This window comes from Paenibacillus sp. FW126-R14, from assembly GCF_058789495.1.
Map to the genome: position 1 here is coordinate 1 of NZ_JBYTBS010000056.1, position 49329 is coordinate 49329.

Sequence of the window (49329 nt, forward strand, 5' to 3'; positions counted from 1 at the left end):
TCCTTTTTTTCAGACTGTTTGGATTTAGAGATTTGCGTTGGGCGTAAGCTGGAGCGAATCTTGTTCAGCAAGCCCTATATAGATATTGGAATTGTTGGAGGCGAAAATGCGACTTGCCATAAGCTTATTTCTTGCTTTAATAATTTCTTCTGCTTTACTTGCCGGTAATGTTTCAGCAGATTGGGCAAATATGTTTGTAGTCCATGACGGAAAAATATACGTTATATCAGAAGAACATTTAGATCCGAAGCAAATTGGTGTGAAAATAGGCAAAGTTACAAGATATTCCGATGAGGAAGGTACTTACTCTGGAAACTTTTCCAATCGCTATCCCGTAGGAACTGGATATTACGAAATTATTGGGGTTGAAATAAAGAAAGTAATCGCCATAAAAGATGATAATGGGGCGTATATGAAAGCAACTTATGGCGGCGATTATGCTGGGAACAGGTATACTTTGGCCGACTTTTTACCATATGGTTGCGCGGCTCTGTTAGTGGTTATTGGTGGTTATTTAATGAAAAAGAAAATTAACCGGTGATTTTTGTTTATAGGAGACGAGGAACGATAGTTGAATAACCAGGGAGCAGATCGCCGCGGCCGCCATCTGTTCTCTTTTTCGTTTATCGGCAGTTTTATTCAACATGGTGTGTTAAGATATTAATGCTTTCATCTAGATTATACCGAAGAACATGGAGAGGAGCATGACGGTATGGATCGCTACACTTAGGCGATAAACTCGAAGTTGTCGGGTTAATACACAACCAAGTTCAAAATCGATACTAATTTATAGTTGATATGGGGGCTCTTATGGTAGAAGAAAAAGAAAGATGGTTATATAAGCAGGGAGATCATGAAAATGGCCCTTTCACAACGAAAGAAATGAATAATTTGATTCAAAGTAGAGAACTGAAACGCATTACAAGTGTCAAGCGGAATGATTCGGAATGGAATGCAGCCGAAACCTTTGCAGAGCTGCATTTCGTGAGCACAGCCATAGTAGGTGTACGGCCATGGGTCCGATATTGGGCGAGATGTTTTGATATGTTAATTTTAGGCTTCTTATTCGGTGTTCTCATGTTCTTTATCCCGATGGATTTCATGAGTACCACCTTTGGAAGTATTATGCTGGGGATTGCTATTCTTGTTATTTCCATCCCTTATGAGGCATTTTTACTAAAATGGTTGGGAACCACAATAGGCAAGTGGATTCTTGGTATAAATATACGTAATTTGGAGGGCCAAAGACTGAGTTTCCGTAAAGCTCTTAGGCGAAGTCTACTCGTATGGTGGCGAGGACAAGGAGCAGGTCTTCCGATTATTTCACTGATTTTTAATTTAAGTGGCTACCAACAACTGAAACACAATTTAGGAACGACAACTTGGGACCGGGATACAGAAGCTGTAGTGTCTCACCGACCTAAGAGTTGGTGGGGGGAATTGCTGGTATGGCTAATGGCGATTCTAGTACTTTATTTCCGATTTAGAGCATATTTACCCCAGTGAATGATAAAACGAGGTGAGAAACCTTAATGGGCATAGGAGAAAACAGAAAATTGAAAAAATATGTAACTATCCTAACCATGATACTCGTTACCCTACTTGCTGCAGCATGTGATAATTCCATGGCAGAAAATACTTCAACTAAGCAGCAGCCTCTCGCATCCATGGCACCTGAAGAAACGGTTGATACCGAACCTGCTCCAGTCATTTTGGAGGGATTTCCAATGCCTATAACAAGTGGAAATCGAATTTATTTTTATCATGAAGGCGATCTAACCGGTTGGACGATTGACCGTCCGATGACTTCCAACAATAGGGAGGCGCTCCAAGTCTATCGCACTGATACACGCGGAGTAAATTGGAGCTTCTCTCACCTTCCAACAGAGCAGGCATGGGAAGCTAATGTGGATCAAGATCATGTCTTTGCATCGTTTCATCAAGACGGAACCTCTTGGATCATGCTGCAATCGGAGTCAACAGGGAATAGTACCAACAAAACACTGTACCGATCAAAAGACAGCGGAGCAACATGGACCTACATTGGCGACTTAACTTCCGATATCAATGGAAATGTCACTTCAATCATGATGCTGGAGGATGGAACTGGATTTATAACTTCCTCCTACAAGGAGAAGGGTGTGATTCCCTTTTATCGTACAACGGATGGTGGGAAGTCCTGGAAATTGCAAAAGTTTCCTCATAAGGAAGACTTTCAAATTGGAGTAGCCTATCAAGCAGTGCTTGGTGCAGATGGGGTTGGAACGGTCAGGGTGGATTATATCAAGGAACAGGGTTCGGAAACGGTTTCTTACGAAACAATCGACAACGGTGCAAGCTGGCATCTTTTCGAAACGGCATCCATCCTGCAATTTCATGCTAATCAAGCGGCTCTTGATACAGTAAAACGCTTTGCCGACAGCTGGTTAGCTCAAGATGAGCAGAAAGTCGACGAGCTGATGGAAGAGAGGGCTCCAATCTCGTGGACTGAGCAAATGAAGAAGCACCGTTATACGTTTGTCAGAGCATTTCCACCTTCAAATAAAGCCAGCCAGGATCAGTTATGCGTGGGGTTAACCTATCAAACGGATGCAAAAGACGATTCAGCCATTGGAACGATGGCGGTCTGTGTTCGAAAGCAGCCAAACAGCAACGATTGGCGAGTCTACATGTTGGATTGAGGGAAGGAGAAATAATCATGTGATGAACGAAATTTTCATATAGTATTTAATATCAATAGCTGGCAAGGAGGACTGTATGTGAGAAACATACTTAACTTACTGGTTACATTTTTTGTTTTTTGGTGTGGGAGTCAATACTTCAATTCGTATATATCCATCTCGGATACAAAAACATTGATCGTTGCAACCGTGCTTATGTTTGTTATCAGTTTCATTTACGGTCTTTTATTAACCATTTCAATGTTGTCCATAGTGGTCGGGATTGGTTGTTTAACTACTCCCTTGTTAGTGGCGGCTTCACTTGTATTGACACCCATAAAGTTATGGCTTCTTGATAAGTATTTACCTGGATTTGAAATTCATGGTTTCTGGACATATGTGGTTCTTACCATTATTTTGAGCATCTTTACTGTAAAAGTAACAAGTAAAAAGCATTTATAGCGGATGAAGTTCTACATCTGCAATAATGTACTATATGGCAAATCATTTTAAGATGTAGGATATGAGAATAGCTTGAAAGGAGCGTTCTCATGAATATTACATCTTTTTTGATTTACTGTATGATTGCTACTTTTACTCCGGGTCCTACGAATATCGTCATCTTGTCTACCCCGCATAATTATGGGGCAAAAAAAGCACTGAAATATTCGTACGGAGCAACGATTGGCTTCGGTTTATTACTTGTTATTTCTGCTGCGTTAAATACAATTCTTGTCACGATCATACCGAAGATATTAATTGTCATGCAGATCATCGGGAGCATGTACATGTTCTATCTCGCTTATCAAATTTACCAAAAAGACATGTCAAAACCAACCGTAAACCAACCGGCTACCTTAATGTCGGGCTTCTTGATGCAGTTTTTAAATCCCAAAATTATACTATTTTCAATGACGGTAATTCCAAGTTTTATTTTGCCCAACTACAAGGCGATCCCTGTGGTAGCGACAAGTATTGTGGCTATAACTCTGATTGGACTTTCCGCTTTTACGACGTGGGTTCTCTTCGGTACAATCTTTAAGGAGTTTTTACGTAAGCATGATAAAATAGTAAATGTACTGATGACCCTATTTTTAGTTTATGCTGCGATCATGATCTGGATATAGTCAGCTTATGTAGAGGTGATTGAAATGGACAAATTTGTCTATAAAAAGTCGGCAGGGATTACGGCATTATCAGCAAGCATAACTGAATTTAAATATAAAAAGCACTCCCACAAGGAGTATGCCATAGGCGTAACGCTGCGCGGCATTCAACATTATTGCATGGACGGCAGTCTGCAATTATCATATCAAAATGGCATTATGCTTTTTAATCCCGAACAGGCTCATGACGGAATGGCCCATGATAAGCAAGGTCTTGACTATGTCATGCTGTACATTGAGCCGCAAATGCTTTTGGAAGCTGTAGAGAAAAAGGATCTCATACGTTTTTCTGATCCTATCGTTTATAATCGTAAACTTGAACAACGCATATTAAATCTTTCTCATGCTATATTAAACGAAAAAGATGAGACGTTGTGCAGTGAATTGCTTTTATCCCTCACGGACAGCCTTATTCAAACCAACCTTTCTGCACATGACAAGATAGATAACGCGTTAATTAGAAAAGCTAAGGAGATGCTTCAAGCCAACTTAGAACATGTACTTAAGCTTGATGAAATCTGTAAAGAGCTTCAGTTATCGAAATTTCAGCTTATCCGATTATTTAAGGCTCAAACCGGAATTTCACCTTACCAATACTTTCTGAACTGCAAAATCGAACGCGCCAAACAATTAATTGAACAAAATAGAGATATTTATGCGGCAGTGGCTGCATGCGGTTTTGTTGATTTAACCCATTTGAATAAACACTTTAAAAGCGTATATGGAACAACAGCGTTTGAGTATATGGCTCATATAGATTCAGGTGGAAAATGGAAGGCATAACGGATGACGATAGTTAAACAAACGAGGGAGCAGATGCCGCGGCAGCTGCTCCTATTGATTAAGCTAGTATACGTTTATAAAGCGTAATACAATAAGTACCGCTTACTCCTGGTGATGCTGTAATGCCAAAGTCAGTGGGATTTTTTACAGCTACTGTGAAAGTAGTTCCTGGAGGAACGGGGCCTATTGTAGTAGTAGTGGGTGGAGTTGTTATTGCGGAAGTTACCGTCCCTGAAACAGTTGTAGGACTAGCTGCAGAGTTAAAGAGCTGGAATGTTCCTTCAAAATAATCGCCAACAGGAGCAGAGAATAAATCAAATACTAAAGGAGTCGTAGTTCCAACATTACTGTAGTTTCCACAAATTTGTTCTTGGAATATATGAGCTGGAGGGCAACAAGCACTTCCAAAACTCATTCCATTAGAACCACACATAATCATACCTCCTATCATCATGCAGTCATTGAAGTTGTCCTCTCTTTATTTAATGAATTTTTTAAGAGAACTGCTTAGTGCATTTGTGTAGGAGTAGAAAAATAGGCACAGTCTTAAACGGATTTAACGCGTTTATATAGAGTGATACAATACGTACCATTCGAACCGCTTGAAGTAGCAATCGTAAATGTTTTTGGGTTTTTAACGCTGGTACTTATCGTCCATCCAGGAGGTACTGTAATCGGAGTAGGAGTATGATGATCTTCAGGGGAAAGGGATGCAACTTTTCCGGTTACTTCACCATCGCTAGATGACGAGTTGAAAACCTCAAACGTACCTTGAATGTAATCACTCGCATCTTCAGCAGTCCATACGGCAAGAGTCGCACCAGAACCAAAATTACCGCAAAGCTTTTCTTGGAAAATTTGAGCTTTTGCTGATTTGATCACTCTTCGGTTTTTTTTCTTTTTTTTGCATTTGCACTTTTTTCTTCCGCAGCTCCCGCAAGCAACCTTGAGAGAAACAACTTGGTTATTTTTCTGAACGACTTTCTGGATAACCTTTTCTTTATTTTTTTCCACTTTTGCGTACACACCTCCGCCAGCCAGCTTTCTTCACTATATTATTTAATGCTTCTCCACGGTTTTTGCCTCCATACAAGTCCAAATAGCTGCGATTGCTGAACTTTTTTTTGTGATTTTTAGTCAGGAGCAGTAACGGGATAACGTGTTATAATGACAAAAACGACCATAAGTGTGCATCTGAACAAACAGAATGGGATGTATTCATAAATTCCCTATTTCATAAATTATTAAATAATGAATTTAGTTTTTCGAGAGTTTCTTACCGACCAGAGCTGACTAAAGTTCAAAAACACAAATTTTTGATGGGGTTTAAGAGGTGTATTATGTTAGGTGCTGTTATAGGAGATGTAATTGGTTCAGTCTTTGAGTGGCATAACACCAAATCTACGGAGTTTAAACTCTATAATAGGTTCACGAGATTTACGGATGATACTGTTTTAACAGTAGCTATAGCTGATGCTATTTTAAACAAGAAAAAACAAAGTATTAAGCTCTTTGATTATTATGCAAGCAAGAGATTATACGCTAATAAACTAAGGCAATACGCTAAATGGTATCCTAACGTTGGGTATGGTCAAAAATTTGAGGAATGGGTATTGAGTAGCAACCCCAAACCATACAGAAGTTATGGAAATGGATCGGCTATGAGAGTGTGTCCGATAGGATTTGCCTTTAGCTCTTTAGAAGAAGTAATGATTGAGTCCAGAAGATCTGCATTAGTAACCCACAATCATAGGCAAGGTATCATTGGTGCCCAAGCTGTAGCTTGTGCAGTTTTTCTTGCGAGAAACAACAAAACAAAAAATGAAATTCAATCATTCATTCAGCAGAAATTCAAATACAATCTCAAGCAAAGACTAGATGACATTAGACCAAACTATGCTTTTGATCCAAGCTGTCAGGGGTCGGTCCCACAAGCGATAATTGCATTTTTAGAATCAACAGATTTTGAAGATGCAATTAGAAAGGCTATATCAATTGGTGGAGACAGTGACACGATAGCATGTATAACTGGTGGTATTGCACATGCGTACTATAAGGAAATACCAAAGGATATTATTTCTGAGGTAATGCTAAGACTCGATCTCAAGTTAAGGCAAATAATTGGATTATTCAACGAGAGGTACAACATTCCAATATAAGTGTCTAGTGATAAGTAATATCCGTATAAATGGGAGCAGATCGCAGCCGGCGTTTGTTCTCTTTTTTATAATAACAATAGGATAAAAAGGGGAAATCAAGATTCGCTTTGTGTCTATATATGAATACTTGTCGTGACACTAAAAAAAACAGGATCGAGGAATGCCCATATCCTGCCTTCTTACGTGTTATATTAGTGCACTAAACTTTCTATTTCATTCGATTGGCGATATACAACACAGGAATCAGAGTAATTCCTTAGATGATGAAATTTGTATTGTAGAGCTTCCAGCGCCACTAAAACTTAAATTTCCAGTAACCGTTGCTTGTTTGTGGAAAAAATTTGCTACTGCTGCAGAACTCATATATGTTCCCGGTGAATGTACAGGTTTTTGTATAACTACCTCACTCTAGTACTATAAATTTTTAGTACTTACACATAAGTACAAATGAATGATAAATTTATTACCAAAAAGGCAGGCGCTATATGCTTGATGCTGCAGTTGGTTTATTAATTAGAAAAATGGGTTTTGTATTGTTGGGTGGTGTGGTCCTTACTACAATTGTTGTTTTATTTATTATGGTAATTGTCTCCATTATTAAAGACAATAAAAAATGAATCAGATACTTGAAAGTTGCTGTTACATTAAGCTAACAGGGACGATAGCGCAGGAGCTGCATTGAAGCAGCTCTTTTTTGATTCCATTATTAAAGTAACTAGCAGTTTAATAAGAAAATTTGAAAAAATTTAATAAGAAATGATTTTGAAAAGGGAGTTAAGTAAGGCTGGTATTTGGTGATGACAGTTATAACGTTTCGCTCTTTTACTTGACTCTCTCCAGTTTTTCTTGTGAATATCGGTAACTCGCCAGAGGGGAATCAAATCTTTCGTCATTGATGTAGAATTCGAAGGATGGTTGATCCAAGTTTTTGGAAAGTTTGACGAATATTTTGTTTTTGTAATCGGAAAGACCAGAGGACCAGCTGCTTTCGACTAGCGTATCGGAAAAGGGCGCACTTTGTTGAAGGTTGCCGTTTTGCATATGGATGACCGTCACGTCCGGCAACTGCAAATGCATGCCCTGAAACTCGATGACGAACTCATTTTGTCCATCGGCGTCGAGGTCCTTAAAAGATGGGCTGCCCCATTGATCAAACGTATACCAAGCTTTTTGCGAGAAATCGTAGACGATATAGAGCATGAGTCCCGGACCGTTCGCGAACAACTCAACCCCGCCTAAGAAATAATAATCTTTTGAACCGGAGGAAAATGTTTGGTTGAACATGACTATGTTATTGACTGCTTTATCTACAAGTAGATCGTGGGAAACGTTGCTAATCACGTATGTTTTTCCTTGCAGGTTCATTTCAATGTCCAATTCCTGCGGCAGAAGCGAAGCTTCGTCTTTAGGTTTTTGATAGACGGTCAACTCGATTGGCTTTCCTTGGAAGGCGCCGAACGAAAGGTTGCGTACACTTGTCCAATCTGATTGCGGATTGCCTACTTGTAACTGGCTCAGGTTAATAGGTTGAAAGGGCAAATTTACTGTTTGAGGGAATGCTTCCGCAACAGGTGAAGCTGTGTTTGACAGCTGGATGGGCTGAACCGATGGTTCGAGAACCGCTGGGACGTTCGGTTGGGCGGTGCTTGCAGGCTCGTGTACAGTTGCCGGATTGCCTGATGAGCAGGATGCAAGAAGTATGCTTAAACAAAGGACGGCGAAGACGAGAAGCTTCATCATGATTGGAACCACTCCTTTAAATACTAGCATCCATTTTTCGTTTCTTTCCAACAAATTAGACGACTCTTCAAAATAAAAGTTGCATAGATAATTATGAAGAATCTCTATCTATGTTTATTAATGTTTTCTGCATTGATCAAGTAAGAAATAAAAACTCAACAGTAGCCATAATCTAAATATCCATGAAAGTAAAAATGTTAAAACATGGAACTTCGACGAGTTGTGAACGTCTAATTTATGGTAGTATTTAACTGGAGGTGCTCATGAAAAGGAAAAAAATAACGAGCTCTACGAGCTTAATGATTATTATTTTTATAGGTCTATTATCAAGTTGTGATGATTCAAATATTAATCAAGTAAGTTCAAGTTCAAAAGCAGTTAATGAAAGCAAAATAGATACTACAGAACAAGGACTACCCGTCAGTAAAACATTACCCTCTGATCTCACTCCTGATCTATTTTTAAAGCATTATAATTTAGATGTACGGTTTGGACCCAAGAAATTCACAGTGAATGTACCCTTAGATTGGACAGTGAAGACTGGCGAGTATCCTATGGGTTTATATTGGAGATTGGCGAACGTATTTTCTGAAGATGCTGGAATAAATTTAGTTCCATTAAAGGGCTCCTCCGTGGAAGTGTGGCAGTATGCATTAAGAGATGGTCTACCCAGTAGAGATCAGAAAACTGAGTTTCATTATCCCTCCAATGTTAATCTGTTGGTAAAATCCGAGAAGGTTGTTGGAGCATGGTTGTCCTTCAATATTCAAAGCATAGGTCCTTCTGTAAATAAACGGTATTTAGAAGACATCACTGGACTTTCATTTGAACAGTGGAGTGACGACCAGGAAGGGTTATTTATATCGGATAGTTCTAACAACGACTTGACAGAGATGAAACCTATCGAAGTATTGACTGCTTTCTTCAATGCCATCGAAAATAAGAACACATCTAGAGCTAACGCATGCTTGGATCGGAGGGGAATGTTGGAAACATTGACAGTAAACCTAGGACCAGATCAGTTATACAACCCCGGATTTGGAGAAAATAATTCTCTCGTATCGAATATTGTTAGTGCTACCCCAATCTCGTTTAAACTTATTGATCACGAAAGCCGAGAGGAGCTTCAATCAATTGCAAACTTATCGGAAGTAGTTGTTGAGGTATCCTTAAAGATTCATTGGAAAAATGATGCGTTTAACAACCCCGATGGTAAGGAAACTCGTTATGCCTATATGAAGAAATATGCAAGCGGTTGGAAAATTGGAGCATTGGGTACGGGTCCGTAACAAAAGGTGGCTGAATGAAGCGGATGACATTAGTCATCTGGGAATGGCTAGCGTTTGTTTCTTAAGAGGTGCTTAATGAAGAAATTAATTATTATAATTCTCGCCTTACTTGGCTTAGTTGCATGCGGTCAGCCTTCGCCATCTGAAGAACAAACAGCAATTCTCTCTCTTCCCAAGGATGCTCCAGAAGTGGTTACTACAACCGTTCCTACTCCTGAAAATCAACCTTTTACAGCAAACATATCTGCCCCTAATCAAATAAAATCAAATGAAGAATTCGTTGTTGAGGCTACTCTAAAAAACTTATCTGATAGTGATTTTACGATTTTACATGCGCCAGGTCTTTTTTATTTCTCTATTAAAGATAGTAATGGCAAGGGGGTAAATACATTTGCTATGGCTATGGTAGGAAAATATCTTACTTTTCAAGGAAAAGGGATGATTACAGAGCATTATACGTACAAACTTGAAAAGCCAGGTTATTATGAAGTTTCGGCAACTGCAAAATTCACGATTGGAAATGGGGACAATGAAAAAGACTTAGAACTTGAAACAAACAAGGCACGTTTTGAGGTTATACCACTCAACTAATGGATAACGATAGCACAATAAACAGGAAGTGGATGGCCCGGCAGGTGCTCCCTACGTTATGAAGTAACGGGTAAGGAAAGGAGTCTAAAACTTCGACACTAGTCGTTCTTTCAAAGCCCTCATCACATGGGAAAGAGATCCAAGCAATATTCCCAAAGATGTTTGGTTAAGGGATCTTATTGTCAATTATGGCGAGCTTATGGGTAAGACGTTTACAGGAGATTCTTGGACGGTACCAGTTAAAGTTACTGGGTTCATCGAAGGTACATGGGATACATACGCAGATGTACGTTTCCTAGTCGAGGAAGCACCTTGGCATTTACTCGTAAGCGGATATTGCTTCAGACTATGGGCTGGAAAAGAGATAGCGACCGTAATGATTCTCTGAATGTCACTTAGCGTCGATTACACTAACGGGAGAACGATACTTGAATTGCGACAAAAGCTATTAATCAAGAGCTCAGCGATGGCTCCGATCCATCGACTGAGTTTTTTTATTCTGGCCGTATAGAAATTGGCTAAATTTTATTTTAAATTGTGCAAACGAAATCATGGAATCAAGTGTATATATTATGTGAAGTAAGGAGGGAGAGAGTCATGCACAATATTATTCAGCGTTGTAAACAAAACGATACGACTGCTTTTGGAGAGTTATTTGAGTTATATAGTACCCAGGTGTATCAATCAATACTAGTTCTAGTAAGAAATCGAACGGTTGCAGAGGATATTACACAAGAAACATTCATTCATTTGTTTTCTAAAATAAATCAGTATGATGAGACTTATCCATTTCGAAACTGGCTTTATCAAGTAGCCTTAAATTTAGCCAAGAATCATATCCGAAAGCATCAAGGATGGAATGCTTGGCTTAAATCAAAATTCTTAAACATCAGTAGTAAGGATGACTTTACACCAGAGGCTGCATTCCATCAAAAAGAACTACAAAATCAAATGATTACTCACATTAAAATGCTCTCAACCACGACACAAATGGTCATCATTTTAAAGTATTTTAATGAATTTAAACAAGAAGAAATTTCTAAAATTCTTAAAATACCAATTGGTACAGTAAAGTGGCATATCCACCATGGGCTAAAAAAACTAAAGATGAGTATAGAAAAAGAACAAGCTAAATTCCGGGAGGGATTTATTCATGAATAATCATCTTGAAATAGAAAAAGAAGTTAGTGAATCCTTAAAATATTTTGTGAACTCGGAGAAGCCATCAGTTAATTTAAAAGCAAAAATTCTAGAAGCAACTCAACAACAAACTCGCCATTATGTACGAATTAATCGCCCTCTAAAAAGAAGTCTTTTCGCTGCTACATTGTTAATTGCATTATTGGTGGGAAGTACGATTTATGCAGCTCCATACCTCGGGCAATCAGTTAAAAAACTATTTGATATTAATCACATACCAATATTCTCTACTTCAATAGATACAAAGAACAGTTCCAGTATAGACCATGATCTTTCCATTGATGAAAGCATGAACAAACTATTAGAAAGTACAAAAGTCTCTAGATCTGAAATTCAAAAGCTATCGCCTGTTAAGCTAAACTTACCAACTTATCTACCTAAGGGATACAAATTCGCAAGTGATTTTGGTAGAGAGGGTGTTGTTACGTGGGATGTTGAGAAGAATACGGTCAGCCACAAAAGAAATAGAGAAATTGAATACACTGCTTATTTTGATAAAGTGAATATTGATGCGTCTAACAACACTGTTTCTAATGATGAGATTACACTGACTTATAGATATGATCCAAACTTTACATATTCAAATGGTGTTGGCATACCAGATGTCATTAGCACTGAAAAAATAAAAGGTTTTCAAGTGGTAGTGACAATCAATTCTCTAGATACTTGGATCCCTATGGATAAAGGTGGAGTGTTGCGTGTTATCTTATCAACAAATTCTAATTCGCTTTCTAAGAATGAGCGTATGAGCATGTTAACATCGATTATTAATCAATTATCTACAAAATAAACAAAGAGCCCCTTTTAGGGGCTCTGAGCTCACATATACTTATTAGTCATGAATAGAACCTTGATAGTGAGCTTCCCAATATGTACCTCTGTCATATAACTCGTAGAGACGTAAGAGCTTGCGTAAGGTGTAATGGTAATGCCATAGTATCCTTCCTGATACTGTTCGTGATTTTAATTGGATGTGAAAGAGTAGATGATAATCTGCTGGAATTGTCCTTTCTTCCAATTTCTAACGGGGATGTTTTGACTATCAAAATCTGGGGTTCTGGCGTAGATGGCAGAGAAGCGATCGCGGAAGAAACTCAGAACATTCTTAAGTGGTTAACAGCGTAAAACATTTTGAAAAAGAAGAAAATCTTCCAAGTGAAAGAAAATCCCCGCAATCCGAGATAAAGATATATTTAATAACTAACCAGGAAATTTCTATTCACCCTTGGGGCAAACCTTTTTCACCAAGAACCGTAAAGAACCAGTCCTCCGTTGTCCAGGGGCGAATTCTCCGGAACGACTATGGAACTCTTGTAAAAAAATAATAGAATATCTTCATACAAAAAGCTGCTGAATGTGCGGCTTTTTTCAATGGTCTCCATTTCTTCTAGTTTCTTCATATCCTAAACCCCCAAGGCATTGAGTATCCCCTGAAACTTGGCAATGATCTTGACCTGTGATTCATAAACGACTCCAGTACGCTGCGTTCGGTTTCGGCATCGGTCAAGGCTTCTTGTGCAAAGGACAGTTCGTTTTCCAGATCCTTGATCTTGTAGTTCATATCGTTAAACTCTTCAAGCAGTTCATGGTAAGTGGGGTTCATATCAGATCACTCCTTCATTAGTCATTGCTTGATGGATCATGTGCACGTGAGATGAGTAATGGAAGCAAGGATGCTATCATCGAAACATTAAAACGCAAAATAAAGACGCTGGAGAGCGAAAAAAAAGAATTGCGTGAGCAGGTGAAAAAGGCTTATGCACAGGTTTACAGCAAATTTTAACGCATTCATTGAGCTAACGGGAGGATAGCTAAATGACTTCGCGAATACTTTTTGAGATGGAATACTCATGACTTCGATTATCACGTGATGAAATCACAGTAATATAATAAGTTAATATTTCAAGGAGGATTATATGAACACCATCATCTATATGGTTAGGCATGCTGAATCACCATACAATGAAGGAACAGAAAGAACAAGGGGACTTACCACTAAGGGCAAGGGCGATGTTGAAAAAGTTACAGAGATACTTAAAGAAGAAGGAATTGATGTCATTATATCTAGCCCGTATAACCGAGCAATTTTGAGTATTGAGGGATTGGCACAAAACTTGGGATTAGATATCGAAACATTTGAGGATCTCAGGGAAAGGCATTTTGCTAGAGAAATCATTGAGAATTTAATGTCCGTCATTAGTGAGAAATTTTATGATTTTGATTATTCTTTACCGTGGGGGGAGTCTAATTCTGAATGCCAGAATAGATCGATATCAGTAATAAAAAACATATTGAAAGAACACTCTGGGAAAAAAATAGCTATTGGAACACATGGACTTGTAATGACATTGATGATGAATTATTTTGATTCAAGTTATGGTTTGGATTTTTTAAATCAATTAACGAAACCAGATATTTATAAATTAAGTTTTGAAAGTTCAGAACTAAAAGAAGTAATAAGATTGTGGAATGGGGATTTTTGAATAAGCTAACGGGTACATTAGTTCAAAAAAGAGAGCAAATCACCTCAGCCGGCGTTTGCTCTCTTTTTTATACAAACATTAGGATAAAAAGACGAATTAAAGATTTGCTTTGTGCCTGTATGCAAGTACTTGTCGTGCAGCACTAAAAAACAGGATCGAGGAATGCCCTCATCCTGCCTTCTTGCGTGCTATATATTTCTAGTGCATAAACTTTCTATATCCGGTTGCAATTTAGTCCGCAAAACATACAGCATGATGGCGCCAACAAGGAACGCTACAGCATCCGCAATGACGAGGGACCAGACCACCCCGTGGAAGCCGTTCAATCGATTGGCGATATACAACACAGGAATCAGAGTAATTCCTTGAATAACGGACATAATAAAGGCGGCGGTTCCTTGCGCTGTTGCTTGAAAGATCCCCGTAAACAATGTGGTCGTTCCTGAAATGAACAGAGATAAGAACGTAACATGCAGAATATAGCTGCCCATTTCAATTAGTTGAGGGTCATTCGTAAATAAACCAATGAGGTGGTCGGAAGTCAGATAGACGATGACGCCGAACACGACGGCTAACCCCACAATCGTTTTGATCGTGAATCCAATGGTATGCTTCATGCGCAATTTATTCGCTGTAAAAGAGTAGGCAATTAACGGCACGACTCCCTCACATAAGCCCATCAGAATAAACTCAGGAAACTGCAGTAAACGTGATGAAATTCCGAACCCGGCTACGGCCTGATCCCCATATTCGACAAGATAGTGGTTCAACACGAGAGACATTGCACCTAGGAAGATACTCATAATAAAGACGGGAACTCCGATTTTAAATACATTGCTGAGAATGTCCTTGGTCATCTTGAACCATTTTACGGAGACGGTTAAGAATTGGCTTTTATAGCCCAAATGGAAGGCGTAGAATGCACTCGCAACCAGGTTAGAGATAACCGTAGCGGAGGCAACGCCGATCACGTCCCAGTGGAAAACGAAGATGGCTAGCGCATCGAGAATAATATTGACAACAACACTGAGAATCATACCAATCATCGACGTGATTGCCGAACCCTCCGAGCGCACAATATTCTCCAGCGTGAAGAATAAAACGACGACTGGCGATCCAATAAGCATAATCGTGACATAATCCTTTGTGAATCCGAATGAGTCAGGGGTTGCCCCAAGGCCATGAACGATGGGATCGATCAACGGGAGACCAACGGCTATCACGATAAGACCGAGAAGCAAGCTGCTGTAAAAGGCGAATGAAGACACATGCTTTACATCATCATATTTTTTCTCGCCTAGTAAACGGGAGATAAATGTACCGCTGCCCATGCCAATCAAATTGCCTAGCGCCATAATGATCGAGAATAACGGCAAAGTTAGTGCAAGTGCGGTTAACATAGCCGTATTTTCTAATGTACCAAGGAAATAGGCATTCAAAATGGAATAGATGACACTCATTGACATGCCTAGCATCATCGGTACAGCGAAGTGAGCTACGGCTTTTGTGATCGGTGCTTTTTCAAAATAATGAAGGTTTTCTGCATCCATGCGGGTCACCACTTTCTTCATTTATTTTTGGACTAACCTAACGGTGTTAGATTGAACCTTACAGTGTTAGATGATATCATGAACTTAAGAAGCTGTAAAGAACAAACTTACACTGTTAGATAAAAGGGTGGATACCGATGAAAAAGCAGCAGCCTCAGATTTCGGAGGATAAGATTTTGGAAACCTCGTGGGAGCTTTTGGGGGAGGAGGGTATCGAGAAATTCAGCTTGAGGCGATTGGCCGACCGGCTGGGGATACAGGCCCCTTCTCTGTATTGGTACTTCAAGAGCAAGCAGAATCTTTACCAGCGTTTGGCCAACCAGGTATCAAAAACAATTCTGGAGGAGTTCCACTCCGAGGGGGACTGGAAGGAGCAGCTGACAGAACTCGCGGCAACGGTACGGAGCGTGCTCAGCCGGTATCCCTGCTCCACGCAGCTCATGATGATGACGCTGCCTCACGAGCCGGACATTATCCGGTTCACCAACCGTATGCTGCTATGTGTGGAAGCGACGCCGCTTGAGCAAGAGCAGAAAATGCAAGTGGTTACTACACTTGTGAACTATATTTTCTACTTTGTTCTAGACGATTATCAGCATGAGCGCAATGTCTCCGCTATCCTTAAAGACCAGGGAGTGATTCCGGGTGAGGAGATGATCCGCCTACTGGATTCTATGAGCGAGTCGGAAGCGGGACTGTTCCGAAAGATGCACAAGAACGGGCTGTTCGATTTGATGGGAAGCGATGGGGCGTTTGAGTTCGGCTTGAAGCTGATTCTGTTGGGGATTGAGCAGGTGATAAAGGAGCAGGAGAAGTAGAGTGTAAAAAACGCTCGGAACGATAGTGCAGAAAACATATAAATGAGGCCGCCGCGAGATCAATCGGGCGGCCTCATTTAGCTATCGGGCGGGCAGGATAATGAAGTGATAATATGGAATATAATGGTGGAAAAAGAAAAAGACTTTTTGCTTTGATATACAATCAGGTTAAGTTCACCACGATAACATTGGAGGAATAAGAAATGGAAAATGAATTATTCAATATATTTGATGATAATAAGAAACCGATAGGTGTAGCTACTAGAAGTGAAGTTCATAAAATCGGCTACTGGCATGAAACATTTCATTGTTGGTTCATATATAAAGAGGCAGGCCAAGATTATATTTATTTGCAGATTCGTAGTGATAAAAAAAAGGACTATCCTTCACTTTTTGATATTACAGCAGCAGGGCATATTTTAGCTCATGAAGCGATAGAAGATGGTGTTAGGGAAGTTCGAGAGGAAATCGGCATCAACGTGTCTATAAACGAACTTATATCATTAGGGGTTATTAATTATTGCGTAATAAGTAAAGAACTCATTGATAAAGAGTTAGCTCATGTTTATCTTTTTGAATCAAAAAATTCTTTTAATGATTTTACTTTGCAAAAAGAAGAAGTATCAGGAATTATTAAGGCTGAGTTTAATGAATTTCTTGCACTTTGGAAAAATGACAAAGACGAAATTAATGTTGAAGGTTTCGTAGTTGATGAGCTCGGAAATAGGGTGTTTTTTAATAAAAGTGTGGGGAAAGATCGATTCGTTCCGCATGAAGAATCTTATTATGATAAGGTGTTAAGTTTGATTTACAGTCATTTACAATCTCATTAAAGACAATTCTAGTACTAAAGGCTTTAAATAACAGTGCATATATCTCAGGTGACAATGTAAGCCATTTGCACGTTAACGGTCGTCAAAAGCCCAGGGAAAGCATTGCCGAGTTGTCTCTTATTTGAGGAGATTCATATCGAAAGTTCTATTAAAGACAAGTTTACAAAAGAAGTTTTTTTAGAGGCAACAGGTCGGTTTGGAATTAACTTTGCAGATTCTATAGAACTTAACGGTTTTCAAAATTTTGTGTTTTTAGGGAAACGTGAATCAATAAATGTGATATTAAGGATTGCTCATAATTCACATATGATGGGAGCAGATCGCCGGGCCAGGCAGCTGCTCTTTTTTCTTTCATACTGGAGATAAACTTTCTCTAATGCCTCACAATCCCCTTGTAACTCATTAGTAACTTAGTCATGGTAATTTATTGTTGAAGAACGCTTTTCTTCTATGCATTTTACAATAGATCCTAGGGAGATGATGTAGACTCAAAACATTAGTCAAACTATCGTTAACTTTTTTGATGCCCCGAAATGAAAGCGGATACACACCAATCGAAGCGGAGGAGTTTTTGATGAAAAAAATGGTTTATAGATGGCTGGTTTGCGCCCTTATGGCGGCCCTATTCATGTCCATCATGCCGGCAGCCCAAGCAGCAGGGAGCTTTACATCACAAACTTACAATAGTAGAACTTATAAAATATACGTTCCCGGCGGTTATCAGAAGGGGACTGCCGTCCCAATGATCGTTATGATGCATGGATGTACACAAGATCCGGACCAATTTGCTGCCGGTACCCAGATGAACACGTTGGCCGAATCCAAAAATTTTATTGTCATTTATCCGGACCAACCATCGTCCGCGAATCAAAACAAATGCTGGAACTGGTACGACCCGGCCCATCAGTCCCGTGGCAGCGGGGAACCTGCGCTTATTGCGGGGATGGTTAATCAAGTGAAGAGTCAATATTCCATTGACAGCAATCGCGTATATGTGGCGGGGTTATCTGCAGGAGCGGCGATGTCCGTTATATTGGGCGTTACTTATCCGGATATATTCGCCGCCATTAACGTCAGCTCAGGCTTGGAGTATAAATCCGCTACGAGCTTGACTGCGGCCAACACAGCAATGATTAGTGGCGGACCCGACCCGGTATCCCAAGGCAATGCGGCTTATTCGGCAATGGGAAGCTACAAAAGAATCGTGCCGGTCATCGTATTCCACGGTACGTCGGATTACATCGTGTATCCTGTCAACGGGAACCAAGTCATCAGCCAATGGGCACAAACGAACGATATGGCATCTGACGGCATAGATAACAATAACATCACCGACCAACCAGACTCTACTCAAAATGGCACAGTATCAGGAGGACGCAGCTATACGGTGTACAACTACAAGGACAGCACCACAGGCAGCATCGTTATGCAAAAGTACGCGGTCACCTCTATGGGGCATGCTTGGTCCGGTGGCAGCAGCTCGGGTTCGTATACCGATCCTCAAGGACCCAATGCTTCTCAACTGTCCTATGATTTCTTTATGGCCCATCCAATGAATGGCACTGGAGGCGGCAATGGTGGTGGTGGTGGTGGTGGCGGTGATACGACACCTCCTGTAACTTCGGCCTCACCGGCTGGAGGTACATTCAACGCACCGGTCACCGTTTCATTATCTGCCAATGAACCGGCAACAACCTACTATACGCTAGACGGCAGTACACCTACTACAAGTTCTGCCATCTACTCAGGTTCCATCACGATTAGCGCTACTGCCACGTTGAAGTACTTCAGTGTGGACACGGCAGGAAACGCGGAGACTATCCGTACACAAACCTATACGATCAGCTCGGCAGGAAACTCCTCCACGTTGGTATCCATTGCAGCTGAGGATGGCTTTGCTGGCCAACTTTTAGCCGATGGTTTAAGCACCACCGTTCACAAGATTGGCGATAAAGGGATGACGAACGTTGATACCTACAGAACCATCCTCTCGTTTGATACCAGTCTTCTGCCGAGTACTGCAACAATCTCTAGCGTCAAATTGCGGATTTACCGCAAATCGCTTTCAGGAACAGTAAACAGCATTAGCGTGGATATTAAAAACGGATTCTTTGGAAGCGTCAGCGGGTTGGAGCAAGGCGACTATGGAGCGGCTGCTTCAGCGACAGGCATCGCGACGATTGCCGTACCTGCTTCCAACAATGCTTATACAGAAGTAAGCTTGCCATCTAGCGCCTTTACTTACATTAATAAAACAGGAAGAACGCAGCTTCGGCTTAAAGCGTCCACGCCTGCGGACATCACATCCGATGTTTTGGAAATCTATGGCGGAGAGGATAGTACATATGCGCCTCAGCTTATTGTAAATTATTAGATAGGACGACTAGCAGCCTCTAAATTTCAAAAAAAGCAGCGGAGCCAATGAATCCTGTGGCTCCGCTGCTTCTATAAACGCTTGGAATTATTTTATTGGATTAGAGCCAGCATCTGATAGACTTGGCGGTGATCGCCATTCAACCGGACATAACGACACTGCATTTGGGAGGAACCATCTCCGTCCAAATAGATGCCGTCTACTAATCTTCGGTCGCCTAACGTTTCTAGAATGGCTGTTCGAAACTCTGCTATCGTACAGTATGTAGGTGTAACAATCATATACATGTTCTCTAGATTATCATATACAATTGCCGTACGCATACGACTTTCGTCATAAGCAGGCATCTCCTCAGAAATCATATCGTTCTCCCAACCCAAGCTATCGTTAAGCCTCATACTGACACCCCCCTGAGCCCAATAATGGTGCTTATCTGTTACAGTCAACTCTCCAGCATGCGTGACTACTTGAATCGAGAAGTGTTTCGTGATGTCATCCCAAACGAGTGTTCCACGTTTTAAGTTATTGTCAACGCCAGTGTTGTACCAACCAGAACCGTAATCACCCGGCAATCCTTTGAGAGGTTGATCGTTAATAACCGCAATGCTTAACAGAGCCCCTTCCCAGAAGAATCCTCCGTTAATGCCGTAATAAGGTGTTTTCGTTACATTCGTATCGATGGCCTGAAGTCGGATATTATCCGGAGTAGTCCGAATTGTATGCAAGATGACGCCGTTTGAGGCTTTCTGTTTTTCATACTGATAGTTACGGGGGAATTTAAAATCGTTTTGATAATAGCAAATTAATGAAACAAGCAATACAAAGATAATAAGAAGAATATGAAAGCGATTGAATTTTGTAAGTAACCGTTGCGATAATGTCGAATTGTTCACAAGTTACTCCTTATGGGATATTTTTACTGGAACGACCCTGCCTATGGCAGGAGGAGGCCGGTCCAACGCTAGCCCCTCTACCCTCGCGCTCTATAATGCTGCCGGTACAGCTTCGGCGGTACGCCCGTCTGCTTTTTAAAAGCCTTTGAAAAGCTGAACAAATCCGGATAGCCCACGGTATGCGCGACTTCCGCCAGCTTGAGGGAACTTTGCTCAAGCAGCCGCTTGGCTTCGTTCAGTTTTAAATATTGCATGTACTGCATGGGCGGCATGCCGTAAGCTTTACGAAACTGTTTGGTAAAATGCGTCCGCTCAACCCCCACATGCTCCGCCACGCGCTCCACGGTGATGCCCTCCGCATAATGAATTTGCAGGTACTCTAGTCCCTCTTGCAGCCAGGGAACCGAACGGCCTGTCTCTGCCATCGAGGTCCCTTTGGCAATGTCCGCCACCGCTTCAAACACTTGATAAAACCGGCTCAACCGCAGCAAATCCGAAGCTGGCTGGTCCGCATCGCTCACGCAAATGAATAAGTCCCACATGGCGAGCAAGCAATCTTCGGTAAGCGCCCCGGATAAATGCGGCGTTTGCGGGCTCAGGCCGAGCCGTCCCAAGAGCTGCAGCGCTTCTTTGCCGTCGAATGCTATAAATATTTTGCGCAAAGGCTTCTCCGGGTTCGTGTAATACTCATGGGTCGCTTGCGGGAAAAGGCCGAAAACGTCATGCTTGCCCAGCGGAAAGGTTTGACCGTTCAAGTGGAACGTGCCTTCACCCTCCAGCACAAAGACGAGATAGTAGCAAGGGGTTGTGCGCGGCCCAATATGATAATTGGGTTTGGCGGTATTGGCACCGATGCGAATGGGCCAGGCATTGCCGTTTTTTTCAAATTCCGAGGGGGTCAGGTGATAAATCTCCAGGAATTCGTGATGGTCTTCGCGCACATTGGGTCTCATGACGACACCTCTTTTTTCCAAGTTGATATGAAGGTTATCACCAACATCAAGCTGCTTTCCGCTTATATTAAAGGAAATAGAGTGAAACTACAATCTATTTTCTTCTCGATCATACCACAAAATGATAAATTAATACCGCAAAGTGACATTTACAAGAAGCATTGTCTGCTGGTATTCTAAATAAAACATTGTATTCCTACTAAATTAATCGGATATCAACCGGTCAACTGGAGATATTCACGAGCGCATGACTGCACAGAAACAATGCATAAACGCTTTGAGAGAACAGCGCTCCACTATCATCTAAATTGACGGGAGAGATCCGTATGTCCACACAACAAGAGATCGAGTTCGGATGGTTTTTGCCAACGACGGGAGACGGCAAGTATATAGGCGTTGCTACAGAACGGGAAGCAACATTGAAATATATGATCGATATCGCGCAAACCGCGGAAAAAGCTGGATTTGAATTTGTCCTCATTCCGACCGGCAGCACCTGCTTGGACGCATGGGTGGTCGGCTCCGCAGTGATGAGTCACACGGAGACGCTGCGGCCGCTCGTAGCCGTCCGGCCAGGGCTCGTCGCTCCTGTACAAGCAGCGCGAATGGGCGCAGGCCTCGATCGTTTGTCCGGGGGCCGGGCGATGTTCAACATTGTGACGGGCAGCTCCGTCAGAGACCTGGAAGAGCTCGGCGATCCGCTGGCGCATGCGCACGATGAGCGGTATGAACGCGCGCATGAATTTGTCGATGTGATGAAGCAGGCTTGGAACAACCCGGTCAGCCACCTTGCCCCGACGACGGAACCGCTCACGCACAAAGGCAAGTACTATCAATTCGAGCGGCCCGTAACTTCGCCGAGCACCGTGCAGCAGCCGCATCCTCCGTTCTATCTGGGCGGCAGCTCGCCGGTTGCCAAGCGTTTGGCGGTAGAGAGCGCAGATACCTACTTGATGTGGGGAGAGCCGCTGGATTGGATTCGCGAGCAGCTCGCCGAAATTGAGACGATCCGGGCCTCTTACCGGGAAGAAACCGGCGTCGACCGTCCGCTTCGTTACGGTTTGCGCGCACAGGTGCTCGTCCGCGACACGGAAGAGGAAGCCTGGGCTGCGGCTTGGGAGATTATTTCCAAAGTGCCGCCGGAGATTGTCGCTTTGGCGGAAGCGGAGTTTGCCAAAACCGATGCCACGAATCAGCGGCGTCAGAATGAGTTAAGAGCGTTGTCCAAAAATCAAAATTTTGTCGTGGGACCCAACCTGTGGACCGGACTTTCCATCGTGCGTTCAGGCGGCGCGATCCTCATCGTAGGAACGGCCGACCAAGTATCCGATCGGTTAATCGAGTATGCAGAGCTGGGGATCTCCTCCTTTATCTTATCCGGTTATCCGCACTTGGAAGAAGCAGAGATTTTCGGGCAAGCCGCATTGCCGCTATTCAAGCAGAAATGGCAGCACAAACAGCTTCAAGCGATAACTGTGGAAACGAACTAAGAAGCATCTATTAAGGGGGAATTACTATGAAAAAATTTCGGTTAAAAGGCACCATGCTCATCGCTTCACTCACGCTGCTTTCCGTATTGGCGGCCTGCGGCTCAGAGGGTGCAGCGCCAGCCAGCTCCAGCTCCAGCGCAGGTGCTACCTCCGCAGCGGCGGATACGGGCAAGCCCGTCACGATCTCTTTCCTGCATTTCCGGGGCGAAGACGTGAATTCTTTCAATGGCATTATCACAAAATTCCAGGCGGAAAATCCGAATATTAAAGTCGAAATGCAGACACTTCCGTCTGATCAATATGTAACGGCTGCGCAAGCCAAATTGGCGGATGGCTCCGTGGGCGACGTGTTCGCTTCTTTCCCCGGCTCCCAATTCGAGGCGCTGAACAAAGCGGGCTTGTACACGGATCTGTCGAGCGAGAAGTTCCTTAGCAGCTATAACGAGACCCTGATTCAAGCCGGGAAAAAAGACGGCAAACAGCTGGCGCTGCCCTACCAGCTCGTCTATAACGATCCCATCTACAACGTGAAACTGTTCCAAAAATACAACTTAACGCCGCCGAAGGACTGGGAAGGCTTCCTGGCGCTGTGCGAGACACTGAAGAAGAATGGCATCATCCCGATTGCTTTTGCAGGGGCGGACATCGGTCCAGGTCAGTTCATGAACACGATGGTGATGAACAATCAGCCGAGCACGGATATTTTCACCAAAGTGGAAGCCGGTCAGGCCAAAGTGACCGATGAGTTCTGGGTCAAAACACTGACGCAAATCAAAGAGCTGAACGATAAAGGCTACTTCCAACAGGATGCGCTCGGTACGAAGGATGCGGCGGCAGGCGCGCTGTTCACGCAAGAGAAAGCGGCGATTCTGGCCAGCGGCTCCTACCAGTTGGCGCAAAACAAAAAGCAAAATCCGAACCTCGAGCAGAAGCTGCTGGCACCGATCACGGTGAGCGCGGATCAAGTGAAGGCGGAGGGTATCCATACGACTACGTTCCTGCTGGGCGTGAACAGCAAGTCGAAGCACCCGGCCGAGGCGAAGAAATTCATTGAGTTCTTGAGCCGCAAAGAAATCGCGAGCACGTATGCCAATGAAACAGGCCAGAACGTAACCGTGAAGGACGTCTCCTACACAAGTCCGGAGCTGCAAGTGTCGCTGGAGTGGGCGAACAAGAAGACGATCTTCCAACCGCGCTACAGCATCACGAACGGCGACAACTCCAAAGCGGTGACGAACTCGATTCAAGCCGTGCTCAGCGGCAAATCCCCGCAAGATGCTGCCAAAGAGGCGCAAGCCATCATCGATCAGCATCTGGTGAAATAAAATGACACGGCATCGAGGGCTGTTGTGGTTGTTTTTGCTGCCGGGAACCTTGCTGTATCTCGTATTGTTCCTCGTGCCGACGCTGACGGGCATGTTCTACTCTTTTACCAATTGGGACGGCGTATCGCCGTCCTATGCGTTCGTTGGCCTGAACAATTACGCCAAGACGCTGCAGAACATCGTTTTTCATAAAGCGCTGTGGAACAATACCAAATTTATGCTGGTCGTTGTGATCGCCCAGACGGTCATTTCGCTGGCGCTCGCCTTGCTGGTCGTCAAGAAATCGAAGGCCAATCTGTTCCTGCGCGCGCTGTACTTTTTTCCAACGATTTTGTCGTCCGTTGCGGTGGGGCTCATCTGGTCGTTCATGTACGATCCGTCGATCGGCCTGCTGAACTCGCTGCTCAAACAGATCGGCTTGGGGGCGTGGACGCAGAACTGGACGGGTGGCGTGAAGCTGGCGTTGTTCTCGATCGCCGGGGTTCAGGTGTGGGCGCACGCCGGGCAAATGATGATCGTTTTCGTCGCCGGCCTGCATGCCATCCCGGAGGAGTTGTATGAAGCAGCCCGGATGGACGGGGGCACGCGCTGGCAAGTGTTCCGCAAGGTGACGTGGCCGCTGCTCGCGCCGTCGGCCACGATAGTCGTCGCGTATACGACGATTCAGTCGTTCAAGGCGTTTGATCTGATTTTCACCATGACCGATGGCGGACCGAATTATGCGACGGAAATCCTGACCACGTACATTTACCACACGGCGTTTTCCAGTTATCAATTTGGCATGGCATCGGCGAGTTCAGTTCTGTTCCTGATCCTGCTGTCCGTGCTGACGACCCTGCAATTCAAGGCGCTGCGGGCGGATCGCGTTTCGTATTAAGTCAGAAGAGGAAGTTGGAGCTATGGGAATCAAATGGTTCGGTCGCGTCATCCTGGCGCTGTATGCTGTCTTGATTGCAGCCCCGTTATATTTTGTGTTCATTTCTTCGTTCAAATCGACGCAGAGCTTTTTTGCCTCGCCGCTGGGCTGGCCGCAGCCGTTCACGTGGGATAATTTCAAAGCGATGGTGAACGGCCAGCCGTTAGGCAAATATTTCATGAACAGCGTTGAAGTGACACTGGGCACCGTCTTGCTGGAGCTGCTGCTGGGCAGCTTGATCGCGTACGCGATTTTCCGGCTGGGCGGTCTGACGGGCAAAATCCTGTTCGGCCTCTTCCTGGCCGGCCTGATCGTCCCCTCGCAGGTAAACATGCTGCCGATTTATTCGCTCACGCATAAGCTGGGCTGGTCCGACAGCCTGCTCGGGCTCATTATTGTCTCCGTCACCATGCTGATGCCGCTGACCGTGTTCATGCTGAAGGGCTTCATGCAGGTGCTGAGCCGGGAAATTCTAGAGGCGGGCAGCATCGACGGAGCCGGTGAATGGCGGCTGTATACCCGCATTGCACTGCCGCTTTCTGCGCCATCGCTCGCGGCGACGGCGACGTTCCTGTTCGTCATCGTCTGGAATGATCTCCTCATTCCGATGCTGCTGTTGAACAGCAAGTCCAAGCTGACCCTGCCGTTGGCGATGCTGCAATTCCGCGGGGAGTACGTGACGAACTACCCGATGGTGCTCACGGGCGTGGTCATTACCGCGGCGCCTATGGTTGTGCTGTTCTTGTTTCTGCAGAGGTATTTTATCGCCGGTGTAATGGCGGGCTCGCTGAAGGGGTAAGTGGAAGAGCGTTTGAAAAAACTGCATTTCATACAGGTAAAATAGGGCTTTACCCTCTAAAATGAGTCATTTAGAGAGTTTAGCTCTGTTTTAACCTGTACGATTTGCAGGTTTTTTTCTTATATTTGATCGGCACCCTTTGTTAGTCTAACGGGAGGATATGGATAATTCCTTATAGAAATAATTGGAAACATAACTTAGGGAGTATGAATATGTCTAATCGAGTGCAACGGAAATTTAAAAGAGCGATGAACAAAATTTCGAGACAGGAAAGAAGCAAAAAGCGGTTCTTCAGTTTTTTGGAAAACGATTTGATCACCGGATACTACGCCAAAAGGAAGTCAGATAAGTTGAAAAAAGCGATCATTAAGGTGCTGAAGTTTATCATGTGCGGTATTTTGGTGGTTCTAGGCATCTCCTTGATTCTATTGATGAATCTCGGGGAAAGGGGGACTAGTAACTTCTCGATCCTTCTCACCATAATTTCGGCTATGTCGGGAGTACTGCTTTTATTTGGACTGCTTCACCCTCAAGTAATTTATGCAGCGGATGCCTTCAAATCTAGGTACGACGTGTTTAAACTGTTTGGCTCGTTAACGGCGGTTTTTATCATTCTTGATTTTTATAACTTTTTTGTTGGATATATAAATAATGACCCTGTTAATTAATCTTCAAAGATTCTTCAAAGATCCCAACAGACGAGGGTAAACTAACTGGGAAACTAACGAAGAACTTTAACGCAACTTTATACCATCCTAATGAGTAAAATTTGGTGGGGTGGAAAAATGAGGTTTTTTTTGGTGTTGTTAATATTTATTTGTTTAATATGCGGGTGTAGTAGTAGGCAGGTTGATGTAAGAAGTAAATCAATGCTTTATGATTTTTCTGAACCTTTTAGATTTCCATTTGAAGTTAATGAGGTTCGTTCCGAAATCGTGATTGACGATCCAGACTATCTCCAACAATTTGTTTTTCATTATAAAAACAAGCAAACTATGCAAGAAATAAGATACATTTTAAGCAAAGTTATTGATAAACCAGAGGAAATACCTAAACAAAGCAAGCAGCCTTTAGAACTTAAGAGTGGCAAACAAGCGTATTATCAAGAAGACATGACTAGTCAATCAATATGGTGGGAAGGTCAAAATGGTTTCTTAGCTCGATTTGTTTATTATATTGACGGTAATCGTGAGCAGCTCGGCAACAATAAATTAGCTCAATCCGAGCTGGTAGATTTGGTGAATCAGCTTCAACAGTAACGTGAATAAAAGTTATTTTCGCACTGGAATAAACCTAAACGAAGCCGTTTCTACTTATGAATATAATTTAGGTGAACTTGAGCAAATTGAAAAACATAAATCATTTGTCTGGATAAGACCAGAACATATGGAGCCAATAGGCGATAAGACAATATTTGAAATAAAAAGAATACTGGAAGAGCAGATAAATGAATGCAAGGAGATACTTAACGAAATACCAAACGGTGAAGGGATTTTATATAAAACTATGATGACAGTAAATGATCTTGGAAAGATTGATGTATACCAGTATATCTATTTCTTATGTCAGCATGCCAAACGTCATATTTCTCAAATGCAAAGTGTAAAAGATGAGTTTGTAAACAAACATTGAAACCATAAACACAGCTTCGCCTCAGCCGGAACTTAGCCGCCCAAGTGAGAAATCACATGGCGGTTTTTTTATTCCGTACGCAGAAATCGCTTGGTCTTCACTAGCTCCTTAGCCTGCTGCTTGCCCGCTGTCAAGAGGCTGTCGCTAAGCTTGGCATCATTTACAGACCGTGCCAGGACAAGCGCGCCGACCATGATGCTAATCAGGGCACTGCCAGTTGATTTGTGGATTTGCGCCAGATCAGAAATAAAATCAATCATCCGCTGCAGCTCGCGGGTAAAGACTTGACGCACCTCATCCGAGGATCGGGATATTTCGCTGGAAAGGGCAGGGAGAATGCACCCCATCTCCGTTTGATCACGATGATCCGAGCTTAAATAGAAATCGATAACCGCATCAATTTTAGGTGCTCCCTCCGCCATCTCAGCCGCTTTTTGCAAAAGTGAGATTGTATCGCTTATGGCATAGCGGCAAGTTTCCGAAACTAATTGTTCTTTATTCTCAAAGTGTGAATAGAATCCCCCATGCGTCAGACCGGCGCCTTTCATAATGAACGGAACGCTGATGTCGCGTATTCCATTCGTGCGAAACGCTTTAGCAGCGCTTTCGATGATACGTCCCCGAACTTTCATCTTATGGCCATCAGGATATGGCATCGCAGTCACCTCTTCATGCAAAACTCGTCTTCAAAATATTATAGATATCATAATTAAAGAAGTCAATTTCACGAAAGTGTTGACTGCCTTAAAATATGATGATTATAATATATTACGAACATCATATTTTAAAAAGTGAGGTGTGAGGCAAATGAAACCTTCCTTTGAGAAGACTTAAGGAGATCTTTGGCAGCAAAATGCAGACTATTTTAGGAGAATGAAAGAGGGAGAACTGGACAATGAAATTTAAAATGGGTTTATATTTTGCAATCGCGATTTTGCTTATCGTAGGAGGTACGCTTCTTGCTGTAAACGGGAAAGATGCCGTCAGCCAAGCGGAGTACAAGAAACAAGCCGTGCTTGAGGCGGAGCAGAAAACGGTTATTTACGACAAGGGAGCGGGGACAGTTGTCAATGTCAACACGGCAGCTGGCGGTTCCGTCACAAAAGGCACCCCTTTACTTAAAGTACAATTCGAAGGGGGCGAAGAGAATGTATTGGCGCCGGATGACGGATCGGTTAGCCAAATCGCAGTAAAACCGGGAGATCGTCTCGTGCAAGGGAAGCCGGTTGCCATTTTGCAAAAAAACACGTACTATGCGGACTTTTATGTACAAGAGGATGAGATTCAAAAACTTAAGGTTGGCCAAAGCGTTAACGTTCGTTTTCCGTATATGAATCGTCCTGCGAATGTTGACGGAGTCGTCGCTACAATTGCTTCCGCTCCTCAATTTGCGAGCTTGCGTATGACCCGCGAAAAAGGGCAAGCTGATTTAAGCATGTATGCCGTCAGAATCGCTATAGATGCCAACAACGATCTCCTTCCGGGCATGACTGCGGAGGTGGACCTCCGATGAAATCGCTGATTGAGGAGTGGAAATACGTAGCAGGCAGCAAATATGCAATGGTCATCTTTATAGCTCCGCTCATTGCGGCTTTGTTTTTCGGGTTCATGTTCTCCAAAAATCAGATTAACAAATCGCCGGTTGTTGTCATTGACGAGGACCATAGTGCGTATTCGCGGGAATTGACTGCCAAACTCAATGCCTCCCAATATTTGAAGGTGACAAACGTATTTCCGAACCCCGTGGATCCTGAAACACTGCTGACGAACGAAAAAGCCGTTGCTGTCATTGTGCTTCCTGTCCAACTGGAGCTGCGCAAGCTGCAAGGGCTGTCCTCCAACATCGGAATTTTGATGGACAATTCGATGCCTTCGGGGTTAACCGGAATTCGTACAGCCATTCAGGAGATCATCACGACGGAAAATATGACGCATTCCATGACCCGCCTCGCCCTGCAAGGAGTTGACCCCGAAACGTCGAAAGGGCTCATCTCTCCGTTGTCGCTCCAGCAGCGAATGCTGTTTAATCCGACAACAAGCTTTATCAGCACGATGGTGATCGGTTTTGTGAATATTGTTGCGTTAATGCTGACAATCGGTGCCGCCGGCGCTATCGCTCCTCGTCTTCGAAAGGAGGGGAAGCTGCTGGAGAGCGGCTTTTCGCCTCTGCAGCTTTGGGTCCGCAGTGTGCCGTATGCCGTTTTGACTGCCATTTCATTGCTACTAAGCTATGGACTATTAAAGCAAGTCGGGAATATGCGATTCGTGGCGGAGCCTTATCTTTTTATCGTGCCATTGCTGCTTTATTCTTTGGCCTTGTCTCTGTTGGCAATGTTCATTGGTTATTCAGCCAAAGATGCATCAAAAGTAAGCTCGCGGATGAGCGTGATCTTGTATCCGTCGTTCCTTGTGACCGGCATTCAGCTGACTCCGCTTGCCTTGCCGACTTTTTTTCAAGTCACCGCTTGGCCGTTGCCAATGAACTGGCTTAACCGATTCATACGAGGAATGGGGTATCGGGGCGGCACGCTAACGGCGTACGGCTTGGAGATCGGGGCCTTGTTGATCATTATTGGGGCTGCGTCCTTGTTCATCGGACTGCTGATGCTTCGGGAAGCGCGTAAATTAAAGGCCATCATGGGACAGAATATGATCATCGGAGGAGAAATGCAGTAAAATGGGAATAATTGTGATCTTACTGTGAAAGGAGGTGTGATTATGGATAATTATTCAGCAATTAGTGGATCCGGAGATCAAAAGTAAAGATGGTTTGGATTCTCTAATAAGAATGCATTATGGCCTGTTGAGGGTACTTCGTAGGTTATGATAAAATGATAAGATACCAAGAGAAAAATGAGGTGAGAGCTTGGACCGACTTTATGATATGCTGCAATTTAACTCGGAGTTTGTAGAGAAGAAAGAATATGAAAAATATAAAGCATCTAGATTCAAAGATAGAAAAATGGTCGTTGTGTCTTGTATGGACGCAAGGCTTACCGATCTTCTTCCCCGAGCGCTCAATATTAAGGATGGAAATTCCAAAGTCATTAAAGATGCTGGAGCGATTGTTTTACATCCGTTTGGCAGCGTTATGCGCAGCGTGATTGTCGCCGTATATGAATTAAATGCCGATGAAGTGTTTGTGGTCGGACATCATGATTGTGGCATGGGTTGCATTGACCCTGGCGAAACGATTAATAAAATGAAGGCGAAAGGCATATCTTCCGATACGATCGCCACCCTTGAAAGTTCCGGTATTAATCTGCAGCAGTGGCTGCACGGTTTCGACAGTGTGGAAGATTCCGTCAAAGGAAGCGTGCATACGATTAAGAACCATCCGCTCCTGCCAAGAAACATTCCCGTTCATGGTCTTGTAATCGACCCGGAAACAGGAAAGCTGGATTTAATCGTTGACGGTTATAAAGATCAGGAATCGTAGGAGAAGCTAACTGGAAATCTCCCTCTAAGGCGTTCGATAAATGACCTCACAGGGAATATAGAAGAAAAAACTCCCATTAATTTGACCGAATTGAGAGAATTCTCATGAAATCGGCCAAATAGAGGGAGTTTTTCCTGTTAAAAGGATCTGACAAGCTTCTACAGTCAAATTAGAGGGAACTTTTCCCTTAATTTTACAATGGAAGAATAACTGTACAAAAGGTTGCCTCACAAGTCGTAGAAATGACCGTACCTGCTCCCGTTGTCATGAAAAATGGATAATATGTATGTTTTGCTCTGACAATAAGCCTCTCAAAAATGACATATTCAGGCCGGTCAGCCTAACCGATGCGCGCCCGATTATTTAGAAACCATCATGCTCTGGAACCGGGGAAGCACGGGGGCTTTGACAGCACAAAAACGACATATTTACTAGAAAGACTGCAAAGTTTAAGCTTCATTTTGTAAGCGCTAGCAGCTTGTTTCGTTTTGAGACAGCGATGCCTCGCAGGAAAGCATGTTGCAAGCGTGATCATAATAGCGAACAGAGCCGGGTGGTTAGGGCCTTCGTTGATTATGACGGATTGCATAGAAGATCATAAGGGAGGACAGGCAATTGTTGAACAGAAAGAAGAAAGTCATGGCGTCCGCACTCGCCGCAGTGATGGCAATAACCGTACTGAGCGGTTGCGCGAGCAAAAAAGAGAACGAGAACGCTGCAAGCGCCAGCGGAAACTCGAAGGAGAGCTCCTTGAATAAAGAAGGGTTCCCGATTGTGAAGAAGCCGTTAACCTTATCCATCATGGCACCGGATATGGGGATTCAGAACTGGAAGGACATGCCGGTTATGCAGGAGATGGAGAAGCTCACGGGCATCAAGATCGAGTACCGGAATGCTCCCCGGGACAGCTTCGATACGAAGAAGAACCTTGTTTTCGCCAGTGGCGACTATCCGGACATTTTCTTTGCATCCAAGCTTACGCAGGCCGAAGAGCAGAATTATGGAAGCCAAGGTATCCTGATTCCTTTGGAGAAGCTGATCGATGAATACGCACCGAACATCAAGAAAGTGCTGGCAGATAAGCCGGATATTCGCAAGTCGATCACAGCGCCGGACGGACATATTTATTCTCTGCCCCGCATCGAGCCTTATCAGCCGTGGTACCGAAATCCGATGTGGTACAACGGCAAGATGCTGAAGGAGCTCAATGTGACGAAACTGCCGGAGACGACGGATGAGTTGTACGACCTGCTGAAGCGTGCCAGAGACGAAGACCCGAACAAGAACGGCAAGAAGGATGAGATTCCTTTGTCATCTTCCTCAGGCATCAAGCTGAGAGATATCCGCACGTGGATTCTTGGCGCATTCGGAGCGTATGAGGAAGAATTGTACGTCGACGATAAAGACAAAGTTCACTACACACCGGCTGAAGAGGCCTATAAAGGCTACGTGACTTACTTGAACAAGCTGTGGGCGGAAAACCTGTTGGATCACGAATCCTTCTCGCAGACAGATGATCAGAAGAAGGCCAAGATTAAAAACGATCAGGTGCTCCTGTTCTCCGACTGGCATGCCTATATGTCGCACGGCGGGAAGCCTAACACCGAGGACGTGATGTTCAGCCCGGTCCGCAGCGACAAGGTGAGTGCCCCTGTTATCGCTAAAAACAAAGGCTTCTCAACAGGCACGTTCGCGATCTCCAAGTCGAATCCTTCTCCGGAAGCGTCGATCCGCTGGGTAGATTACATGTACTCTCCGGAAGGCGAAATGCTGTTCAACAAGGGGCCAGAGGGCATTCTGTGGAAATATACGGACAGCTCCAAATCCCAAATCGAGTATCTGCCTGTGCCGAACGGAGAAGATAGAGAGACGTACCGCTCCAAGATTACGCCTAACTTCGGTATCGCTTCGCCAATGGTAGTACCGGATGAGCCTGTAAAAGACGAGTTCGCGAAATGGGTGGAAAACGAGTCCAAGACCAAGCTGCTGGACCGTGGCGCACGCGTGCCGTTCCCAGCGTTGTTCTTGACGGATGCGGAATCGGGCGAAGTGGCGGCATTGCGTTCCGATCTCACTACGTACGTCGCGCAGATGGAAGCGAAGTTCATCACCGGACAGGAGTCTCTGGACGGCTGGGATAAATATGTGCAAACGCTGAAGAAAATGGGCTCGGACCGATTCCAAGAGATTTACCAAAAAGCATACGATCGTTGGAAAAAGAACTAAAGTAGGCCTAAACAATAGAAGCGGGTGTAAAGGTGGATTTGGCCTTTATGCCCGCTTTTTTCGTGTTATCCAGCAAAGGCTGCGACACGAATCAAACAAGCTCCCCGCCGCCGGTCAAGGCTTGCAGGGAGCTTGTCTTGGATGATGCGATGTATGACCTAAAGGGGTGAGGTCGGTCACCTCTTGATTAGACGAGCCCCTCGTCCATAGCCTTGCAAATCAAGGCTGCGAACAAGCTGTTGGACCAGGCGAACCAAGGTCTCGAGAAGTTGGAAGGGTCATCCGGGTGGAAACCTTCGTGCATGTAGCCGGTATTCGCATCCGTAGCGATCAGCGTCTGGATCAGTTCTTTGATCTCGTCGGCATTGTTGGAGGTCAGCGCCTGCACGGACAAGGCCATGTGCCAGACATAGCCGCCCGGCGTATGCGGGCTGCCGATGCCTTTGGCGTATTTGCCCTCGAAATAATACGGATTATCGAAGCTAAGTGCAAAACGGCGCGTATTCTGGTAGATCGGATCGTCGATGCCGGTGTAGCCGATGTAAGGGATCGTGATCAAGCCCGGCGTTCCGGCATCGTCCATCAGGCAGTAGTTGCCGTAGCCGTCGGTTTCGTAGGCGTAAATTTTCCCGTATTTCGGATGGTCGACGATGCCGTAGGTTTGGATGCCGAAGTCGATCTCCGCGCGCAGCTTCTCGGCGCGTGCAGCCAGGCGCACATCGTTGTAGATCTCTTTTGCAATCTCGATGATGTGGCCGAGGATGACGACGGCAAACATGTTGCCCGGAATGTTGTAGCCGTACAGATTAGCGTCGTCGCTCGGACGGAAGCCGGACCAAGTCATGCCGGTGTAGTTGGAGCGAAGACCGCGCCCGTTGTTTTGCAGTGTTTCCGTATGCAGCTTCGTTTGGCGGGTAAAGTGATACAGGGACTTCTGGTCATGATGCTGCTCGGTGATCAGCACGTTCACGATGGAGGTTAGCGCTTGGTAAACGGAAGTGGTGAAGATATCGGTGATTCCAGTTTCCTTCCAGTAAGCATGCAGAAGCTGCACCGGGAAGCAGAGAGAGTCCAGCTCGTACTTTCGCTCCCACATCCACGGGTTCAGGTCGCAATCGTCCGTATCACGGTAGTGCTTGTCGCTTGCACTTTCATTGAAAGCATTGGTGTAAGGGTCGATGTTGATATAGAACATCTGACGGGCAATCAGACCGCCTAAGATACGCTGCAGGTCCTTGTCATGCTTGGCAAACGGAATGTAATGGCGAACCTGCTCGGTCGAATCGCGCAGCCACATGGAAGGAATATCGCCGGTAAATATGAACGTGGTGCCGTCGTCGAGCAGCTTGGTCGTTGTTTCCAGCGTGTTGGGGAAGCAGTTTCTGAACAGCTTCTGCAGCTTCGGGTTGTGGGCGAGCTTAAGGTCGGCTTCGTTCAGGAATTCGGTAATAGATGCAGGTAATTTCATAATAGATGTATTCCTCCTATGGCAATGGATTTAGGATTGCTTGGGTTGAAGGGCATAAGTCATAATCTCGCACTTGCCTGCCGTGTCACGGATAAACCCGTCCGCGATTTCGGCTGGTTCGTGCCGGCGTTCCAGAATGTCGCTCCGGTAAGCTGAAGCGACCGGGAAGGAAGGATTCAGCGTCACCGGCTCAGCCTCGTTAGCGAGATTGTACATACGGACTATGATATCGTCATGGTCCAAGGACATTTTGAACGCTGACAGCGCAAGCGACGGGCCGCTCCAAGTTAGCGCTTGATGCTCAGCCGGAAGCGAGCCCTGCTGCCGACCCGGCGTAAGCGTATGGAACCACGGCGATTGGAATTGATACGCTGCGGCGAAGGTGCCGGATTGAATCGCGGTGCCTGCGTGCGGATAGATCGCGAACTCGACCGTGTGATCGCCAAGACATTGCGCTTCCGGCGTCGGGAATACGCCCCAATCCCCCAGCTCAGACACGCTGCGGAGCAGAGTGACGGCGATTGTGTTCTTGCCGTCGCGCAGAATCTCATATTCGTTCAGCCCTTTGTTGGCGACCGTAAGTCCGATCGTGCCGTCCGATACGCTGACGAAGGCTTGCTGGTGCTGCGCGTTGCTCGGGTTAATCCATTCCTCGGCTGGCGTCGTATCGCGCTCGGCAGCCTCGAAGATCGAGTCGGCCAGATGTGTCGCCGCCGTCAAGCCTGTAGGGAACAGCACCCGGAGGCGGTGGTCCTTGGCTTGGTTATGATAGGACGCGGATACGTGCACGCCTTTGCCGGACTGCTCCAGGCTGATGCGGGTAGTCAACTCAAACGACACCAGATTGTTCGACCGCGAAGCGGTACGCTTGCGGAATGGAACCATTTTCCGCTTCTCTTCCTCGAACAGCTCGGATGCAGAAGCCGGAATGAGCCAGGCATGCTTGATCTCATAGGTAACGCGATAAGGCTCGGATTCCACTAGCGTCACTTGAGCCTTGAGGCCTTTGGTCGTCAACCCGACATCCCCGTCAGGCTGGCGGAAGACGTATTCGTTGCCCAGATCGCCGCAGTTCTCATACACGCCCAGACCTTCGTAGGCATGGCCCGTCGCCTTGTCGAGAATATCGTAGGAGCCGTCTGCATGGATGCGGACCGCAATATGCGCGTTGGCCATGCCGGAGTCCGTCACAACAAGCGGGCTGTGCGGGTGTGGGGCTTCGACTTGCGCAGCCCGCTCGCTTACCCAAGCCCACGTCTTGAAGCCGAGCGCCGGAACCTGCTGCGCCTCGAAGGTTAGGGCGATCCTGCGTGCCATGTAAGGCTGCCGGAATTTGTCCTTCGGCAGTTCGTAGCCGAAGTGTACGCCCAGATCCTCCGCCTTGACTGAGAGGGACTGTCCTTTGTCATCCAGAAGCACGCCTTTGTCCAAATTCAAAGGCAGTTGAGCCAGACGCTCCGCGATTGCCGGCGGGTTCGGCCCCTCTTTGAAGTAGGACTTGGCGGCGATCAACTCGATACGGACAGTGCCCGTACGCTCCCAGCCGGTCATGTTGTAGATCGTGACAGGCAGACTGCCTTCCGGCCAGGCAGCTACGCCAGCGGTGTCGATTTGTCCGGCTATAGCCTGCAAGCTTTCGTCGATGATCGTCTCGGTCAAGTGCCGGCTCTTGTCAAAGCGCGTGACCATCTCACGGTGAACTTCGTCCACACTGCAGCCGCAGATGCTGTCATGCGGGTGGTTCTGCATCAACGTTTTCCACGCATGGGTGAGAAGCTGATGCGGGTAGGCTTTTCCGCTCGCCAGTGTGGCCAGTGCAGCAAGCGGTTCTGCGCCTTTCTCCAGCAGCGTCTGTCCGAGTTGGTTCAGCTGTTTCAGATAGACGCGGGCGGACGCAGTATTGACCAGCGTACCCCAACCGTCCGTATGCTGGCTGCGCAGCTCCCCTTGGATGGTCACCAGGTTATCTGGCAGCTCCTTCTTGAGCGCGTCGATATAATGCTCGAAGCTGGAGTGTATGAACTCCACATCCGGGTACAGCCCTTTGGCGGTATCGATAGCGTCGCCAAGATCGCGCTGAATCGGCTGATGGTCGCAGCCGTTCATGAACAGCAGTTCCGATGTGGATGCGTATTTCTGCGCATCTCCGAGACGCTTGTCCCAGAATGCCTTGGCCGCCTCGGCTTCCACCGGAACTTCGTTCCCATTGCTGTACCAGTTGGCGAACAAAATCCCGAGCACCGTGGAGCCGTCCGGAGCCGACCAGTACATCTCCGAGTATGGCGATTCATAGCCGGAGCCGTTCGTATCAATGACTACATTGTCGAAGCCGGTAGGCTTTACGCCTCGCCCGAACACGGCCGTATCGATATCCGCCTGCTTTAGCAGCTGTGGCGCTTGCCCCATGTTGCCGAAGGAATCGGGGAAGTAGCCCAGCTTGGAGATGACGCCGTACTTGGCGGCATCCTGATGCCCGATCAACAGATTGCGGACATTCGCTTCCGAGCTGGTCAGGAATTCATCCTGCAGGACATACCAAGGTCCGATAATGATACGGCCTGCCTTGATGTAGGCTTCCAACTGCTCTCTTTTTTCAGGATGAACCTGCAAATAGTCTTCGATAATAATCGTTTGTCCGTCCAAATGAAAATAATGGTACCGGGGGTCTTGCTCCAGCATGTCCAGCAGATCGTTCATCAGCTCTGTCAGCAGATAGTGATGGCGCTCATACGGCATGTACCACTCTCGATCCCAATGGCTGTGTGAGATCAGATGAGCCGCTTTCCTTGTCATCGAATTAAAGCCTCCTTTGGTCTTCGCGTTCAAACGCATAAGGCCCGGATTCGCAAACCGAGCCTCATAACTTCGTAGACAGATTCACACATCTTGCAGCGGTTGACAATATGTATGATTTGCACGGGGATAATCGCATGTAAAAACGACATAGCGCCCCCGGAAATATAACAATAAGGCCAATCGTAACGCTTAGTCTGGGCCTGCCGGAAAGCTGTAGAATGACAATGCAGATTTGACATATTTACGGAGGACCCCGGTTTTCACTACACTCTAGATGACGATTGTAAGCGTTAGCAGCAACCGAAAAAAGCAGAGAAAGGAGAGGATGGAGAAAATGAGCACAGGGATTGGGCAGACAGCAAGAAGCACGAAAGCGTCAAGCAGCGGTGCACTGCGCACGAGAATAATGAAAAACTGGGAGCTGTACGTATTTATCGCCCCGGCTTTTTTGTATTTCTTAATCTTCCAATACGGACCGATGTACGGGATTCAAATTGCCTTCAAAAATTTCACCCCGTCCAAGGGCATCTTCGGGAGCGACTGGGTAGGGTTCGCACATTTTGAGCGCTTTTTTCATTCCTACTATTTCTGGGATTTATTGTGGAATACACTCAGCCTAAGCCTCTATGAGCTTCTGATCGGGTTTCCGCTTCCCATTATATTGGCTCTTGCTTTCAATGAAGTGCGAAATGGTTTCTTTAAGAAAAGCGTGCAAACCATTACGTATGCGCCGCATTTTATTTCTGTAGTCGTTATGGCGGGGATGGTTATTACCTTCTTGTCTCCGTCGACGGGAATCATTGTAAAGTTGATAGAGCTGTTCGGTATCCAGTCACCGGCCTTTTTGACCGATCCGGGCTGGTTCAAGACTGTGTACGTCTTTTCGGGCGTCTGGCAGAACACAGGCTGGGGGACGATTATTTATTTGGCGGCATTGTCAGGCGTAGACCCGCAGCTGCATGAGGCGGCCATCGTCGATGGAGCGAGCCGTTTCAAACGTGTTATCCATATTAATCTTCCGACGATTGTGCCGACAATTACCATTCTATTGATTCTGAATGTGGGCAATATTTTGGGCGTGGGCTATGAAAAAGTATTGCTTTTACAAAACCCGCTTAACATAAATTCGTCCGACGTGATTTCCACATTCGTCTATCGAACGGGGCTTGTCAGCGCGCAGTACAGCTTCTCGACAGCCGTAGGCTTGTTCAACTCGCTGGTCAATGCTGTCCTGCTAATTACCGTCAACAAAATTGCCAAGCGCACAAGCGAAACAAGCTTATGGTAGACAGGAAGAAGGGAGGAGTAATCGATGGCTGTTGCCACTGCAGTGAAGGAAACTAAGAGTGACCGGATTTTTTTGATGATGAACTATGCTTTTTTGACTGTGGCTTTGATCGTGGTGCTGTACCCCGTCTTGTATATTATCAGCGCCTCGATGAGCGATCCCCAATATGTAAGCTCAGGCGAGATGTGGCTGTTTCCCAAGGGACTTAATTTTAAAGGCTACGGGCTTGTGTTCGACAATATTAAAATTTGGAACGGCTATGGGAATACGGTTCTGTATACCTTTATCGGTACTTTGCTGAACCTCGTCGTGACGCTGCCGGCTGCTTATGCGCTTAGTCGGTCGGACTTCGTAGGCCGCAAGTTTTTCATGGGCATGTTTCTGGTCACGATGTTCTTTAATGGCGGTCTCATTCCGACTTACTTGCTGGTGAAAAACCTTGGATTAATGAACTCTATCGGAGCATTAATTTTGCCGGTAGCGGCTTCGGTGTGGAATATCATCGTTGCCCGTACGTTTTTCGAGTCCAGTATCCCGAAGGAGCTTCATGAGGCTGCCTATATGGATGGCTGCACGAACTTCAAGCTGTTCGGCCTGATCATTATTCCGTTATCCGCCCCGATTATTGCGGTGATGGCGTTATTTTATGGCGTAAGTCATTGGAACAGTTATTTCCCAGCCTTGATTTACCTGAATGATGAGACGAAATATCCGCTGCAAATGGTGCTGCGCCAAATTCTCGTCCTGCAGGAAATGACGGCGGAGACCACCGGTGCTGCGGTCAGCGGCGACATGGCCGTCGCGATGAATAATAAGGCTGAGATTGCCGCACTTGTGAAGTATGTGGTCATCATCGTGTCCACCTTGCCCATCGTTGTGGTGTATCCGTTCCTGCAGCGCTATTTCGTACAAGGCGTTATGATCGGTTCCGTCAAAGGCTAGCAGCTCTTTACCAACATTACCTAGGAGGCAATACGCATGAAAATCACAAGACATCCCAATAACCCGATTGTCGTTCCGGGAGACTACGAATGGCGCAAAGTGACAGTGTTCAATCCTGCTGTTATTATCGATAACGACAAGTTCTACATGATCGAGCGCACGGCTGGCTCTCTAACCCCGTGCAAAAACTTCTTGGGTTTGCTGGAAAGCGAGGACGGCGTGAACTTCACTCATGTGAAAGATGAGCCTGTTCTGACGCCCGACGAGCTCGGCTTCCCATACGGAAGCGTACAGGACCCTCGTGTGGTTAAAATCGACGGGACCTTCTACATGAACTACGCGCTGCGTCCGTGTGCGATGAATTACTATCCGACCAATCGTGGCGTTCCGGAGAGATCCTTCCCGTCGTATCCAGACGGTTGGGGCGAGCAGGAAGTCCACTGGCGGACGCGCTCCTCGATCGTCAAGTCGACCAATCTGATCGACTGGGAATTTGTAGCGGATACGACTCCGCTGGAGATCAACGATCGCGATAACATTTTGTTCCCGGAGAAAATTAACGGCAAGTTCGTCCTGCTGCGCCGTCCGGAGGAATATATCGGGGAAGAATACGGTACGGAAAAGGCGGCAATGTGGATTACGTATTCGGAAGATTTGATTCACTGGGAAGAGCCGAAGCTGCTGGCCAAGGGCGAGAATCCGGCTTGGGAATCACGGAAAATCGGAGGCTCCACGCCACCAATCAAAACCGATAAGGGCTGGCTTGTGCTCTACCACGGCGTAGATGACGAGATTGTCTACCGTATGGGAGCGCTGCTGCTGGATCTGGATAACCCTGAGAAGGTCATTGCCCGCACGAAAAACTTCATCATGGAGCCGGAAACCTACTATGAGAAATTCGGCTACCAAATTCCGAACGTCATTTTCCCTACGGGCAATGTTGTGAAGGACGGATTGCTCTACATTTACTACGGAGTAACGGATACGGCGATCGCCTTGGCCACTGTGCCGCTGGACGAGCTGGTCGATTACATCCTTAACGAGCCTCAATAAATCTTAAGTCATGCCAAAAAGCTTGAGCCCTCATTACCTGAGGATTCAAGCTTTTTTTGTGCTGGAAGCGGGTGCGGGTTATTCCGGCTCCTTCTTGGCAGCGGTGAATAATTTGCGGTATTGTCCCGGCGTATAGCCTGTTTCTTTTTTGAATTTGCGGATAAAGTTCGGAGCGTCCAGATAGCCGACCTGTTCGATGATTTCTTTCAACGGAGCGGTGGTATTGACAAGCAGCCGAGTGACTTGGTCCATTCTTCTCTGCCAAATATATTGCGTAAAGTTATGGCCCACTTTCTCTTTGAAGCTGCGGCTCAGGTAGGAAATCGATACGGAATATTTCAAAGCGACATGCTCCAGGCTGAGCGTGTAATCGGCGAACTTCTGATCTACATAGGCGACGATATCATCGATTAAGGACGGCTGATCGGTTTCCGTATTGCGTTCGACCTGCTGGCAGATGCTGACCGCCAGGGAGGTTGAACGGACTTCAAGCTCCTCCAGCGTTTCGAAGACGGAGAAGTTCTGAATGCCGGCGAATACTTCGCTGACCCCGAGTTCATGAGCTGTCCGCAGCAGAGAGTTCAATAAATCGAAACAGATGCAGCGCAGTAATGGGGCAGGTACGGCGGCCTCCTTGATCTCGGCGATCAGATCGGCAATGACCTGAGTGGCTACTGTTTCGTTGCCCTGCTTCAAGCTTTGCTCCAGCTTAAGCATCAGCTTCTTCGGAATCCAGTAAGCTTCCGTCGGCGACGCAATCATATCCTGCAATTGCTCGAAGTAGGTCACCCGCCCGTTAGACCCCAGAATCCGGTTGTCTATGGCCGTGGCTGCCTCAATAAACGATTGGTTGATGCTGGCGAGGTCCGGATAGGGCATTCCGACTCCGAGATAAGGCACAATCGGAGCATGGCCGATGATCATGTCTTTGATTGCTTCGACGACCTTCTCAATCCGCGTCCGAACCGGCTCTTGCGCTTGGGCAGGGATGGAAAGAAGCAGAGCAAGCTGATCCTTCGCCGAAAATTCTACGCCGTACACGCGGGCCTGCAGATCCGGAAACTCAAGCTCGCTAAGCATCTCCTGCAGACGCTGCCGAATGTTCGAGGACTCCACGCCTTCGAGGTTGTCGTCCCAGGCTAGGATCAGGGATACGTATAATCCTTGTCCATGCGGGTATTCCAGCCCTGCGCCCGCTACCATGCGCTCGATTTCCGGATCATCCGGTTTGCCGTGCTTGAACAGCAGCAGCAGACACTGGTTGCGGACGAATGGTTCCTGGGTATCGATGCGGGCGCTGTAATCATGAATCGTTTGTTTAATCCAGTCCCATTCGTTCCGGGTCGTATCGTAATCGGGGCTCTTCCGCTTGGTGAACTCGATCAAATCCTGAATCGGATGATATTGCCGCTTAGCTAATATGATGGCTACGATAATGCCGAATAAGACCGTAATAAAGAATACGAGAAGGAACAGTGTTTGGATATGTACCACTTTACTAAAGAATTGATAGCTTGGAATGGCGGCTATATAGTTCCAGTTATTCTCTGTGGACCTTACTGAAACTACGGAGTGCTGGACGCCGTCGAGCTTCATGCTGTGTATGCCGGGCTCCAGAGAGGACAAGGAATCCAATACCTGCTGCGGAAGCGCGTTCCCATGGTTATTGGAGGTAAGCAGCTGTCCGTCCTGGGTGAAAATGTAACTGTTTCCGGAGAAGTTGCTGAGCATGGAGTCCATCACGCCGGTCAGCTTCGTCTCATCCACGAGATAAACGACAGTGGCCGTAGGGTAGAGATCGTTCGGCTTGATCGGGAAAAGGAGCGTCAGCATGGAATCTTTTCGCGAGTTAACGTTTACATTCTCGGCCGGGCGGATCATCGGCTGTTTAATCTCGTTCAGATCGCGGTATATTTGTTCGCTGCTCCAGTTGCCGTAATGGTAAAAATCCCCGAAAACTACATGCACATTCGTTAATCCGCGATACGAGTAAATATTTTCATCCTGATGGAAGTACAGAAACAAGTCTTCAAGAATGCTGCTGTTTGCCTTGTAATTGCCCAAGGCGTCGATTGCTTCCATCTCATAGTACGGACGATGCACCATGTAGGAGCTGAGCTGCTTGTCGTAGGCGATGCGGCTCGTAATTTGCTGCAGCTCGTTCATTCGTTCGTCTATCGTTGATTTCACTTGACTCAGCTGGTTGACGTTGGTTTGCTCGATCTCTCTGCGCAAATCGTTGATTGCGTTTTCATAGATGAATACCGTAACCCCGGTTAAGGGAACGAGAAACATCAGGATGTAGGATAACACATATTTAAGAAGCAGCTTCGACTTGAAGCTGTTCCAAGACATTCGGAAGCCGGACACGACGGATGATTTGAAGGATGATTTTGACATGAAGGCGCTCTCTCTCCCGCATTCTAGGTGTATATAGATAAACGAAATGCTGCTATTGTGTGCGTCTCCTCATTATGGATGAAAAATGATTTCATGTAAAGGAAGCGGGAGAAGGCTGGCATTAGCTATGTAGGAAGAAAAGGCCTGCGAGCTTTCCACTCGAAGCCTTTTCTTTTTGGATCAAGAAATTACCATACGAAAGCTGATGTGATGATTACCAAAAGAATAAAGAGAACCAAGATAGCTGCGCTTGAACGACCATAACCAATACCTTCACCATAACCTACTGCTCCCATGTGTACTCATTCCCCTCCGTGGATTTGTAATACAATATAATCATACGTTAGGTGAAAAGCATTTGATTGTGCTTATGTAACTATGTGGCATTCGTCATTCGGTTGAGGGCAGCTGCTTCTAATTCTGGCTTCTTTGCTTCTCCTGCTGTTCCAAATAGTTGCGCATCCGGCGCATATTCTCGGGGGCGTCCATAGGATCGGCAGCGATCATTTCAATGATGCAGAGCCGCCCGGCACGTTCCTTATCAGCTTGGGCGATGGCCTGGTCCAGCTCGCCACAGGTTCGGACAGTCACGGCAAACGCATCGCCTCCGAAAGCCTCGGCCAGCTTGGTGTACGACCAGCGCGGAATTTGGTTATATGGCTGACCCTCTGTTTTGACATTTAAATATTTCTCTATCGTATACCCATCGTTGTTCAAAACGAAAATAACGGGCTTGCATTCGTAATAAAGCATGGAACTGATCTCTTGGGCTGTTAACTGCAAGGAGCCGTCACCTGTAAAGAGCAGCACCCGCCGGTTGGGCTCAGCGATGCTGGCACCGTATGCCGAGGGTGTGGCATAACCGATGGACTCCCAGCCTCCCTGGGCGATATACGTGACATTGTGCGGCAGTCTTACCTCAGCCATCCCGTTATAAAAGGTACCCGTCTCAGCGATCACAATATCCCCCTCTTGCAGCATCTGCTGAAAACGAGGATAATAATTGGCCGCAGTTAGGGGCTCACCGGCACCGCCGATTATTTGGTCGTACGGGAATGCCGGTTTTCCCGACAAGCCTTGGCCTTTGTACCCGATCTTCTGCACGGCAAGCAGCATGTTGGCTGCGAGCACATTCGGATACTCCGCTTCTGCGACCTTGACCATGTCCGGTTGAATATCGACTGTAACTAGTGGGTTCAGCTTCGCAGTGAAGTTCGCGGTGTTATTGTCCGCCCATACCATGCCTACCGCAATGACGCAGTCTGCCTGTTCTACCGCCGTTTGGACGTCAGTACTTCCGAAAGAGCCTTCGTACATCCCGATATAATTCGGATGGGTTTCGTCGAATGCCCCCTTCCCGAACATCATGGTCGCAACAGGTACGTTCATGGCGTCGGCCAAATGCCGAACCGCTGACTCCAGGCCGAAGCGCATGGTTTTGACATCAACCAGAATAACCGGCCGGTGAGCTCGATCCAACAGCCGGCGGACATGTTCCGTTGCTGCTTGAAGGGTTTTCAGATTGGACGTCGGACGCGGTGCTGCCGGTTCGTTCCGGGCCATGACCGGCTTGCTCACTAAATCATTAGCCACAACGAGGTATACCGGCTTTTTCTTTTCCTTCGCCATGCGAATGGCGGCAGGAATTTCAAGCTCGGCGTTTTCCGGCGTCAGTACAGCGGTATAAGCCGTAATCAGCTCATATACTTTATGAAAGAGGTCGAAGTTTCCATTCATGAACGTATGGTGCATCAGCTTGTGTGCTTTTTGATCCTTCTCGGGAGGTGCACCTACGATGTGAATCAGTGGGACATTCTCGCTGTATGCTCCCGCTATCGCATTGCAGGCACTGAGCTCCCCGACCCCGAAAGTCGTGATCAGAGCGGACAGACCTTTGATCCTTGCATAACCGTCAGCCGCATAACCTGAGTTCAATTCGTTTCTTCCGCTAACAAACCGGATGCCATTATACTGCTCCAGCGCATCCAATAGTGTAAAATTGTAGTCTCCGGCAACGCCAAAAATTTCCGTAATGCCCTCAAGCTTCAGGCAATCAAACAAATACTGGCCAAGCGTTTTTTGCGCTGTTCCAGCTTGCGGGCCAGAGCTGCCCACTGCTGTCATCGTTCCCATCTCTGCTCACTCCCTGCCCTTTAAGTCTAGTCTTGTATAAGATTCCCTTTTTATTGGACTGGTTATTCATTAAGTGGCGATAACTAGGAAATTTTTCCTCTACTTCCATCGTAACCGGGTTACTTCAACCATTGCTGCACATAATTGACGAACCGTCTGGTGGCGGGCGACGCATCTTTCATGGAATGAACGGCAATGCCCAGCGATCGGTAATGATGATCCTCCAACTCCAGCGAATGGACGTTGTGATTCCTTCCCTGAAGGACCAGTTCAGGAAGTATGGAAATGCCCAGCCCGTTCTCCACCATTGCGATAATGGCATAATCGTCCCCAGACGAGAACTTCATGCGGGGCTTGAGCGACGATTGATCCAAGATGCGTCTGACATCGTAATCCGATCCTTCACGCTGAATGATGAACGGCTCCTTCTCAATTTGCGATAAAGGAAAGAAGGGGAGGTGACCCAGGGGATGCCCCATAGGCAAAATGGCCAACATGCGGTCTTTCTTCAGCGGGACTACATCAAAGCTTCCTCGTGCGGGAATGGTGATAAACCCGCAATCGACTTCCCCTGCTGCGATCCACTGCTCGATCTCTTCATAGTCGCCTTCCATCAGCTTAAATTCAATATTTGGATAGTCGTTCTGATACTGCTTTATCATGCCCGGAAGCCAATGAACAGACACACTCGTAAAAGTGCCGATGCGGATCGTTCCTGTTTCTAAGCCGTGGATCGAGGTCACAACCTGCTTCAATTGTTCGTTCCAATTGAGGATTTCCCGGATCGGCTTTAACAGCTGCTCGCCGTTCGCCGTTAATTTGACGCCGGATCGGCCACGGAGCAGAAGTGTGAATCCAAACTCCGATTCCAGACTGCTAATGGTATGGCTTACGCCCGATTGGGTGAATCCGAGCAGTTCGGCAGCCTTGGTCAGGCTTCCCACCTCGACGACTTTCATGAAAACCTCGTATTTGGCTATACTCAATGAAATCCGTCCCTTCCAATTTACATGAGTAATTCTCATGCATAGTATAATAAACATTCAGTATTCTTGTATATGGAGGTTTAGTATACTGTGGTAATAACGGTTACCATTTCAGCTAAGATAAGAAGCAGGAGGATCGGAATTGAAACGTCAAAAAGCAGAATGGTTGATGATCGCAGTAACATTATGTTGGGGATCCTCGTACCTGTTCATGCAGAATGGTCTGAATACCATCGCTGAGTTTAATTTAATCGCTTTGCGTTTCGGATTTGCTTTTCTTGTCACAGCAGCCCTTTTCTTTAAACATTTGCGGAAAACGGATTTGCCTACTATTAAATATGGAGCTTTACTTGGGTTCCTGTTGTTCTGTATTTTTACATGCATTACCTTTGGCTTGAAAACGACAACGACATCCAATGCCGGTTTTCTGGTTAGTCTAACGGTCATCTTCGTACCTTTAATTTACGTTTTTGTGTTTAAAAAAAAGCTGCATCCCAGCCTTATCATCGGCATCTGCCTCGCTTTTATCGGGATGGGACTCCTCACGCTGAACAGCAAATTGCAAATATATCCTGGTGATGTCTTATGCATTCTGTCAGCGTTATTCTACGCAGTCTATATCATCCTGACCGGAACCGTAGTTAAAGGCTCGGATTCATTAAATCTGGGCATTTTGCAATTAGGCTTTGCCGGTGCATTCGGGCTGCTCTTTTCGTTTATTTTTGAAACGCCTTCGCTTCCGGCCACTTTAAACGGATGGATCTCCATCCTGGTGCTTAGCCTGGTATGCAGCGCTTTTGGCTTTGTTGTTCAACCATTGGCTCAAAAGTATACGACTCCTACCCGGACCGGCTTGATTTTCGCGCTCGAACCGGTGTTTGCCGCTCTGTTTGGATTCTTGTTCGCCCATGAAATATTGCCCCTAAGAGGCTATATCGGTGCGGCGCTTGTTCTGCTCGGTGTTGTCGTATCCGATTGGCAAGGGAAGAGGAGGGAGCGTGAGCATACGCTTGGTACATAAAAGGCATTTCTACGTGTACACTTGTTTTGCGGAGGTAGAACTACAGGGCGCTATTTGGCGGGAAATAGCCCTTTTGGCAAGGGAAAGGGAAGTAGAGTCCGCAATTTCACCATTCCGAGCAGATCGTTCGATCATTGAAGGAAATAAAACCCTGCAGTTCCCCTTGGGCGCCCGATCTTCCACTTTTCGCCGAAATAAGGGAATGGAGTTCCACTGCTATGATGGACGATGGAGAGAGCCGGAACTTCCACTGCAGGTTGCGATTTCAAATAACGGTCGGAATCACGATACCCAATTCGCTCCCGAAGCTTTGTGTCAATCTTGAACTTCGCAGCAACTAGCGGTAGAATTCAAAGTGTGGGATTTACTTATTATTCCAATTGTTGCGAGGGTGGGGTGCAGCATGAAAAAATCACTTATTATAGCTGCGATTGGGGCTGTAGTTTGGATAGGCAGTGCAATATTAGGTTTATACATTCAAATAACCTCTACACCTTCACAGCCAACATTCGAAGAATCGCTTAAACCTTATAACCCAGCTCCATTCTTTATTTGTCTGTCAGTTGCAGGCATTGGCTTTGTAGTTGCTGTTATATCGGGTATTAAGTACCTGCTAGATCGGTATCGATGAACGAACGGAGAATTATCGTTGAGGGGCTTGCTTCGCGGCAGCTCTTTTTTTATTTTTCTTTGCAAATTTTTTCAAAACATTCGACGTCCTATGGTAAAATAAGGAGCAACGAATGAATCTGCAATCCCTAGTGTATGCATTTTGGGAGCCATTCGTCGCCGTTGGCCTGTGTTTGGGATTGCTTGTGTGGTTCCGTGAAAAATGGAATCGAAACGGGGCCTTTTTTCAACAGTTAGGCAGTGCTGCCTTTGGTGTGTATGTCATCCATGCGTTTATACTTGTCGCGGTATCCAAGAGTGCGTATGCACTATCTTTTCCTGCTCTCGTGAAATGGATGGCGGTCGGTACTGTCAGTGTAATGATATCTTTCGCCGTCTCCTACGGGCTGAGGAAAATTCCTGCGGTCAATAAGGTTCTATAGATGTCAGAATCCAAAAAGAGAACGAAACTGAAAAATCAGTTGCGTTCTCTTTTTACGTAGTAGTAGGCGGCCTTACCTCATCACATAAAACTATGGTTCATCGTATATTCCACCAAAAATGATTAGACGACTATACCCATGCATGATCATTGTATAAAACCTCCACGCTTTTTTAAAAAAGTCTAGCTTCTGTTCGCTAAAAACCTCTTCGCTATATCCTTCAAATGGAAAATCAATTGCGTAAGATAACATACAGCAAAATTCCTGCGAGAAAAAGTGTTGAGATCAATGAGATTAGCTTAAAGAAAGTTTCAACTCTTGATTTCATGTCGGTACCTCTTTAATAGTTGATAAACAACGCAGGAAAATTGGCGTTTATTCTTTTGTTTTATAAACAATAAGGATGGAACTTCGTTGGAGTCCGACATCATGTTTTCCTGTCTTCATGACAGAGCCGTAACATACATTAATAACCTGATCATCCGTCAACTCAGCCAAAAATTGATTAGCTCTCGACTCCGCGTAGGATGAATCCGTGTCCAAAAATTCTTTTACTTGAATCACCTTCTAAACCCCCTTCCGTGAAAATACATTAAATGTAAAAAAAAGCGAAAATACAACAAGACATTCCTCACGTCATGTGGAATGTCTTGCGTATTCCTCTGAAGATACCACCGAAAGAAATCGCTGTCAATTCATTGGTAAGGAATTTCCATCCATTTCCTGATGGGGTGGGACCACACCTATGTCTAGCTAGTCTCCGGTCGTCTCCATGCCTCGCTGCGGGGAACTACAGGGCGTGAGCGACCAATGGTAAAGTCGTGTAATTTAGCAGGTGGAACTCCTGCTTGGAAAGGCAAAAGCCATGCCG

The 49329-nt window shown here is 45.7% G+C and carries 48 protein-coding genes and 1 pseudogene; 33 read left to right on the forward strand and 16 right to left on the reverse strand.

Going from position 1 to position 49329, the window contains the following annotated elements; genetic code table 11:
• The first annotated feature begins 85 nt into the window (after positions 1-85).
• The 6 genes from AC3WRW_RS26610 (at position 86) to AC3WRW_RS26635 (ending at position 4609) form a co-directional block, all read left to right on the forward strand.
• Positions 86-541 carry a hypothetical protein gene (locus AC3WRW_RS26610; protein WP_492549243.1) on the forward strand — a complete coding sequence of 152 codons (456 nt, stop codon included), beginning with the start codon at positions 86-88 and terminating at the stop codon, positions 539-541.
• A 269-nt stretch (positions 542-810) separates the two neighbouring features.
• Positions 811-1506, forward strand: a complete 696-nt coding sequence (locus AC3WRW_RS26615) for an RDD family protein (protein ID WP_492549244.1) — start codon at positions 811-813, stop codon at positions 1504-1506.
• 26 nt (positions 1507-1532) lie between these two features.
• On the forward strand, positions 1533-2681 hold the full coding sequence (locus AC3WRW_RS26620; RefSeq protein WP_492549245.1) for a WD40/YVTN/BNR-like repeat-containing protein: 1149 nt from the start codon (positions 1533-1535) through the stop codon (positions 2679-2681).
• Positions 2682-2759: 78 nt separating this feature from the next.
• Positions 2760-3122: a phage holin family protein gene (locus AC3WRW_RS26625; RefSeq protein ID WP_492549246.1), complete on the forward strand. Its 363-nt coding sequence runs from the start codon at positions 2760-2762 to the stop codon at positions 3120-3122.
• Between the two features lie 89 nt (positions 3123-3211).
• Positions 3212-3787 carry a LysE family translocator gene (locus tag AC3WRW_RS26630; protein ID WP_492549247.1) on the forward strand — a complete coding sequence of 192 codons (576 nt, stop codon included), beginning with the start codon at positions 3212-3214 and terminating at the stop codon, positions 3785-3787.
• Between the two features lie 24 nt (positions 3788-3811).
• Entirely contained in the window at positions 3812-4609 is a 798-nt protein-coding gene (locus tag AC3WRW_RS26635; protein WP_492549248.1) for an AraC family ligand binding domain-containing protein, read from the forward strand.
• Between the two features lie 58 nt (positions 4610-4667).
• On the opposite strand, the gene AC3WRW_RS26640 is transcribed toward AC3WRW_RS26635, so the two are convergent.
• Both AC3WRW_RS26640 and AC3WRW_RS26645 read right to left on the reverse strand, forming a co-directional pair.
• Entirely contained in the window at positions 4668-5042 is a 375-nt protein-coding gene (locus tag AC3WRW_RS26640; RefSeq protein ID WP_492549249.1) for an S-Ena type endospore appendage, read from the reverse strand.
• Positions 5043-5155: 113 nt separating this feature from the next.
• Positions 5156-5623, reverse strand: coding sequence for an S-Ena type endospore appendage (locus AC3WRW_RS26645; RefSeq protein ID WP_492549250.1), 468 nt, complete (start codon positions 5621-5623; stop codon positions 5156-5158).
• 326 nt (positions 5624-5949) lie between these two features.
• Here AC3WRW_RS26645 and AC3WRW_RS26650 point away from each other — a divergent pair, with 326 nt between their 5' ends.
• On the forward strand, positions 5950-6768 hold the full coding sequence (locus AC3WRW_RS26650; protein WP_492549251.1) for an ADP-ribosylglycohydrolase family protein: 819 nt from the start codon (positions 5950-5952) through the stop codon (positions 6766-6768).
• 822 nt (positions 6769-7590) lie between these two features.
• Here AC3WRW_RS26650 and AC3WRW_RS26655 read toward each other — a convergent pair.
• On the reverse strand, positions 7591-8508 hold the full coding sequence (locus AC3WRW_RS26655) for a hypothetical protein (protein WP_492549252.1): 918 nt from the start codon (positions 8506-8508) through the stop codon (positions 7591-7593).
• Between the two features lie 263 nt (positions 8509-8771).
• Between AC3WRW_RS26655 and AC3WRW_RS26660 the strand changes: the two genes are divergently transcribed.
• The 4 genes from AC3WRW_RS26660 (at position 8772) to AC3WRW_RS26675 (ending at position 12378) form a co-directional block, all read left to right on the forward strand.
• Positions 8772-9797, forward strand: coding sequence for a DUF4830 domain-containing protein (locus AC3WRW_RS26660; protein WP_492549253.1), 1026 nt, complete (start codon positions 8772-8774; stop codon positions 9795-9797).
• 75 nt (positions 9798-9872) lie between these two features.
• Positions 9873-10388 (forward strand): hypothetical protein, encoded by a 516-nt coding sequence (locus AC3WRW_RS26665; protein WP_492549254.1) that lies wholly within the window; start codon positions 9873-9875, stop codon positions 10386-10388.
• Positions 10389-10985: 597 nt separating this feature from the next.
• Entirely contained in the window at positions 10986-11549 is a 564-nt protein-coding gene (locus tag AC3WRW_RS26670) for an RNA polymerase sigma factor (protein WP_492549255.1), read from the forward strand.
• Positions 11542-12378, forward strand: a complete 837-nt coding sequence (locus tag AC3WRW_RS26675) for a hypothetical protein (protein WP_492549256.1) — start codon at positions 11542-11544, stop codon at positions 12376-12378. The genes AC3WRW_RS26670 and AC3WRW_RS26675 overlap by 8 nt, the downstream gene beginning before the upstream one ends.
• 451 nt (positions 12379-12829) lie before the next feature.
• Here AC3WRW_RS26675 and AC3WRW_RS26680 read toward each other — a convergent pair whose 3' ends face one another.
• Both AC3WRW_RS26680 and AC3WRW_RS26685 read right to left on the reverse strand, forming a co-directional pair.
• Positions 12830-12988, reverse strand: a complete 159-nt coding sequence (locus AC3WRW_RS26680; protein WP_492549257.1) for a hypothetical protein — start codon at positions 12986-12988, stop codon at positions 12830-12832.
• Positions 12985-13191, reverse strand: coding sequence for a hypothetical protein (locus AC3WRW_RS26685; protein ID WP_492549258.1), 207 nt, complete (start codon positions 13189-13191; stop codon positions 12985-12987). The genes AC3WRW_RS26680 and AC3WRW_RS26685 overlap by 4 nt, the downstream gene beginning before the upstream one ends.
• 45 nt (positions 13192-13236) lie before the next feature.
• Between AC3WRW_RS26685 and AC3WRW_RS26690 the strand changes: the two are divergent.
• Together AC3WRW_RS26690 and AC3WRW_RS26695 are read left to right on the forward strand one after the other, a co-directional pair.
• A pseudogene (locus AC3WRW_RS26690) lies at positions 13237-13371 on the forward strand (DUF6262 family protein); the annotation flags it as partial.
• 133 nt (positions 13372-13504) lie between these two features.
• Positions 13505-14071 (forward strand): histidine phosphatase family protein, encoded by a 567-nt coding sequence (locus tag AC3WRW_RS26695; protein ID WP_492549259.1) that lies wholly within the window; start codon positions 13505-13507, stop codon positions 14069-14071.
• A gap of 188 nt (positions 14072-14259) precedes the next feature.
• Here the strand turns inward: AC3WRW_RS26695 and AC3WRW_RS26700 are convergent, their stop codons facing one another.
• Entirely contained in the window at positions 14260-15621 is a 1362-nt protein-coding gene (locus tag AC3WRW_RS26700; RefSeq protein ID WP_492549289.1) for an MATE family efflux transporter, read from the reverse strand.
• A 137-nt stretch (positions 15622-15758) separates the two neighbouring features.
• Here AC3WRW_RS26700 and AC3WRW_RS26705 point away from each other — a divergent pair, with 137 nt between their 5' ends.
• The 3 genes from AC3WRW_RS26705 to AC3WRW_RS26715 all read left to right on the forward strand — a co-directional run bounded on the left by AC3WRW_RS26705 (position 15759) and on the right by AC3WRW_RS26715 (position 19646).
• Positions 15759-16439 (forward strand): TetR/AcrR family transcriptional regulator, encoded by a 681-nt coding sequence (locus AC3WRW_RS26705; RefSeq protein WP_492549260.1) that lies wholly within the window; start codon positions 15759-15761, stop codon positions 16437-16439.
• Between the two features lie 203 nt (positions 16440-16642).
• Positions 16643-17272 carry an NUDIX hydrolase gene (locus AC3WRW_RS26710; protein WP_492549261.1) on the forward strand — a complete coding sequence of 210 codons (630 nt, stop codon included), beginning with the start codon at positions 16643-16645 and terminating at the stop codon, positions 17270-17272.
• A 574-nt stretch (positions 17273-17846) separates the two neighbouring features.
• On the forward strand, positions 17847-19646 hold the full coding sequence (locus AC3WRW_RS26715; protein ID WP_492549262.1) for an extracellular catalytic domain type 1 short-chain-length polyhydroxyalkanoate depolymerase: 1800 nt from the start codon (positions 17847-17849) through the stop codon (positions 19644-19646).
• A 92-nt stretch (positions 19647-19738) separates the two neighbouring features.
• On the opposite strand, the gene AC3WRW_RS26720 is transcribed toward AC3WRW_RS26715, so the two are convergent.
• Positions 19739-20371, reverse strand: coding sequence for a hypothetical protein (locus AC3WRW_RS26720; protein WP_492549263.1), 633 nt, complete (start codon positions 20369-20371; stop codon positions 19739-19741).
• Between the two features lie 245 nt (positions 20372-20616).
• Entirely contained in the window at positions 20617-21492 is an 876-nt protein-coding gene (locus tag AC3WRW_RS26725) for a helix-turn-helix transcriptional regulator (protein ID WP_492549264.1), read from the reverse strand.
• A 326-nt stretch (positions 21493-21818) separates the two neighbouring features.
• On the opposite strand from AC3WRW_RS26725, the gene AC3WRW_RS26730 reads away from it, so the two are divergent.
• From AC3WRW_RS26730 to AC3WRW_RS26760, 7 genes are all read left to right on the forward strand, one after another.
• Positions 21819-22982 carry an LLM class flavin-dependent oxidoreductase gene (locus tag AC3WRW_RS26730; protein WP_492549265.1) on the forward strand — a complete coding sequence of 388 codons (1164 nt, stop codon included), beginning with the start codon at positions 21819-21821 and terminating at the stop codon, positions 22980-22982.
• 26 nt (positions 22983-23008) lie between these two features.
• Positions 23009-24307, forward strand: a complete 1299-nt coding sequence (locus AC3WRW_RS26735; RefSeq protein ID WP_492549266.1) for an ABC transporter substrate-binding protein — start codon at positions 23009-23011, stop codon at positions 24305-24307.
• 1 nt (position 24308) lies between these two features.
• The gene (locus AC3WRW_RS26740; protein WP_492549267.1) at positions 24309-25184 is read left to right on the forward strand and encodes a carbohydrate ABC transporter permease; all 876 of its coding nucleotides are present in this window, start codon (positions 24309-24311) and stop codon (positions 25182-25184) included.
• Positions 25185-25206: 22 nt separating this feature from the next.
• Entirely contained in the window at positions 25207-26022 is an 816-nt protein-coding gene (locus AC3WRW_RS26745) for a carbohydrate ABC transporter permease (RefSeq protein WP_492549268.1), read from the forward strand.
• A 248-nt stretch (positions 26023-26270) separates the two neighbouring features.
• Positions 26271-26690, forward strand: a complete 420-nt coding sequence (locus AC3WRW_RS26750; protein ID WP_492549269.1) for a hypothetical protein — start codon at positions 26271-26273, stop codon at positions 26688-26690.
• A 90-nt stretch (positions 26691-26780) separates the two neighbouring features.
• Positions 26781-27281: a hypothetical protein gene (locus tag AC3WRW_RS26755; protein WP_492549270.1), complete on the forward strand. Its 501-nt coding sequence runs from the start codon at positions 26781-26783 to the stop codon at positions 27279-27281.
• A 1-nt stretch (position 27282) separates the two neighbouring features.
• On the forward strand, positions 27283-27654 hold the full coding sequence (locus AC3WRW_RS26760) for a hypothetical protein (RefSeq protein WP_492549271.1): 372 nt from the start codon (positions 27283-27285) through the stop codon (positions 27652-27654).
• A 68-nt stretch (positions 27655-27722) separates the two neighbouring features.
• Here AC3WRW_RS26760 and AC3WRW_RS26765 read toward each other — a convergent pair whose 3' ends face one another.
• A complete protein-coding gene (locus tag AC3WRW_RS26765; protein ID WP_492549272.1) occupies positions 27723-28310 on the reverse strand; it encodes a TetR/AcrR family transcriptional regulator in 588 nt (195 codons plus the stop codon).
• 239 nt (positions 28311-28549) lie between these two features.
• On the opposite strand from AC3WRW_RS26765, the gene AC3WRW_RS26770 reads away from it, so the two are divergent.
• The 4 genes from AC3WRW_RS26770 (at position 28550) to AC3WRW_RS26785 (ending at position 33319) form a co-directional block, all read left to right on the forward strand.
• Positions 28550-29167 carry a biotin/lipoyl-containing protein gene (locus AC3WRW_RS26770; RefSeq protein WP_492549273.1) on the forward strand — a complete coding sequence of 206 codons (618 nt, stop codon included), beginning with the start codon at positions 28550-28552 and terminating at the stop codon, positions 29165-29167.
• Positions 29164-30330 carry an ABC transporter permease gene (locus AC3WRW_RS26775; RefSeq protein WP_492549274.1) on the forward strand — a complete coding sequence of 389 codons (1167 nt, stop codon included), beginning with the start codon at positions 29164-29166 and terminating at the stop codon, positions 30328-30330. The genes AC3WRW_RS26770 and AC3WRW_RS26775 overlap by 4 nt, the downstream gene beginning before the upstream one ends.
• Positions 30331-30520: 190 nt before the next feature.
• A complete protein-coding gene (locus AC3WRW_RS26780) occupies positions 30521-31093 on the forward strand; it encodes a beta-class carbonic anhydrase (protein WP_492549275.1) in 573 nt (190 codons plus the stop codon).
• A 618-nt stretch (positions 31094-31711) separates the two neighbouring features.
• Positions 31712-33319 (forward strand): extracellular solute-binding protein, encoded by a 1608-nt coding sequence (locus AC3WRW_RS26785; protein ID WP_492549290.1) that lies wholly within the window; start codon positions 31712-31714, stop codon positions 33317-33319.
• A 187-nt stretch (positions 33320-33506) separates the two neighbouring features.
• Here AC3WRW_RS26785 and AC3WRW_RS26790 read toward each other — a convergent pair whose 3' ends face one another.
• Together AC3WRW_RS26790 and AC3WRW_RS26795 are read right to left on the reverse strand one after the other, a co-directional pair.
• Entirely contained in the window at positions 33507-34787 is a 1281-nt protein-coding gene (locus AC3WRW_RS26790) for a glycoside hydrolase family 125 protein (RefSeq protein ID WP_492549276.1), read from the reverse strand.
• 30 nt (positions 34788-34817) lie between these two features.
• Positions 34818-37580: an alpha-mannosidase gene (locus AC3WRW_RS26795; protein ID WP_492549277.1), complete on the reverse strand. Its 2763-nt coding sequence runs from the start codon at positions 37578-37580 to the stop codon at positions 34818-34820.
• A gap of 337 nt (positions 37581-37917) precedes the next feature.
• Between AC3WRW_RS26795 and AC3WRW_RS26800 the strand changes: the two genes are divergently transcribed.
• Genes AC3WRW_RS26800 through AC3WRW_RS26810 form a run of 3 tightly spaced genes read left to right on the forward strand, consistent with a single transcriptional unit; the run spans position 37918 to position 40866 of the window.
• A complete protein-coding gene (locus tag AC3WRW_RS26800; RefSeq protein WP_492549278.1) occupies positions 37918-38871 on the forward strand; it encodes an ABC transporter permease in 954 nt (317 codons plus the stop codon).
• Positions 38872-38895: 24 nt separating this feature from the next.
• Positions 38896-39813, forward strand: a complete 918-nt coding sequence (locus AC3WRW_RS26805) for a carbohydrate ABC transporter permease (RefSeq protein ID WP_492549279.1) — start codon at positions 38896-38898, stop codon at positions 39811-39813.
• Between the two features lie 36 nt (positions 39814-39849).
• Positions 39850-40866, forward strand: coding sequence for a glycoside hydrolase family 130 protein (locus AC3WRW_RS26810; RefSeq protein WP_492549280.1), 1017 nt, complete (start codon positions 39850-39852; stop codon positions 40864-40866).
• A 78-nt stretch (positions 40867-40944) separates the two neighbouring features.
• Here the strand turns inward: AC3WRW_RS26810 and AC3WRW_RS26815 are convergent, their stop codons facing one another.
• The 4 genes from AC3WRW_RS26815 to AC3WRW_RS26830 all read right to left on the reverse strand — a co-directional run bounded on the left by AC3WRW_RS26815 (position 40945) and on the right by AC3WRW_RS26830 (position 46385).
• On the reverse strand, positions 40945-43266 hold the full coding sequence (locus AC3WRW_RS26815; protein ID WP_492549281.1) for a helix-turn-helix domain-containing protein: 2322 nt from the start codon (positions 43264-43266) through the stop codon (positions 40945-40947).
• 188 nt (positions 43267-43454) lie between these two features.
• Entirely contained in the window at positions 43455-43562 is a 108-nt protein-coding gene (locus tag AC3WRW_RS26820; protein ID WP_492549282.1) for a YjcZ family sporulation protein, read from the reverse strand.
• A 118-nt stretch (positions 43563-43680) separates the two neighbouring features.
• On the reverse strand, positions 43681-45399 hold the full coding sequence (locus tag AC3WRW_RS26825; protein ID WP_492549283.1) for an alpha-keto acid decarboxylase family protein: 1719 nt from the start codon (positions 45397-45399) through the stop codon (positions 43681-43683).
• Between the two features lie 119 nt (positions 45400-45518).
• Complete coding sequence (locus tag AC3WRW_RS26830; RefSeq protein WP_492549284.1) at positions 45519-46385, reverse strand: LysR family transcriptional regulator; 867 nt, start codon at positions 46383-46385, stop codon at positions 45519-45521.
• A 142-nt stretch (positions 46386-46527) separates the two neighbouring features.
• On the opposite strand from AC3WRW_RS26830, the gene AC3WRW_RS26835 reads away from it, so the two are divergent.
• The 3 genes from AC3WRW_RS26835 (at position 46528) to AC3WRW_RS26845 (ending at position 48458) form a co-directional block, all read left to right on the forward strand.
• Positions 46528-47406 carry a DMT family transporter gene (locus AC3WRW_RS26835; RefSeq protein ID WP_492549285.1) on the forward strand — a complete coding sequence of 293 codons (879 nt, stop codon included), beginning with the start codon at positions 46528-46530 and terminating at the stop codon, positions 47404-47406.
• Between the two features lie 403 nt (positions 47407-47809).
• Positions 47810-48037 (forward strand): hypothetical protein, encoded by a 228-nt coding sequence (locus tag AC3WRW_RS26840; RefSeq protein WP_492549286.1) that lies wholly within the window; start codon positions 47810-47812, stop codon positions 48035-48037.
• Between the two features lie 112 nt (positions 48038-48149).
• The gene (locus AC3WRW_RS26845) at positions 48150-48458 is read left to right on the forward strand and encodes an acyltransferase family protein (protein WP_492549287.1); all 309 of its coding nucleotides are present in this window, start codon (positions 48150-48152) and stop codon (positions 48456-48458) included.
• Positions 48459-48833: 375 nt separating this feature from the next.
• Here the strand turns inward: AC3WRW_RS26845 and AC3WRW_RS26850 are convergent, their stop codons facing one another.
• The gene (locus AC3WRW_RS26850) at positions 48834-49022 is read right to left on the reverse strand and encodes a sporulation protein Cse60 (protein ID WP_492549288.1); all 189 of its coding nucleotides are present in this window, start codon (positions 49020-49022) and stop codon (positions 48834-48836) included.
• Positions 49023-49329 lie beyond the last annotated feature (307 nt).

What these genes read in the sequence shown, in the direction of transcription:
- AC3WRW_RS26685 (WP_492549258.1), bottom strand. Translation starts at nt 13,191, where the DNA reads ATGAACCCCACTTACCATGAACTGCTTGAAGAGTTTAACGATATGAAC.
- AC3WRW_RS26635 (WP_492549248.1), top strand. Translation starts at nt 3,812, where the DNA reads ATGGACAAATTTGTCTATAAAAAGTCGGCAGGGATTACGGCATTATCA.
- AC3WRW_RS26680 (WP_492549257.1), bottom strand. Translation starts at nt 12,988, where the DNA reads ATGAAGAAACTAGAAGAAATGGAGACCATTGAAAAAAGCCGCACATTC.
- AC3WRW_RS26745 (WP_492549268.1), top strand. Translation starts at nt 25,207, where the DNA reads ATGGGAATCAAATGGTTCGGTCGCGTCATCCTGGCGCTGTATGCTGTC.
- AC3WRW_RS26750 (WP_492549269.1), top strand. Translation starts at nt 26,271, where the DNA reads ATGAACAAAATTTCGAGACAGGAAAGAAGCAAAAAGCGGTTCTTCAGT.
- AC3WRW_RS26845 (WP_492549287.1), top strand. Translation starts at nt 48,150, where the DNA reads ATGAATCTGCAATCCCTAGTGTATGCATTTTGGGAGCCATTCGTCGCC.
- AC3WRW_RS26695 (WP_492549259.1), top strand. Translation starts at nt 13,505, where the DNA reads ATGAACACCATCATCTATATGGTTAGGCATGCTGAATCACCATACAAT.
- AC3WRW_RS26790 (WP_492549276.1), bottom strand. Translation starts at nt 34,787, where the DNA reads ATGAAATTACCTGCATCTATTACCGAATTCCTGAACGAAGCCGACCTT.
- AC3WRW_RS26650 (WP_492549251.1), top strand. Translation starts at nt 5,950, where the DNA reads ATGTTAGGTGCTGTTATAGGAGATGTAATTGGTTCAGTCTTTGAGTGG.
- AC3WRW_RS26805 (WP_492549279.1), top strand. Translation starts at nt 38,896, where the DNA reads ATGGCTGTTGCCACTGCAGTGAAGGAAACTAAGAGTGACCGGATTTTT.
- AC3WRW_RS26765 (WP_492549272.1), bottom strand. Translation starts at nt 28,310, where the DNA reads ATGCCATATCCTGATGGCCATAAGATGAAAGTTCGGGGACGTATCATC.
- AC3WRW_RS26655 (WP_492549252.1), bottom strand. Translation starts at nt 8,508, where the DNA reads ATGATGAAGCTTCTCGTCTTCGCCGTCCTTTGTTTAAGCATACTTCTT.
- AC3WRW_RS26670 (WP_492549255.1), top strand. Translation starts at nt 10,986, where the DNA reads ATGCACAATATTATTCAGCGTTGTAAACAAAACGATACGACTGCTTTT.
- AC3WRW_RS26770 (WP_492549273.1), top strand. Translation starts at nt 28,550, where the DNA reads ATGAAATTTAAAATGGGTTTATATTTTGCAATCGCGATTTTGCTTATC.
- AC3WRW_RS26615 (WP_492549244.1), top strand. Translation starts at nt 811, where the DNA reads ATGGTAGAAGAAAAAGAAAGATGGTTATATAAGCAGGGAGATCATGAA.
- AC3WRW_RS26815 (WP_492549281.1), bottom strand. Translation starts at nt 43,266, where the DNA reads ATGTCAAAATCATCCTTCAAATCATCCGTCGTGTCCGGCTTCCGAATG.
- AC3WRW_RS26700 (WP_492549289.1), bottom strand. Translation starts at nt 15,621, where the DNA reads ATGGATGCAGAAAACCTTCATTATTTTGAAAAAGCACCGATCACAAAA.
- AC3WRW_RS26795 (WP_492549277.1), bottom strand. Translation starts at nt 37,580, where the DNA reads ATGACAAGGAAAGCGGCTCATCTGATCTCACACAGCCATTGGGATCGA.
- AC3WRW_RS26755 (WP_492549270.1), top strand. Translation starts at nt 26,781, where the DNA reads ATGAGTAAAATTTGGTGGGGTGGAAAAATGAGGTTTTTTTTGGTGTTG.
- AC3WRW_RS26640 (WP_492549249.1), bottom strand. Translation starts at nt 5,042, where the DNA reads ATGTGTGGTTCTAATGGAATGAGTTTTGGAAGTGCTTGTTGCCCTCCA.
- AC3WRW_RS26675 (WP_492549256.1), top strand. Translation starts at nt 11,542, where the DNA reads ATGAATAATCATCTTGAAATAGAAAAAGAAGTTAGTGAATCCTTAAAA.
- AC3WRW_RS26840 (WP_492549286.1), top strand. Translation starts at nt 47,810, where the DNA reads ATGAAAAAATCACTTATTATAGCTGCGATTGGGGCTGTAGTTTGGATA.
- AC3WRW_RS26705 (WP_492549260.1), top strand. Translation starts at nt 15,759, where the DNA reads ATGAAAAAGCAGCAGCCTCAGATTTCGGAGGATAAGATTTTGGAAACC.
- AC3WRW_RS26800 (WP_492549278.1), top strand. Translation starts at nt 37,918, where the DNA reads ATGAGCACAGGGATTGGGCAGACAGCAAGAAGCACGAAAGCGTCAAGC.
- AC3WRW_RS26730 (WP_492549265.1), top strand. Translation starts at nt 21,819, where the DNA reads ATGTCCACACAACAAGAGATCGAGTTCGGATGGTTTTTGCCAACGACG.
- AC3WRW_RS26630 (WP_492549247.1), top strand. Translation starts at nt 3,212, where the DNA reads ATGAATATTACATCTTTTTTGATTTACTGTATGATTGCTACTTTTACT.
- AC3WRW_RS26820 (WP_492549282.1), bottom strand. Translation starts at nt 43,562, where the DNA reads ATGGGAGCAGTAGGTTATGGTGAAGGTATTGGTTATGGTCGTTCAAGC.
- AC3WRW_RS26660 (WP_492549253.1), top strand. Translation starts at nt 8,772, where the DNA reads ATGAAAAGGAAAAAAATAACGAGCTCTACGAGCTTAATGATTATTATT.
- AC3WRW_RS26735 (WP_492549266.1), top strand. Translation starts at nt 23,009, where the DNA reads ATGAAAAAATTTCGGTTAAAAGGCACCATGCTCATCGCTTCACTCACG.
- AC3WRW_RS26825 (WP_492549283.1), bottom strand. Translation starts at nt 45,399, where the DNA reads ATGGGAACGATGACAGCAGTGGGCAGCTCTGGCCCGCAAGCTGGAACA.
- AC3WRW_RS26810 (WP_492549280.1), top strand. Translation starts at nt 39,850, where the DNA reads ATGAAAATCACAAGACATCCCAATAACCCGATTGTCGTTCCGGGAGAC.
- AC3WRW_RS26715 (WP_492549262.1), top strand. Translation starts at nt 17,847, where the DNA reads ATGAAAAAAATGGTTTATAGATGGCTGGTTTGCGCCCTTATGGCGGCC.
- AC3WRW_RS26725 (WP_492549264.1), bottom strand. Translation starts at nt 21,492, where the DNA reads ATGAGACCCAATGTGCGCGAAGACCATCACGAATTCCTGGAGATTTAT.
- AC3WRW_RS26710 (WP_492549261.1), top strand. Translation starts at nt 16,643, where the DNA reads ATGGAAAATGAATTATTCAATATATTTGATGATAATAAGAAACCGATA.
- AC3WRW_RS26740 (WP_492549267.1), top strand. Translation starts at nt 24,309, where the DNA reads ATGACACGGCATCGAGGGCTGTTGTGGTTGTTTTTGCTGCCGGGAACC.
- AC3WRW_RS26620 (WP_492549245.1), top strand. Translation starts at nt 1,533, where the DNA reads ATGGGCATAGGAGAAAACAGAAAATTGAAAAAATATGTAACTATCCTA.
- AC3WRW_RS26775 (WP_492549274.1), top strand. Translation starts at nt 29,164, where the DNA reads ATGAAATCGCTGATTGAGGAGTGGAAATACGTAGCAGGCAGCAAATAT.
- AC3WRW_RS26665 (WP_492549254.1), top strand. Translation starts at nt 9,873, where the DNA reads ATGAAGAAATTAATTATTATAATTCTCGCCTTACTTGGCTTAGTTGCA.